The following is a 57,270-nucleotide window of genomic DNA, read 5'->3' on the forward strand; positions in this document are numbered from 1 at the left end:
CGGCCCACCATGTCCCGCCAGCCCAGCGCCGTGGACAGCTTGTTGCGTACGTCGCCGTGGTGGGCCACGTACGCCTGCGGGTCCACGTGGACCGGGCGCTGCGGGGTGATCGGCAGCTCGATCACGCCGCCGTGCGCCATCACGGCGACCGCGCCGTGGCCCTTGAGCGTGGTGGTGAACAGGCCCTGGCCGGTCACCTGGCCCCGGACCATGCCCATGACCCCGCCCTGCGAGCCCATGAACATGGTGCCCTGCTGGAGGGTGCCGTCGAAGGCGAGGAGGCGGTCCGCCTCGACGTAGAGGGTGTCCCCGGCGAGGTTGATCACCTGGATGTGGTGGCCGCCGTGGCCGAACATCACGGTGCCGCTGCCTTCGACCGTCATCAGCGGGGTCGCCTCGTTGGCCACCCGCCGGCCGATCATCGACATCAGACCGCCCTGGCCGCCCTGCATGTTGGGCGTGAAGGACACCTCGCCCTTGTACGCGAGCATCGCGCCGCGCTGGCTGAACATCTTCTGGCCGGGGGCCACCGTGGCCTCGACCATCTTGGAGTTGATCTCGCGGAAGGGCATCAGACGTCCCCGCCGATCGTGTTGCGCTCGCTGGGCTGCACGTACACCAGTCCCTCGCCCTCGAAGCGGATCTGGAACGCCTCGCCCGAGCCCTCGCCGAGCAGGGTGCGGAAGGTCACCCCGGACTGGAAGTGCTGCTGGAGGTTGCCCTGGTGGGCGATGTACGCGCCGGGGTCGACCGCCAGCGGGTACTGCGCGGAGACCCGCAGCACCACCGCGGGGCCGTCGGAGACGATCGCCGCCTGGCCGTGGCCCTCGACCGTGGTCGTGAACAGGCCGTTGCCCTGGGTCGCCCCGCGCAGCCCGGTGAAGGTGGTGCCGGTGCGCAGCCCCGCGTCGGTGGCGAGCAGATTGCTCGCCTCGACCCAGAGCTTGTCGCCCTGGAGGGAGACCAGGTTGATCTCGGAGGCCCGGTCCGCGAAGTAGCAGGTGCCGTTGCCCTTCACCTCCATCACGGTCATGGATTCGCCGGTCAGACGGCGGGTCACCATGCCGCGGATGCCCTCACCGCCGCCGGACATCTTCTTGAAGGCCATCTGGCCGTCGTAGGCGACCATCGAGCCGTTCTTCGCCTTGACGGCGTCCCCGGTCATGTCGACGGCCAGCACTTTGCTGCCTTGGAGTCGGAACGTTGCCACGGGCTGACGTTAGCGGCCCGGCACCCACCCGACCAGGCCCCTCGGGAGCCGGTCCGGGCCGGTGGGGACCCCCGCCAAGATCCCGGCGCCGCCGATGTCACAATGGAGAACGTTTGTGCTTGCGTTCACAAGCAACACCCTCCGACCCTCCCACCGAAGGTGCCCCCGTGGACATCAAGACCGCATCCGCCCTCCACCGCCTCCGGCTGGTCTCGGCCCCGGAAGCCGTCTCTTTCCTGCTGCTGCTCGTGTGCTCGGTGCTGAAGCGGACGACCGACGTCAACGCCGTCCCGGTGATGGGCGCGATCCACGGCATCCTCTTCATCCTGTACGTGATCTTCTGGGCCGACGCCTGGAACAAGGCGAAGTGGCCGGTGAAGACCGCCGCCCTGTACTTCGTCCTGTCCGTGCTGCCGTTCGGCGGCTTCGTGGCCGAGCGCAAGCTCAAGCGCCAGGCCGAGGACGCCCTGATCGCCGCCCGCGCCCGCAAGGAAGGCGTGGTCGGAGCGTGATCGTCGCCTTCTCGGTCACCCCGCTGGGCGTCGGCGAGGACGTGGGGGAGTACGTCGCCGACGCCGTCCGCGTCGTCCGCGAGTCGGGGCTCCCCAACCGGACCGACGCCATGTTCACCTCGATCGAGGGCGAGTGGGACGAGGTCATGGACGTCGTCAAGCGGGCCGTCGCCGCCGTCGAGGCCCGCGCCCCGCGCGTCTCGCTGGTCCTGAAGGCGGACGTCCGCCCCGGCGTCACCGACGGGCTGACCTCGAAGGTGGAGACGGTGGAGCGGCACCTGTCGGCCTGAGCCCCGACCACCGCCCGAGCCCCCGGCCGCCCCGCGCGGCGGCGGGGGCTCTTCCATGTCGTGGTGCCCGGCAAACCGCTCGTACGGGAACCGCTCACTCGGAGTACTCCAGTCGACACGCCGAAGAATCTCCACTTTTGTGGTGATATCTACCTGGCTCGATCAGCTGGAGGGCACAGTGCGGTCGGAGAGTCCGTCGGAGCAGTACGACTACGAGACCCACAGCCGGCTCGCCGGACCGCTCACGGAACCGGACAGGGCGGCCTACCGGGTGCGGTACCGAAGTCTCCTCTCCAGCGAACCCCGCCGAATACGCGCCGTGCTCCTGATGACGCTGGCGCCCGTGCTCACCGCGGTCCTCCTCGTCTACCTCGTCTGGCCCACCCACTGGGTGGAGCGCGAGGGCGGCGACGAGTGGCTGGTCGGCCTGGACATCGCGATGCTCGTCGCGATCGGCCTGATCGAGCTCTTCATGGTCGTCAACGTGGTCTCCATCGCCCACGCCACGATGGTCGCCCGGGACCCCATACCCGTGTACCCGGAGCCCGGCACCCGGGTCGCCTTCCTCACCACCTGGGTCCCCGGCAAGGAGCCCATGGCCATGGTCCGAGCCACCCTGGAGGGCGCGGTCCGCCTGCACCACCCCGGCCCCCTCGACGTCTGGCTCCTGGACGAGGGCGACGACGAACGGGCCAAGGCGCTCTGCGAGGAGCTGGGGGTGCGCCACTTCACCCGCAAGGGCGTCCCCGAGTGGAACCGCAAGAAGGGCCCGCACAAGGCCCGTACCAAACACGGCAACTACAACGCCTGGCTCGCCATGCACGGCGCCGGCTACGACTTCTTCGCCTCCGTCGACACCGACCACGTGCCGCTCCCCAACTTCCTGGAGCGGATGATGGGCTACTTCCGCGACCCCGACGTCGCGTTCGTGGTCGGCCCGCAGGTCTACGGGAACTACGACTCGCCCGTCACCAAGGCCGCCGAGTCCCAGCAGTTCCTCTTCCACGCGCTGATCCAGCGGGCCGGCAACCGCTACCGCGCCCCGATGTTCGTCGGCACCAACAACATCGTCCGGATCACCGCACTGCGCCAGGTCGGCGGGCTCTACGACTCGATCACCGAGGACATGGCCACCGGCTTCGAGCTGCACCGCCGCAAGAACCCGCGGACCGGCCACTTCTGGCGGTCGGTCTACACCCCGGACGTGCTGGCCGTCGGCGAGGGCCCGGAGTCCTGGACCGACTTCTTCACCCAGCAGACGCGCTGGTCGCGCGGTACGTACGAAACGCTGCTCAAGCAGTACTGGAAGGCGCTGTTCCGGGTCCCGCCCGGGCGGCTCCTCTCGTACACCCTCATGCTCGTCTACTACCCGATGACCGCCGTCAACTGGCTGCTCGGCATCGTCAGCTGCGTCCTGTTCCTCTGGTTCGGCGCCTCCGGCACCCAGGTCTCCGCCTCCGTCTGGCTGATGCTCTACAGCGACGCCGCCGCCCTCCAGATCGGGCTCTACCTCTGGAACCGCCGCCACAACGTCTCGCCCCACGAACCCGAGGGCTCCGGCGGCCTCGCCGGAATGGGGATGTCCGCGCTCTCCGCGCCCATCTACCTCAAGTCGCTCGCCTCGGCGGTGCTGCGCACCCGCGGCCGGTTCGTCGTCACCCCCAAGGGCGGCGAGGCCAGCCCCGACCGGCTGTGGACCTTCCGCATCCACCTCTTCTGGGCCGCCGTGCTCGTCGCGTCCCTCGCCGCCTCGGTCCACTACGGCCACACCCACGTGGCGATGCGCACCTGGGCGGTCCTCGCCCTCGCCATCGCGCTCGCCCCCGTCGCCGTCTGGTCCTGGACCGCCCGGCGCGAGCGCGCGGCCGCCCGGCGGCGGGCCCTGGCCCCCGCCGCCGAGGCCGAGGGGGCGGAGGCCGCCCTGGCCACCACCACACCGGCTGCCACGACGACCGGAGGGAACTGACCCATGGCCTACCGGCCCTCCAAGAGCACCAAGAAGACGCTCCTCGGCGGCGGCGCGGTCCTGCTGCTCGCCGGGCTCAACGCCCCGGCCGCGCTCTCCTTCGCCGAGGAGCAGTACCACGCGTACCAGATCCGCCGGCCCGAATACATGCGCAAGTACGGCGCCTGGGACACCGTCGACATCCCCGCCAAGTACCGTACGAACGCGATCCACGCGGCCCTGCTGCACACCGGCAAGGTCCTGATCATCGCCGGGTCCGGCAACAAGCAGGAGAAGTTCGACGCGGGCTCCTTCGACACCGTGCTGTGGAACCCGAAGGACAACACCTTCAAGAAGATCCCCACCCCCGAGGACTTCTTCTGCTCCGGCCACGCCCAGCTCCCCGACGGCCGCCTCCTGGTGGCCGGCGGCACCGCCCGCTACGAGGTCCTGGACGCCCAGGTCAAGCGGGCCGGCGGCGGGATGCGGGTCAAGAACGAGAACCCGGACAAGCCCGTCACCATCAAGAAGGGCACCAAGTTCCGCTCCCCGTCCGGCGTCGAGTACGTCTCCAAGTTCGACGTCACCGTCCCCCGGGCCAAGCGCGAGTTCGTGGTCAGCTACTACGCGACCGGCCAGATGAAGCCGTGGAAGACCAAGGTCACCGCCGCCGAGGCCCGGGTCTTCGTGGAAGCCACCGCCGAGGGCCCGAAGGCCGTGGCCACCGACCAGGCCCAGTACGAGATCGAGGGCCTCAAGGGCGAGGACGCCGACAACACGTACGGCCTCGCCGAGAAGATCACCATGGACAAGCAGGACTTCCAGGGCATCCGGGCGGCCTACGAGTTCGACCCCAAGGCGGAGAAGTACATCCCCGTCGCCCCCATGCGGGAGGCCCGCTGGTACCCGACGCTCACTACCCTCCAGGACGGCAGGGTCCTCGCCGTCTCCGGGCTCGACGACGTGGGCGTGATCCTCGCGGGCGACAACGAGATCTACGACCCCAAGACCAAGAAGTGGGGCAAGGGGCCCTTCCGGTACTTCCCCACGTACCCCTCGCTCTTCCTCACCAAGAGCGGCAAGCTCTTCTACTCCGGCGCCAACGCGGGCTACGGGCCCGCCGACAAGGGCCGCGAGCCCGGGCTCTGGGACATCTCCACCAACACCTTCACCAAGGTCGACGGCCTCGGCGACGGCGACCAGCTGGAGACCGCCAGCTCACTGCTGCTCCCGCCGGCCCAGGACCAGCGGTTCATGCTGCTCGGCGGCGGCGGGGTCGGCGAGTCCAAGAAGTCCACGCCCCGCACCGCCCTGATCGACCTCAAGCAGGACAGCCCCGCCTTCAAGACCGGGCCCGCGCTCCCGCAGGGCACCCGCTACCTCAACAGCGTGATCCTGCCCGACGACTCCGTCTTCACCAGCGGCGGCTCCGAGGACTACCGGGGTCGCGGCGCCAGCAACATCCTCAAGGCCCAGTTCTACGACCCCGCCGCCAACGTCTTCCGCGAGGCCGCCGACCCCACGGTCGGGCGCAACTACCACTCCGAGGCGCTGCTGCTGCCCGACGGCCGGGTCGCCACCTTCGGCTCCGACTCGCTCTTCGGCGACAAGGACAACACCAAGCTCGGCAAGTTCGAGCAGCGCATGGAGATCTACACCCCGCCCTACCTCTACCGCGACAAGGACCAGCGCCCCGCCCTCGGCGACGGCCCGCAGGCGGTCGGCCAGGACCGCCGGGCCACCTTCCCCACCGCGCACCCCGAGCGGATCGCCAAGGCCCGGCTGATGCGGCCCAGCGCCGTCACCCACACCACGGACGTCGAGCAGCGCTCGATCGACGTGCGCCTGACCAAGGACAAGAAGACGGTGACGGTCGAGGTCCCGCGCGACAAGGCGCTGGTCCCGCCCGGCTGGTACATGCTCTTCGTCACGGACGCCCAGGGCACGCCGTCCGAGGCGAAGTGGCTGCTGATCGACTGACCGCCCGGCCCGCCGAGGCCGATCAGGCGGTCGAGCGGCGGGCCAGGCCGAGCGCGTACTCCGGCCACCAGGCGCCCGCCGCCGGCCCGCCCCGGCAGGTCCCGTCCGAGTCGCCGGGCCGCTTGATCCACAGGTAGGCGTCGAGCAGCGGGTCCCCGGTGCTGGCGGTCGGGGCCGTGCCGAGCGCCCGGCCGGGCGGGTTGCACCAGGCCTGGCCGGGGTCGTCGAGCAGCGGCCCGGCCCCGTTGCGGCTGGTGTCGATCACGAAGTGCTTGCCGCCGAGCCCCTGCGAGACCTTGGCGCCGTACGCCCGTACGGCCTCGTCGGTCTGGAAGTTGGAGACGTTCAGCGCGAACCCGTCGGCGCGGGCCACCCCGGCGCGGGTCAGCGGGGCCACCAGCTTGGCCGGGTCGGGGATCCACGCCGGGTTGCCCGCGTCCAGGTAGACCTTGGTGTTCGGCAGCTTCTTGAAGTGGTCCACCGCCTCGTTGAGCAGCTGGTAGCGCTCGTCCCAGTGCTCGGGGGTGGTGCAGCCGTCGACCATGTGGGCCACCGCGTCCGGCTCCAGGACCACGATCGCCTTGGCGTCCCCGATCGCCTCGGCGAACATGCCGAACCAGGTGCGGTACGCGGTCGTGTCCGCGGCCCCGCCCGCCGACAGCCCGCCGCAGTCGCGGTGCGGGATGTTGTACGCCACCAGCAGGATCGTGCGCTGGTCCTTGGCCGCGCCCGCCACCGCCCGGCGGATCCCCGGCCCCGGGTTGTCCCACGCCGGCCAGTCCGCCATCGGCCGGTCCGCGATCCGCCGCAGCGCCTCGGCGTCGGCGGTACGCCCCTGCGCCTCCCAGATCTTGATCTGCTTGGCCGCGTTGCTGTCCGGGTCGACCCAGAAGGGCCCGCCGGGCGCCGGTTCGGCGCCCTCGCCCGTGGAGTGGCGCTGGGCGGAGGTGGTGCCCGGATCCGGGTCGGGGGAGCCGGAGCAGCCGACCGCCAGGGTGAGCAGGGCGGCGGCGAGGAGGGTGCGGCGCCGGGCGTTTCTGTGCCGGGACATACGGCTCCCTGGGGTCACAGGCGTACACAGGACGCGAACAATCGTGACATATCGGTCACTCTCCGCAATGGAGCGCCACGGGCCGAAGTGTGAGACGGGGCTGACCGGCATATGACCAGTCGGTAAGGTCGGTGCGTGCCGAAGCCGCTCAGCCTCCCGTTCGACCCCATCGCCCGCGCCGACGAACTCTGGCAGCAGCGCTGGGGGCCGGTCCCCTCCATGGGGGCGATCACCTCGATCATGCGCGCGCACCAGATCCTGCTCGCCGAGGTCGACGCGGTCGTCAAGCCGTACGGGCTGACCTTCGCGCGGTACGAGGCGCTGGTGCTGCTCACCTTCTCCAAGGCGGGTGAGCTGCCGATGTCCAAGATCGGCGAGCGGCTGATGGTCCACCCCACGTCGGTGACGAACACCGTGGACCGCCTGGTGCGGTCGGGGCTCGTCGACAAGCGGCCCAACCCGAACGACGGGCGGGGCACGCTGGCGTCCATCACGGACAAGGGGCGCGAGGTCGTCGAGAACGCGACGCGGGATCTGATGGAGATGGACTTCGGGCTGGGGGCGTACGACGCGGAGGAGTGCGGCGAGATCTTCGCGTTGTTGCGCCCGCTGCGCGTTGCCGCGAACGATTTCGAGGACGAGTAGAGCTCGGGCCTTGCTGTGATGTGCCGGGTGCGGGTTGTGGTGGGCAGTTCCCCGCGCCCCTGGCTGGATGGGGCCCGGCCAAGATCGTGCTGTGCGGGCCGTTAGTCTCGTAGGCATGAAAAAGAGCGTGTTGACCCGCTACCGCGTCATGGCCTACGTCACCGGTGTCCTCCTCGTCCTGCTCACGCTCGGCGTGATCGCCAAGTACCTGCTGGACATGGACGGCGCGGCCGACTTCACCAAGATCGTGGGCATCGCGCACGGCTGGCTGTACGTCCTGTACCTCGTCTGCGCCTTCGACCTCGGGTCCAAGGCGAAGTGGCCGGTCGGCAAGCAGCTCTGGGTGCTCATCGCGGGCACGATTCCCACCGCCGCCTTCTTCGTCGAGCGCAAGGTCTCCCGCGAGGTAGAGGCCCTGGTCACGGACCCGGCGCCGGTCGCGGCCCAGGCGTAACCCCACCGCCCGCGGAGAACCGCGGGCGGTCGGCCATCGACATTTACTAGGACGTCCTAGTAAATTCGAAGGCATGGACGCTGACGCCATCGAGGAGGGCCGCCGACGCTGGCAGGCCCGTTACGACAAGGCCCGCAAGCGGGACGCGGACTTCACCACGCTCTCCGGGGACCCGGTCGACCCGGTCTACGGGCCCCGCCCCGGCGACACCTACGAGGGCTTCGAGCGGATCGGATGGCCCGGCGAGTACCCGTACACCCGGGGTCTCCACGCGACCGGCTACCGGGGCCGGACCTGGACCATCCGGCAGTTCGCCGGGTTCGGCAACGCCGAGCAGACCAACGAGCGCTACAAGATGATCCTCGCGGCGGGCGGCGGCGGCCTCTCGGTCGCCTTCGACATGCCGACCCTGATGGGCCGCGACTCCGACGAGCCGCGCTCGCTGGGCGAGGTGGGCCACTGCGGCGTCGCCATCGACTCGGCCGCCGACATGGAGGTCCTGTTCAAGGACATCCCGCTCGGTGACGTCACCACGTCGATGACGATCAGCGGTCCCGCCGTGCCGGTGTTCTGCATGTACCTGGTCGCCGCCGAGCGGCAGGGCGTCGACCCGGGCATCCTCAACGGCACGCTCCAGACCGACATCTTCAAGGAGTACATCGCGCAGAAGGAGTGGCTCTTCCAGCCCGAGCCGCACCTGCGCCTCATCGGCGACCTGATGGAGCACTGCGCGGCGGGCATTCCGGCCTACAAGCCGCTGTCGGTCTCCGGCTACCACATCCGCGAGGCCGGGGCCACGGCCGCGCAGGAGCTGGCGTACACCCTGGCCGACGGCTTCGGGTACGTGGAGCTGGGCCTCTCGCGCGGTCTGGACGTGGACGTCTTCGCGCCCGGTCTCTCCTTCTTCTTCGACGCGCACCTCGACTTCTTCGAGGAGATCGCCAAGTTCCGCGCCGCGCGGCGGATCTGGGCCCGCTGGATGAAGGAGGTGTACGGGGCGAAGTCCGACAAGGCGCAGTGGCTGCGCTTCCACACCCAGACGGCCGGTGTCTCGCTGACCGCCCAGCAGCCGTACAACAACGTCGTGCGGACGGCGGTGGAGGCGCTCTCCGCGATCCTCGGCGGCACGAACTCGCTGCACACCAACGCGCTCGACGAGACGCTCGCCCTGCCCAGCGAGCAGGCGGCCGAGATCGCGCTGCGCACCCAGCAGGTGATCATGGAGGAGACGGGTGTGGCCAATGTGGCCGACCCGCTCGGCGGCGCCTGGTACGTGGAGCAGCTCACCGACCGCATCGAGGCGGACGCCGAGAAGATCTTCGACCAGATCAAGGAGCGCGGGCGCCGGGCGCACCCGGACGGGCAGCACCCGATCGGGCCGATCACCTCGGGCATCCTGCGCGGGATCGAGGACGGGTGGTTCACCGGGGAGATCGCCGAGTCGGCGTTCCAGTACCAGCAGTCCCTGGAGAAGGGGGACAAGCGGGTCGTGGGCGTCAATGTGCACCACGGGTCCGTCACCGGTGACCTGGAGATCCTGCGGGTCAGCCACGAGGTGGAGCGCGAGCAGGTCCGCGCCCTGGCGGACCGCAAGGGCGCGCGCGACTCGGCACGGGTGAAGTCCGCGCTGGACGCGATGCTCGCTGCCGCGCGGGACGGGTCGAACATGATCGCGCCGATGCTGGACGCGGTGCGGGCGGAGGCGACCCTGGGTGAGATCTGCGGGGTGCTTCGGGACGAGTGGGGCATCTACACGGAGCCGGCGGGGTTCTAGATGCCGCTCTAGTGGGCCGTCTTCCGGGTGCGGGTGGACTGCGGCTGGTCGCGCGGTTCCCCGCGCCCCTACCAGTTCACCCGGAACGCCGCTCCCCCCTCGGGGGCGTTCCGGACCGACAAGTCCGCCCCGTGTGCTCGCGCGATCTGGCGGGCCATCGCCAGGCCCAGGCCCGAGCCGGGGAGGGCGCGGGCGCGGTCGGCTCGGTAGAAGCGGTCGAAGACGTACGGGAGATCCTCTTCCGCGATGCCGGGGCCGTGGTCCCGTACCGTCAACTCGCGGGCCGACAAGGTCACTTCGACCGGGGCGCCCGGTGGGCTGAACTTCGCCGCGTTGTCCAGGAGGTTGGACAGCAGTCGGGCCAGCCGGGCCGGGACGCCGGGGAGTGTGGCGGAGGCGTCCGCCAGGTCGAGGCGGAACGGGGTGGACGGCCAGTGCGCGCGGGCCGTGTCCACCGTGTGGGCCACCAGCGGGGCCAGCCGCACCTCCTCCAGGAGCGGGGTCGGCTCCTCGTCCCTGGCCAGGTCGATCAGGTCGTTCACCATCACGGTCACTTCGCGGATCTGGCGGCCCAGCGCTGAGGACGCCCGAGTGCGCTGAGCCTCTGTCAGGCGATCGGCACGGGCCAGGAGTTCGGCATTGGTCCGCAGCGCCGTGAGCGGGGTGCGCAGTTCGTGGGAGGCGTCCGCCACCAGTCGGCGCTGGGCCGTCACCGACTGCTCCAGCTCGCCCAGCATGGTGTTGAAGGACGCGGCGAGCCGGGTCACCTCGTCCTCCTTGCCCAGCGGGCCCGGCGGCAGCTCGATGCGGTGGCTGGGGTCGCGGGTGGTCGCGATGTGCTCGGCGGTCGCGGTGAGCCGGGCGACCGGGGCGAGGCCGGTGCGCGAGACCCAATAGCCGAGCCCGGCGGCGAGCAGCACCCCGGCCGCGCCGACCCCGGAGAGCAGCCGGGCCGCCTGGCGTACGCCCTCCTCCACGGTGTCCGCGCGCAGGGCCACCTGGAGCGCCTCGCCGCGCGGCAGCGTGGTGGTGAGCATGCGGGCCGGGTGGCCGGAGAGGTGGATGTTGGTGAAGTAGGGGCGGCGCTGCCCGGCCGCGACCTCGCGGGCCTGCGGCGGGACCGGCAGCAGATAGGGCTTGGCCGGGTCGCCCGCCGGGTTCCTCGGGACGATCTGGGCGCAGGCCGGGGCGGAGAGGAAGCGGCACTCGCCGTTGATCACGCCGGGCGCGGCCCCCCGGTTCTGCTGGGCCGCCAGGGTCGCGGACTGGGTGAGGTTCAGGTCGAGCTGGTGGAACAGCTCGTAGCGGATCACGAAGAACGCGGCCGTGCAGACGCCGAGCGCGACCAGCGCCACCGCCGCCGATGCGGCCACGGCGAGCCGGGTGCGCAGCGGGCGCCTGCGCCGCCAGCGGGCACCGAGCCGGCGGCGCGCGCTCACGCGGTGTCCAGGCGGTAGCCGACGCCGTGGACGGTGTGGACGAGCCGGGGCTCGCCGCCCGCCTCCAGTTTGCGGCGCAGATAACCCACGTACACCGCGAGCGAGTTGGAGTCGGGGCCGAAGTCGCGGCCCCAGACCAGCTCCAGGATCATCTCGCGCGGCAGGACCTGGCCGGGGTGGCGCATCAGCAGTTCGAGCAGGGCGGACTCGGTGCGGCTGAACTCCAGGGGGCGTCCGGCGCGGTGGCCGGTCCTGGTGGCCGGGTCGAGGACCAGGTCCGCGAAGACCAGCCGCTCCGGGTCCGGCTCGTCGGGCGCGGCCCGGCGCAGCAACGCCCGTACGCGCGCGATCAGTTCGTCCAGTGCGAACGGTTTGACGAGGTAGTCGTCGGCGCCCGCCTCCAGACCGTCGACGCGTTCGCTCACCGAGTCGAGCGCGGTCAGCACGAGGACGGGGGTGCGGTCGCCCAGCGCCCGCAGCTGGCGGCAGACGGCCAGCCCGTCCAGGACCGGCATCATCACGTCGAGGACCACCGCGTCCGGCTGCCAGGCGGCGATCTCGGCGAGCGCCGCCAGCCCGTCGGCGGCGCCCCGCACCTCGTACCCCTCCACGGCGAGGCCGTCCTCCACGGCGGCCCGCACCTCCGGCTCGTCATCGACGACGAGGATGCGGGCCGGGGGCCGGGCGTGTGCGCTGCTGCTCATGGGCAAAGAGTGCCAAACGCCGCTCTTAGAAGCCTCTTAAGCCACCCCGCGAACCTTCGGGGCATGCGCACACCACTCTCTGTCGTGATCGGTGCGGGCGGCACCGGCGGCCACATCTACCCCGGGCTGGCGCTCGCCGAGGCGCTGCGCCGGGCCGCCCCGGACGCGGTGATCTCGTTCGTCGGTACGGAAAGAGGCCTGGAGGGCGAGCTCATCCCGGCCGCCGGATACCGGCTGCACACCGTCGACATGATCCCCTTCGACCCGGCGCTCGGCGCCCGCCGCTATCTGCTCCCGGCCGCGCTGCTGAAGTCCGGCGCACAGTGCCGGGCGATCCTGCGGGCGCAGGGCGCGCAGGTCGCGGTGGGGATGGGCGGCTATCCCAGCGCGCCCGTCATCGTCGGGGCCAGACTCGCCGGACTGCCCAGCCTGATCCACGAGTCCAACGCCGTGCCGGGGCGGGCCAACCAGTTCGCGGCCCGGCTCACCCGGAACATCGCGGTCGCCTTCGACCGCAGCCGGGCGCATCTGGCGGGCGGCGCCGACGCCGTCACCACCGGGATGCCGATCGCCTCGGCGCTCGCCGGGCTCGACCGGCCGGCGCTGCGGGCCGAGGCCCGGCGGGTGCTCGACGTGCCGCCCGGGGCGCGGCTCGTGCTCGTCAACGGCGGCAGCCTGGGCGCGGCCCGGCTCACCGAGGCGGCGGTCGGGCTCGCCCGGCGCTGGCAGGGGCGCGACGACGTCCACCTGCTGATCAAGACCGGTCCGGCCGCCCTAGAGGAGACCCGGCGGCGGCTGACCGGGCTGTGGGGCGCGCGGGCCGTGCCCTACCTCGACCGGATGGACCTCGCGTACGCGGCGGCCGATCTGGTGGTGTGCCGGGCCGGTTCGGCGACGGTCGCGGAGCTGGCCAGCACGGGCGTCCCGGCGGTCCTCGTCCCGTATCCGCACGCGCCCGGCGACCACCAGACGCACAACGCGCGGGTCCTCTCGGAGGCCGGGGCGGGCCTGCTGCTCCCGGACGCCGAGACCACGGCCGACCGCCTCGCCTCGCTCGTCGAGCCGCTGCTCGCCGATCCGGCGCGGCTTTCCGCGATGGCGGGGGCGGCGGATCCGGGGCCCCACGCGCGGGCGGCGGAGCTGCTGGCGGCGCGGGTGCGGGAACTGGCCGGGCACCACATTCACTCGTACGACAAGGAGCACGCAGCATGAACAACTGGCAGAACCGAACCGTCCTCGTCACCGGGGCCGAGGGATTCATCGGCTCGACCCTCGTCGACCTGCTGGTCGAACAGGGCGCGCGGGTGCGGGCGTTCGTGCACTACAAGCCGTACGCCGAGAAGGGCCATCTGGCGCATCTGCTCGACCACCCGGCGGTCGAGATGATCGCGGGCGACGTGCGCGACGCCGGGCGGGTGTCGGACGCGGTCGCCGGGTGCGACACCGTCTTCCACCTCGCCGCGCTGATCGGCATCCCGTACAGCTACGACTCGCCGGGCGCGTACGTCCAGACGAACGTCGTCGGCACGGAGAACATCGCGGAGGCCTGCCGCCGGCACTCGGTGCGGCGCCTGGTGCACACCTCGACGAGTGAGGTGTACGGGACGGCGCGGACGGTGCCGATCGCGGAGGACCACCCGCTCCAGCCGCAGTCGCCGTACTCCGCGTCGAAGATCGGCGCGGACGTGCTGGCACTGTCGCACTGGCACGCGTTCGAGCTGCCGGTGACGGTGGTGCGGCCGTTCAACACGTACGGGCCGCGGCAGTCGGCGCGGGCCGTGATCCCGACGATCCTGGCCCAACTGCACGCCGGGGCGCAGGAGATCCGGCTCGGCTCGCTCACTCCTACGCGTGATTTCACGTACGTGACGGATACCGCGCGGGGGTTCCTCGCGGTGGCGGAGTGCGAGCGGGCGGTGGGGGAGGTGGTGAACCTCGGGTCGGGCCGGGAGATCTCGATCGGGGATCTGGCGGAGTCCCTGATCGCGGCGTCCGGGCGTTCCGCGCGGGTCGTGGTGGATCCGGCTCGGCTGCGGCCGTCGGGGAGCGAGGTGGAGCGGCTGCTGTCCGACAACTCTCGGGCGCGGGAGTGGGCAGGGTGGGTGCCGGAGGTGTCCCTGGGGGAGGGGCTGAAGTGGACGTCGGAGTGGGTGGAGGGGAATCTGGGGGCGTTCGGGGCGGGGTACGCGGTGTGATGTGACCCCCACCCCGCCCCTTCCCGAAAGCCCTCTGGCGGGCGGCCGGATGCTTCGTCTGCGGACCGTGGTGGGTTGCTCGCGCAGTTCCCCGCGCCCCTGGATGCGCCCCTGCGGGGCGCCCAGGGGATTGCCGCGGAGCGGCATTTTTAGGGGCGCGGGGAACTGCGCGACCAGCCACCCACGGTCCGCAGACGGACACGGTTCAGGCCGTCGCCTGCAAACCCGTGCAGATCAGGAGCGTGAAGTCGCGGGCCCACTCCCGGTCCACCGGCTCCGCGCTGACCAGCGCCCGGTGGACCACCGCCCCCGCGACCACGTCGAAGATGAGGTCGGCGTGGCGCGCGGAGGCGATCGCGTCGTCCTCGTACGGCAGCTCCCCCCGCACCTGCGCCCGCTCCCGGCCGATCAGTACGAGCCGTTTCTGCCGGTCCACGATCGCCGAGCGGATCCGGCCGCGCAGGGCGTCGTCGCGGGTGGACTCCGCGACCACCGCCATCAGCGCCGTCTTCGTCTCGGGGCGCTCCAGGATGGACGCGAACTGGAGCACCACGCCCTCCACGTCCGCCGCGAGGCTGCCGAGGTCGGGGAGTTCGAGCTCGTCGAAGAGGACCGCCACCGCGTCCACGACCAGCTCGTTCTTGCCCGCCCAGCGCCGGTACAGCGTCGTCTTGGCGACGCCCGCGCGGGTCGCCACGTCCCCCATCGTCAGCTTCGACCAGCCCAGTTCCACCAGCGCCTGCCGGGTCGCCAGCAGGATCGCCGCGTCGGCCTCGGGGCTGCGGGGGCGGCCGGGGCGCGCGGTTCTGCCGGGGCTGGATTCGGAACACATGACGTACGACCATACCGGCCGGTAAGGAATGCGCTGTGGGAGAGATCACGGCGCGTTCGGGGCCTCCTCCCGGCGCTTCCGTGCCGACTCCAGTTACGCTACGGCTCGTAGCGAAAGACTCCAGCGGTCTTTGAGCGACAACCACAGAACAGCAGTACACGCAGGGACGCAGGCGCCGGGTGGGGACCCGGGTGCGCCGGGATCCTGCCACCGGTTGAGCACACTCGCGCGCGGAAGGGGGAGGATGTACGCATGCAGCCTAGGAACATGTCCATGAGCGGCGTCGTCGACCTCGCCGCGGTGAAGGCGGCCGGTGAGGCCAAGGCCAAGGCGGAGCAGGCCCGGGTAGAGGCCGCCCGTCAGGGCGGGGGCGCGGCCGTACCGCCGTCGGCCCTCGTGATCGATGTCGACGAGGCCGGGTTCGAGCGCGACATCCTCCAGCGTTCGGCCGAGGTGCCGGTCGTCATCGACTTCTGGGCCGAGTGGTGCGAGCCGTGCAAGCAGCTCGGCCCGCTGCTCGAGCGGCTGGCCGCGGAGTACAACGGCCGCTTCCTGCTGGCCAAGATCGATGTCGACGCCAACCAGATGCTGATGCAGCAGTTCGGGATCCAGGGGATCCCGGCGGTCTTCGCGGTGGTCGCCGGGCAGGCGCTGCCCCTCTTCCAGGGCGCGGCCCCCGAGGCCCAGATCCGCGAGACCCTCGACCAGCTGATCCAGGTCGCCGAGGAGCGCTTCGGCCTCACCGGCATCGCCGTCGACGCGGAGGCGGACGCCGCGCAGGCCCCCGCCGCGCCCGTGGCCGGTCCTTACGACGCCCTGCTCGAAGCGGCCGTCACGGCCCTGGACTCGGGCGATCTGGCCGGCGCGGTCCAGGCGTACAAGAACGTGCTCGCCGACGACCCCGGCCACCCCGAGGCCAAGCTCGGCCTCGCCCAGGCCGAACTGCTGCGCCGGGTCCAGGACATGGACCCGCAGCAGGTCCGCAAGGACGCGGCGGAGAAGCCGGCGGACGTCACCGCCCAGATCGCCGCGGCGGACCTGGACCTGGTGGGCGGACACGTCGAGGACGCGTTCGGCCGGCTCGTCGAGGCCGCCCGGGTCACCTCGGGCGAGGACCGCAACGCGGCGCGGCTGCGACTGCTCGAACTCTTCGAAGTGGTCGGTACCGACGACCCGCGGGTGACCAGGGCCCGGGGCGCGCTGGCGCGAGTTCTTTACTGAACCGGGGCCCGGTGTCCGGGCCGCTCCAGGGGCGCTGAGCTGTCATCGCGTGCGTGTGCACCGCTGACGATTTGGCGACACGGAGACAAGCGGCGACCGCGTTTTACCAAAACTTGGTAAACGCGGTCGCTGTTACTGGCAGTAAATTGAACTGCTTCTTACGTCCGTATTGAGACGTCTATTTCCCCTTCTGTCCGGTGACTTGGGGGTACGAAGTGTGGCGGCCCGATGCCGGGCTGTCGTGCCACGGTTATCCCTCCGTTACTGGCAAGTAACGAACCCCCTTGCGCCCCTCCTCCGAATGGACCACGATCGGCCACGCTCGGTCCAATAACGCACCAGCCCGACAGCCACTCGGGGCTGCGCGTTTCTGGGTCCCCACCGAGCCGGCCGGCGGCCCCGTCGCCGACTGTGGACAGGGGGGTCTCCGCTCACCGGCGGGGCCTGTCCAGCAGGTTGTGCGTGATACGCGTCAGGCGCGACCAGTGGTTGTCGCTCGGGGGTGATCGCCGGTGATTCGGACGCGGTACGCGCCTGAAGACTCGGGCGCTCCTTCCCGAGGACGTAGCACTTCTCCCATCCCTGGACAGCCTGCGAGGGTCCGTCCCGGAGATGTACGTCCGAGAAGGAGGAAAGTCATGGAGTCCCAAGTTCGTGGCGGGACCAGATGGAAGCGGTTCGCGCTGGTCATGGTGCCCAGCGTGGCCGCCACTGCGGCGATAGGCATCGGCCTCGCCCAGGGCGCGCTGGCGGCGTCGTTCAGTGTCTCCGGGGTCGACTTCAAGGTCACGGCGGACCGGCTGGAAGGTGACGACCTCCTCCAGTACGGGTCGATCGCCACCGGCACGGACCTCGAAGGCAACAAGGCCGCGCACCCCGTTGTCGTCTCGGGCTTCAGCCACGCCGAGATCTACAACATGTGTCAGTCCGTCGTGACGCCGAAGGTTCCGTTCTTCGGCAACATCACGATGACGCTGAACGCGGGCACGGGCAGCGAGCCCGTCAAGGCGGACAACATCTACCTCGATGTGTCCCAGCTCGACACCGACGCCGAGTTCAAGAACATCGACATCGGTGTCGCGGCCGGCGAGGGCTCGGCCAACGGCAAGACGAAGATGCAGGGGAACGCGACGCCGAAGTCGAACCCGTACGGGTTCGCGCAGCGCGCCGAGCACGCCACCCTGAAGAACGTGGAGCAGCGTGCGTGGGCGACCACGGCCGGCAGCTTCAAGCTCAGTGGTCTCAAGCTGCGGCTGTCCACGGGCGCCAACGAGTGCCAGCTGAAGCACTAGGCACTCTCCCCGGTGGCCGCTGAGCGTACGGCCCTCACGGCCACCGGGACCTCTTCACTTTCACAGCAACAGCGGTACCAGGGAGCTGTTTTCCATGAGCGCCGAGACCACAGGTTCCCGCGGTTTCACCTACTGGCGGCTTCGTTTCCGGGCCTGGCGTGGCAGCCGTCCGTTCTGGGCGGGCCTGTACACCATGGCCGGTGGCGTGCCCATCGCGTACTTCCCGTACGCCAATCTCCACCTCGGGAACATCACGCTGGCCATGTCCACGACGGCGGGCGCCGGTTCGCTGATCATCGGCGTACTGCTGATCACGCTCGGCCTGACCATCTGGTACCACCAGCAGGTCCGGGTGTTCGCGGGCGTCGCGGCCATTCTGCTCGCGCTGATCTCCCTGCCCGTCGCGAACATCGGCGGCTTCCTGATGGGCTTCCTGCTCGCCCTCTTCGGCGGCGCGCTCGCGCTGTCGTGGGTGCCGGCGAAGCCGAAGCGGCGCGATCTGCGCGCTCAGGCGGGCGACCCCTCGGGTGACGAGCCGGACGGCGGGACCGTCCCCGGCCCGCGCGGGGAGGAGTCCGGAACGGCCGTCACCGAAACGACAGTTGACGCCAATGGCGGGAGGAACAGTGCGGGGTGACGAGACGCGGCTGGGCTCGACCGGAGGCGACAACTCCCGTGAGAGAGGCGGGCCGCGGCACGCGGCCCCGAGGAAGTCGCTGCTGACCAAGCTGCAGATGCCCGCGGGCAAGGCGATGGCGCTGGCCGCGATGCCGACCGCCATGTTCGTCGGGATGAGCCTCACGCCCAAGCTCGCGATGGCGGACGACAAGACGGACATCCCGTTCGCGCCCGGCCCCTGTGTGACGCGCTCCGACCAGCCGAGCGAGTCGCCCAGCCCGTCGTCGAGCAAGTCGTCGACGCCGAGCCCGTCGTCCTCCTCTTCTCCCTCGTCCACGGACAAGGACACGGACAAGGACAAGGCCAAGGAGCCGACCCCGACGACGACGCCGTCGGCGGACAAGGCGCGGCAGCCCCAGCAGAAGCCCTCGGGGCAGACCTCCACGCAGGCGCCCACGACGAAGCCGTCCACGACGCCCGCGCCCACCAAGTCGACCAACCCGCTCGACCCGTTGGGCCTGGGGGACGTGCTGGGAGACATCCTGGGCGTACACCCGACCAAGTCGTCGGCACCGGTGACCCCGAAGCCGTCGTCGACTCCGACGTCCACGCCGACCACCAAGGCTCCGACGCCGAAGACGACCCCGGGCAAGCCGTCGACGAAGCCGGCCACGAAGCCCGTGGACAAGACGGCCGACGCGATCCGCGAGGCGGCCAAGCAGGCGGGCACGAAGGTCGAGGACCTGGCGGACAGCGCCAAGGGCCTGGACCCCAAGAAGGACACGAACATCCCGGACGGCGCCAAGCAGCCGTTCCCGTGTCCGACTCCCGACCCGAAGGCCCTGGCCAACGCCAAGCTGGACGCGGGCGTCCCGCTGCTGCCGGACCAGCCGTGGATCCTCAAGACCTCCAAGCTGACGCTGAGCGGTCTGAACTACGAGGGCATCGTCGAGGTCAAGACGGGCAGCGGCAAGATCAAGAAGGTCCTGAAGTTCACGGCGAAGTCGGTGGACATCGACAACCTGCACCAGCTGGTGTACGGCCCGGAGCTGAACGGCAAGCCGACCACCGCCCACGTCAAGGCGCGCGCGGGTTCCGAGTCGACGATCCGCAACGGCACGGTGACGATGTACACGGAGGAGCTGAAGGGCAACCTCCTCGGCCTCATCCCGGTCACGTTCAGCCCGCAGACCCCGCCGCCCCTGAACATCCCGTATGTCTTCTTCACGAACGTGACGATCCACCAGGCCGGCCAGTTCGGCGGCACGCTGACGATCCCGGGCCTGCAGAACTACATCACGGACGGCAGCCCCGAGTAGCCGTACGCGCAAAGACCCATCCGGGAGCCGCAGTTGGCCGTGGCCCGCACCGAATCCGGTGCGGGCCACGGCTTTTCACGCGTACGGGGAGCGCTACACCCGCCGCCGCTTCTCCGGCCTCCGCTTCAGCACCACGTAAGCGACCCCCACCGCCACCGCGGCCCCCGCCCCGATGCCCGTCCAGCCCAGCACGCCCATCCCCGACGAGTCCGTCTTCGTCGCCGCCGTGCCTACCGGCTTGGGTGCGGGGGTGGGCTTCAGGGCGTCCAGGGTGCCCACCGGCTTCGCCTTGCCGACGGCCGTGAAGCCCCAGTCCAGGAGCGCGCGCGTCTCCGTGTAGACCTTGTCGTGCTTGTTCTCCTGGGGGTTCATCACCGTCACCAGGATCGTGTGGCCGTCGCGGGTGGCGGCCTCGGCCAGGGTGTTGCCGGCGTGGGTGGTGTAGCCGTTCTTGCCGCCGATCAGGCCGGGGTACTTGGGCACGCCGCCGATGCCGGACAGCATGCGGTTGGTGTTGGAGATACCGAACGGCTTGCCCTTGGTGTTCGGGCCGCCCGGGAACTTCGCGTCCGCCGTCGCGCAGTACTCCTTGAAGTCCTTGTTGCGCAGGCCCGAGCGGAGGAACAGGGTCAGGTCGTACGCCGAGGAGACCTGGCCCTCCGCGTCGTAGCCGTCGGGGCTGCGGACGTGGGTGTCCTTCGCGCCCAGCGCGTCCGCCTTCGCCTGCATGTCCGTCACCGTCTTCGGGACGCCGCCGTTCATCGACGCCAGGACGTGCACCGCGTCGTTGCCTGAGCGGAGGAACACGCCGCGCCAGAGGTCGGCCCCCAGATACGTCTGGCCCGGGACGATGCCGACCGCGCTGCTGCCGTCGCCCATGCCCGTGAGCTCCGCCGGCTCCACCTTGTGGCTCGCCGTGCCCGGGACCGCCGGAAGGACCGTGTCCGCGAAGAGCATCTTGAGGGTGGAGGCGGGCGGCAGCGGCCAGTGGGCGTTGTTGGCGGCGAGTACCTGGCCGGTGTCCGCGTCCGAGACCATCCAGGAGAGCGCGGAGAGGCCCGTGGGGAGCGCGGGGGCGCCCTCGCCGGTCTGCGGGCCCGGACGGCCCAACTGCTCGCCGCCGAGCGTCGACATGGCCGCCGGGGGCTCCTTGGGGGCTCCGGCGCGCGGTACCCCGGGGCTCGGCTTCCCGGGCGACGGCGTGCCCGGCTTCACCGGGTGGGCCGCCGCCGGGGCGACACCGGAGACGACCGCCGCCACGGTGAGGGCCACGGCCGCCAGCGGGCGGTTGAACTGCACAGTTATCGGGGCACGCATGAACGCGAACGTACCCCACGGAATATGTAGATCCTGTTGCGGGCACTCCGCGACTGGGCAACGGAGACGGTAAAAGGTTCTCCTGTACGCACGAGGACGCACGGGGTACGGGTGAGGGCGGCGCCCCGGGATTCCTCCCGCGGTGCCGCCCTCGACCCTCACGTACTAATGACGGACCGTCAGGCCTGCTGGCCGCCGCCGCCCAGGTGGTGCACCCGGACCATGTTGGTGGTGCCGGGGACGCCGGGGGGCGAGCCCGCCGTGATGACCATCGTGTCGCCCTCGTGGTACCGCTTGAGCTTCAGCAGCTCCGCGTCCACGAGGTCGACCATCGCGTCCGTGTTGTCCACGTGCGGGACGACGAAGGACTCGACGCCCCAGCTCAGCGCCAGCTGGTTGCGGGTGCCGGCGTCCGTGGTGAAGGCCAGGATCGGCTGGGCCGCGCGGTAGCGCGAGAGGCGGCGGGCCGTGTCACCCGACTTGGTGAACGCGACCAGCGCCTTGCCGTCCAGGAAGTCCGCGATCTCGCAGGCCGCGCGGGCGACCGAACCGCCCTGGGTGCGCGGCTTCTTGCCCGGCACCAGCGGCTGGAGGCCCTTGGAGAGGAGCTCCTCCTCGGCGGCCTCGACGATGCGGGACATCGTCTTGACCGTCTCGATCGGGTAGGCGCCGACCGAGGACTCGGCGGAGAGCATGACCGCGTCCGCGCCGTCCAGGATCGCGTTGGCCACGTCGGAGGCCTCGGCGCGGGTCGGGCGCGAGTTGGTGATCATCGACTCCATCATCTGGGTCGCCACGATCACCGGCTTGGCGTTGCGGCGGCACAGCTCGATGAGGCGCTTCTGCACCATCGGGACCCGCTCCAGCGGATACTCGACGGCGAGGTCGCCACGGGCCACCATCACACCGTCGAACGCCATGACGACGCCCTCCATGTGCTCGACGGCCTGCGGCTTCTCGACCTTGGCGATGACCGGCACCCGGCGGCCGACCTCGTCCATGACCTTGTGGACGTCCTTGACGTCGTCGGCGTCGCGGACGAAGGAGAGCGCGACCAGGTCGCAGCCCATCTTCAGGGCGAACCGCAGGTCCTCGACGTCCTTCTCGGACAGGGCCGGGACGTTCACCGCCGCGCCGGGCAGGTTGATGCCCTTGTGGTCGGAGATGACACCGCCCTCGATGACGATGGTCCGGACCCGGGGGCCCTCGACCTCGGTCACCTTGAGCTCGACGTTGCCGTCGTTGATCAGGATCGGGTCGCCCTTGGAGACGTCGCCCGGCAGCCCCTTGTAGGTGGTGCCGCAGATCGACTTGTCGCCCGGGACGTCCTCGGTGGTGATGACGAACTCGTCACCGCGCACCAGCTCGACGGGGCCCTCGGCGAAGGTCTCCAGGCGGATCTTCGGTCCCTGGAGGTCGGCGAGCACGCCCACCGCGCGACCGGTGTCCGCGGCGGCCTTGCGGACACGGTCGTACCGTTCCTGGTGCTCTGCCTGGGACCCGTGGCTGAAGTTGAAGCGGGCCACGTTCATACCGGCCTCGATCAGAGCAGTCAGCTGCTCGTAGGAGTCGACGGCGGGGCCCAGTGTGCAGACGATTTTGGAACGGCGCATGAGGCGATCCTATCGGTTTGTTTCGCTCCGGAATATTCCGTCTGGTGGAATGTACAAATGGGCGGAGGTGCGCTCAGGCGTGGCCTCCGGACCGGTCCTTCTCAGGCTCCGGACCGGACCAGCGCGTACGTCTGCGTCGCGATCTCCAGCTCCTCGTCCGTGGGTACCACTGCCACGGCCACCCGCGCGTATTCCGGCGAGATCAGCCGCGGCGCGTCGGACCGTACGGCGTTGAGCTCGCCGTCGACCGCCAGCCCCAGCTCCTCCAGACCCAGCACGGCGGCCTCGCGCACCGGCGCCGCGTTCTCGCCCACCCCGGCGGTGAAGGCGACCGCGTCCACCTTGCCCAGGACCGCGTAGTAGGCGCCGATGTACTTCTTCAGCCGGTGGATGTAGATGTCGAAGGCGAGCGCCGCGCGCTGGTCGCCCTCGTCGATGCGGCGGCGGATCTCGCGCATGTCGTTGTCGCCGCAGAGCCCGACCAGACCGCTCTTCTTGTTGAGCAGGGTGTCGATCTCGTCCGTGGACATCCCGGCCACCCGCTCCAGGTGGAAGATGACGGCCGGGTCGAGGTCGCCCGAGCGGGTGCCCATGACCAGGCCCTCAAGGGGGGTGAGACCCATCGAGGTGTCCACGCAGACCCCGCCCCGGACCGCCGACGCCGAGGCGCCGTTGCCCAGGTGCAGCACGATCACGTTGACCTCGGAGGGGTCCTTGCCCAGCAGCTTCGCGGTCTCGCGCGAGACGTACGCGTGCGAGGTGCCGTGGAAGCCGTAGCGGCGGATGCGGTGCGCGTCGGCGGTCTCCACGTCGATCGCGTACCGGGCCGCGTGCTCCGGCATCGTGGTGTGGAAGGCGGTGTCGAAGACGGCCACCTGCGGCAGGTCCGGGCGCAGCGACTGGGCGGTGCGGATGCCGGTGATGTTCGCCGGGTTGTGCAGCGGGGCGACCGGGACGAGCCGCTCGATCTCCGCCATGACCTCCTCGGTGATGACGGTCGGCGCGCTGAACTTCAGCCCGCCGTGCACCACCCGGTGGCCGATCGCCGCGAGCTCGGGCGAGTCCAGGCCGAGGCCGTCCTTGGCGAGCTCCTCGGAGACCGCCTTCAGGGCGGCCGCGTGGTCCGCGATCGGGCCGGTCAGCTCGCGCTTGTCGCCACCGGTCAGCGGGGTGTGCACCAGGCGGGAGGTCTCCTCGCCGATCCGCTCGACCAGGCCCACCGCGAGCCGCGCGGAGTCCGCCATGTCGAGCAGCTGGTACTTCACCGACGACGAGCCGGAGTTGAGTACGAGGACGCGCGACGGAGTCGGGTCGGTGCTGGTCATGCGGAGGTCTCCTGCCCCTGTGCCTGCGCCTGGGCCTGGATGGCCGTGATGGCGACGGTGTTGACGATGTCCTGGACGAGGGCGCCGCGCGAGAGGTCGTTGACCGGCTTGCGCAGACCCTGGAGCACCGGGCCCACGGCCACGGCGCCGGCCGAGCGCTGCACGGCCTTGTAGGTGTTGTTGCCGGTGTTGAGGTCCGGGAAGATCAGGACGGTGGCCTGCCCGGCCACCTCCGAGCCCGGCAGCTTGGTCGCGGCCACGGACGGCTCCACGGCCGCGTCGTACTGGATCGGGCCCTCGATCCGCAGGTCCGGACGTGCCTCGCGGACCAGCTCGGTGGCCTCGCGGACCTTGTCGACGTCGGCGCCCGAGCCGGAGGTGCCGGTCGAGTACGAGAGCATCGCGATCCGCGGGTCCACGCCGAACTGGGCGGCGGTGGCGGCCGCCTGGACCGCGATGTCCGCGAGCTGCTCGGCGTTCGGGTCCGGGTTGACCGCGCAGTCGCCGTACACCAGCACCTTGTCGGCGAGGCACATGAAGAAGACCGAGGACACGATGGACGCGTCCGGCTTGGTCTTGATGATCTCGAAGGCGGGGCGGATGGTGGCGGCGGTGGAGTGCACCGAGCCGGAGACCATGCCGTCGGCCAGGCCCTCCTGGACCATCAGGGTGCCGAAGTAGTTGACGTCCGCGACCACGTCGTACGCGAGCTCCACCGTCACGCCCTTGTGGGCGCGCAGCTGGGCGTACCGCTCGGCGAAGCGCTGGCGCAGCTCCGAGGTGTGCGGGTCGACGATCTCGCACTTGGTGACGTCGATGCCGAGGTCGGCGGCCTTCTTGCGGATGGCCTCCACGTCGCCGAGCAGGGTGAGCTCGCAGACGTCGCGGCGCAGCAGGACGTCGGCGGCGCGCAGCACGCGCTCCTCGGCGCCCTCGGGGAGGACGACCCGGCGGCGGTTCGCGCGGGCCTGCTCCAGGAGCTCGTGCTCGAACATCATCGGGGTGACGCGGCCGCTGCGGGCCACCGACATCCGGGCCAGCAGGTCGGCGGTGTCGGTGTGCCGCTCGAAGAGGCCGAGCGCGGTCTCCGCCTTGCGCGGGGTCGAGGCGTTCAACTTGCCTTCGAGGGCGAAGAGTTCCTGCGCGGTGGGGAAGGAGCCGTGGCTGACCGCGACCACCGGGGTGCCGGGCGCCAGCCGGTCGGCGAGCTTGAGGATGGCCTCGCCGGGCCGCTCGTCCAGGGTCAGCAGGATGCCCGCTATCGGGGGCGTCCCGGCGCTGTGCGCGGCCAGCGAGCCCACCACCAGGTCGGCGCGGTCGCCCGGGGTCACCACCAGACAGCCCGGGGTCAGGGCGTTGAGGAAGTTCGGCAGCATCGCGCCGCCGAAGACGAAGTCGAGCGCGTCCCGGGCGAGCCCGGCGTCGTCGCCGAGCAGAACCGTTCCGCCGAGTGCCGAGGTGATCTGGGCGACGGTCGGCGCGGCCAGCGCGGGCTCGTCGGGCAGCACGTAGCAGGGCACCGGGAGGCGGGCCTTGAGGCGCTCCGCGATGGCCTCGCGGTCCTGCGGGTTCACCCGGTTGACGACCATCGCCAGCACGTCGCAGCCCAGTGCCTCGTAGGCGCGGTGGGCGTTGCGCGCCTCGGCCCGCACCGACTCGGCGGGCTGGCCCTTGCCGCCGACCACCGGGATCACGGACGCGCCGAACTCGTTGGCCAGGCGCGCGTTGAGCGAGAGCTCGTCCGGGAGCTGGGTGTCGGCGAAGTCGGTGCCGAGGACCAGGACCACCTCGTAGTCCCGGGCGACCTTGTGGAAGCGCTCGACGAGCTGGGAGACCAGCTCGTCGGTGCCGCGCTCGGCCTGGAGCGCGGAGGCCTCGTGGTAGTCCATCCCGTACACCGTCGCGGCGTCCTGGGACAGCCGGTAGCGGGCCCGGAGCAGATCGAAGAGGCGGTCGGGGCCGTCGTGCACGAGGGGGCGGAAGACGCCCACCCGGTCCACTTGGCGGGTCAGGAGCTCCATGACTCCCAGCTCGATGACCTGGCGGCCGTCTCCCCGGTCGATCCCGGTCACGTACACGCTGCGCGTCACGCGTGCTCTCCCGTTCTGTCTGCGTCGTTACTGGTGGGCGGCTCGGGCGGGGGTCCCGGGCGGGTGGTCGCGGCGCCGGCTCCCGCGCACGAAAAAAATCGCGACGGGGCAGCCTCGCCCTCTTGACAATACCCCTGCGGGTGGTTAAAGCGCCCGCCGGGCGGGGGTGGGGCCGAGGTGGGGGCGAAGGTCCCGGACCCAAGGGACGAAAGGCCTCCGTCCCCCCGGCATGGCCGCGCTGGGAGGGCGGGGCCCGTGAGGTGCGTGTGACAATCGGTTCGTCGGCCCGGTTCCTCGCGCCGGCGGGCACGGCACCACAGAGCAGGAGACTGAGTCACGATGCGCATCGGAGTCCTCACCGCGGGCGGCGACTGCCCGGGCCTGAACGCAGTGATCCGGTCGGTCGTGCACCGCGCCCTGACCGGCCACGGCGACGAGGTCATCGGCTTCGAGGACGGGTTCAAGGGTCTGCTCGACGGCCACTTCCGCCCGCTCGACCTGGACTCGGTCAGCGGCATCCTGGCCCGCGGCGGCACCATCCTCGGCTCGGCCCGCCTGGAGCGCGCCCGGCTGCGCGAGGCCGCCGAGAACTGCGCGGAGCTGGCCCGGCGTTACGGCATCGACGCGCTCATCCCGATCGGCGGCGAGGGCACGCTGACGGCGGCGCGGATGCTCTCCGACGCCGGGATGCCGGTGGTCGGCGTGCCGAAGACCATCGACAACGACATCTCCGCCACCGACCGCACCTTCGGCTTCGACACGGCCGTCATGGTCGCCACCGAAGCCATCGACCGGCTGAAGACCACCGCCGAGTCGCACCAGCGCGTGATGGTCGTCGAGGTGATGGGCCGCCACGCGGGCTGGATCGCGCTGGAGTCCGGCATGGCCGGCGGCGCCCACGGCATCTGTCTGCCCGAGCGGCCCTTCGAGGTCGACGACCTGGTCAAGATGGTCGAGGAGCGCTTCGCGCGCGGCAAGAAGTTCGCGGTGATCTGCGTCGCCGAGGGCGCGCACCCCGCCGAGGGCGCCATGCCGTACGAGAAGGGCGCGATCGACCAGTACGGTCACGAGCGGTTCGCCGGCATCGGCAACCGGCTGGCCATCGAGCTGGAGCGGCGCCTGGGCAAGGAGGCCCGGCCGGTCATCCTCGGCCACGTCCAGCGCGGCGGCGTGCCCACCGCGTACGACCGTGTCCTGGCCACCCGGTTCGGCTGGCACGCGGTGGAGGCGGTGCACCGGGGGGACTTCGGGAACATGACGGCGCTGCGGGGTACGGACGTGGTGATGGCACCGCTGGCGTCGGCCGTCACCGAACTGAAGACGGTCCCGGCCAGCCGGATGTTCGAGGCGGAGTCGGTGTTCTGAGGGATTCCCCACCCCGCCCCTTCCCTTAACCCTCCGGGGGTGGGTGGGGGTGGAGGTGGGTTTCCCGGGGGCTTCGCCCCCGGACCCCGTTGCGGGGGCTCCGCCCCCTGCACCCCTGGCGGGGCTGCACCCCTGGCGGGGCTGCACCCCTGCACCCCCTATACCTGTGCCAGCGCCCAGAAGTGGTCCACTATCCGCTCCAGGAACTCGCGGCCCGCGTCTCCCGCCGTCGATTCGGCCGTGGAGCCGCTCGAGCCCCAGCTCATCGTCGACACCATCCGGCCCTGGTAGTCGGTGTGCAGTTGCTCCAGGACGTCCTGGAGGTGGTGGCGGGGGAGGGGGAGGAGTTTGGAGGCGGGGCGGACGTAGGCCTGCCAGCGGGTGGTGACCGCGCTGCGCAGCAGTTCCGCCAGGTCCTCGTGCTGGCCCGTCGCCGTGACGTACTCGCGCAGCGACAGGTTCAGCGCCTGGGCCAGCGCCTCCGACTGGCGCTCGTTGCCGCGCCAGCGGCCCGACTCCTCCATCCGGAGGTACGCCCCCGCGTCGAGTCCCACGCGCCGGGCGAGGTCCTCCGGGCTGAGCCCGCGCGCCATCCGGTGCTCGCGCAGCGTGGCGGCCGCGGCCATCAGATCGCCCGGCGAGCACCACAGCACCCCCGCGAGCGCCGTCAGCTCACGGGAGTCGGGCGTGCCGAAGCCCTGTTCCCAGGAGGAGACGGTCTCGGGGGAGACCCGCAGCCCGTACTGGGCGTACAGGCCGTAGGCGACATGGCCGGGCGCCATGCCCAGCGCCTCGCGAAGACGGCGCATGGCGGGGGCGTTGAACGGCGGGGTGGGGTGCACGCGCACACCGTAGGTGCACAGGGTGACGGATGACCACGGTGTGTTCACCCAAATCTGTCAGTCCGTAGGAAGGTACGGCTCCATTTATCGGGTGCATTACGACCCGTCCCTCACCCCTTGACCGCCCCGCCCAGTGCGAATCCGCCGCCCAGGCGCTGGGCGATGACCACGTAGAGCAGCAGCACCGGCGTCGAGTAGAGAATGGAGAACGCGGCCAGCTCGCCGTAGACCACCGAGCCGTAGTTGCCGAAGAAGGTGAAGATCGAGACCGAGGCGGGCAGCCGGTCCGGGGAGAGCAGCAGCATGAAGGGGACGAAGAAGTTCCCCCACAGCATGATGAAGGTGTAGATCGTCACCACCGTCACACCCGGACCCATCAGCGGCAGCACCACCCGCCACAGCGTCTGCGGCATCGACGCCCCGTCCGTCCACGCCGCCTCCTCCAGGACCCGTGGCACGCCGTCCATGAAGTTCTTCATCAGCCAGATGGCGAACGGGAGTTGCGCGGTGGCCAGGAACAGGGCCGTGCCGTACACCGTGTCGATCAGGTCGACCTGCACGAACAGCCCGTACACCGGGACCATCACCGCCGTGATCGGCAGACACGTGGTGAACAGGACCGTCAGGAGGTACGGGCGGGTCAGCCGGGAGCGGTAGCGGGAGAGCGGATACGCGGCGAGCACCGCGCACACCACCGTCAGGGCGGTCGCGCCGCCGCACAGCACCAGGCTGTTGAGCATCGGCGTGAAGGTGATCTCGTCGGTCCACACGGCGGAGAAGTTGTCCAGGCCGGGGTTGCCCGGCACCCGCACCCGCAGGTCCGCCTCCGTGTCGAGCGAGGAGAGCAGCAGCCACAGCAGCGGCAGCGCGAACGCGGCGGCGACCGCGAGCAGCGCGGCGTCGGCGGCCAGCCGCTCCCGGGTCCGGCGGCCCACGCGTCCCAGCACCCTCACACCTCCACCTTCATCAGCCGCAGATAGACGACCGAGAACAGCGCCCCCACCAGGAGCAGCAGCAGCGCCACCGCCGTCCCGTACCCGATCAGGCTCTTCAGGAACGCCTGGTCGTACATGAACACCGGGAGCGTCTGGCTGCGCCGGCCCGGGCCGCCCCGGGTCATCGCCCAGATCAGCCCGAACACGGAGAGCGTCTGGAGGGTGTTGAGCATCAGGTTGGTGCCGATCGAGCGGCGGATCATCGGCAGCGTGATGTGCCAGAGGCGGCGCAGCCCGCTCGCGCCGTCCACCTCGGCCGCCTCGGTGATCTCCTGCGGGATCTCGGCGAGCGCGGCCGAGTAGATCAGCATGGAGAAGGCGGTGCCGCGCCAGACGTTGGCGAAGGAGACGGCCAGGATCGGGAGGCCGAACAGCCAGTTCTGGGTGGGCAGATGGAGCCAGTCGAGGACGGCGTTGAGGGTGCCCTCGCGACGGAAGAAGGCGTACAGCAGGAACGCGGCGACGATCTCCGGCAGCACCCAGGCCGCGATCACCAGCGTCCCGGTGAGCGTGCGCACCGGCCGCGAGGCGCGCCGCATGAGCGCGGCGAGCGCGAGCCCCAGGGTGTTCTGCCCGAGGATCGAGGAGACCACGGTGAACACCACCGTCAGCCATACGGCGTTGCGGAAGCCGGGGTCGGCGAACGCCCGCCGGAAGTTGTCGAACCCGACGAAGCTGGTCCCGGACGAGCCGGTGAGCTGCATGTCGGTGAAGGCGATGTAGACGCAGTAGCCGATGGGCCCGGCGAGGAAGAGCAGCAGGAGGAGGGTGGCGGGGGCGAGGGGGAGCCAGCGAACCGGCCGTGCCCTCACCGGGTCACCGCCCCCTCGGTGATCGTCCGCAGCTGCCCGTCGTACGTCTTCGCGGCCTGCGCCGCTGTCGAGTCACCCGTCGTCACCGCCTCCATCGCCTCCCCGATCGCCGAGGAGACCTGCGGATACACCGGCAGGGCGGGGCGGTAGTGGGTGTACTTCACCAGGCCGGTGAAGAAGTCGATGCCCGGCATGGACTTCAGATACGCGGGGTCCTTCGCCACGTCGTCCCGCACCGCGATCTGCGCGTCCACCACGTCCCACTTCACCGCGTTGGCCGGGGTCTGCATCGCCTGGAGGAACTCCCAGGCCAGCTCCGGGTTCCCGGCCTTCCGCGGGATCGCCCAGGTCCAGCCGCCGGACAGGGAGACCCGGCCGGGCGCCTGCCCGTCCTTGGTCGGCATCGCGGCCTGTCCGAGCACGCTCGGCCACTGCGGCCACTCCTTCGCGCCCTTGGGCCCCCAGAACTGGCCCAGCCACGACCCGTCCAGCGCGATCGCGAGCTTGCCCTCGGGCAGCCACTCGGTGGCGACGCGGGTGTTCACATTGGGGTCGAGCGCGTCGGAGAGGTCCGGGCCGAGCTTCTCCCCGTACACCGTCCGGACGAAGTCCAGCGCGTCCTTGAAGCCCTGCGAGCCGGTGACCCACTTCTTGGCGCCGGGGTCGTACAGCGGGTTCTCGCCGGTCCCGTACAGCAGCATCTCGAAGCCCTGCATCACCGCCGCCTCGCCGAGCGCCTTGCCGGTCAGGACGCTGAGCGGGATGACGCCGGGGACCTTCTTCTTGACGGTACGGGCGGCGTCGAGGATGTCCGCCCAGGTGCGGGGCTGCCAGTCGACGGGGAGTCCCGCCTTGGCGAAGAGCTGCTTGTTGAACCACAGGCCCCGGGTGTCGGTGCCGTCCGGGACGCCGTACGTCCTGCCGTCCTCGGCCTTCGCGGCCGCCTTCGCCGTGGGGACGAAGCGGCTCCAGGAGTCCCACTTGGCCAGCTGGTCGTCCAGCGGTCTCAAGTACCCGGCCTTGATGTCGGAGTTGATGCGGAAGGTGTCCTCGTAGACCAGGTCCGGCGCGGTCTTGGCCGAGCGCATCATCTGCTGGGCCTTGGTCGCGTAGTCGTTGTCCGGGGCCTGGATGGGGACGAGCTTGACCTTCTTGCCGGGGTGGTCCTTCTCGAACCGCTCCTTCACCGACTGGAGGAAGTCGTCCTTGAAGCGCACCTTGTTGTCGGTGTTCCGGTTGTAGGCGATCTTCACGGTGGCGGAGTCGCTTCCGGAGTCGCCGCAGGCGGCGAGCGAACCGGCGGCGAGCGCGGTGGCGAGGACCAGCGGGGCAACGGCGGTGGGGCGCACGGCACGACCTCCTCGGGCCACGAATGGCTGCCCGGTGAACGTAAAGCCGCCCCGGGGCATGGTCAATGGGGCCCGTCGGCCGCCGTGATCGACTGTCGGATCGTCAACTCATGTGTCAGCGGCGGGAGTCGACCCAGCGGTACTGGAGCTCCGGGCGCCCGATCTGCCCGTACTGCGGGGTCCGCTCGGCGCGGCCCGTGGTGACCAGGTGCTCCAGATAGCGGCGTGCGGTGATGCGCGAGATGCCGACCGCCTCGGCCGCCGCCGACGCGGTGACGCCCGTCGGCGAGGACCGCAGGGTGCGGGTCACCGCCTGGAGCGTGGGCGCGCTCAGCCCCTTCGGCAGGGCCGTGGGCTGCGGCGCGCGCAGGGTGGACAGCGCCCGGTCGACCTCCTCCTGCCCGCTGGCCTCCCCGGCGGTCGCGCGGAACTCGGCGTACCGCACCAGCCGGTCGCGCAGGGTGGCGAAGGTGAAGGGCTTCAGGACGTACTGGACGACGCCCAGCGAGACGCCCTCGCGCACCATCGTCAGATCGCGGGCCGAGGTCACCGCGATGACGTCGGCGCCGTGCCCGGCGGCCCGCAGTGAGCGCACCAGCTGGAGGCCGTGCCCGTCCGGCAGATACAGGTCGAGCAGCAGCAGGTCGACCTCGACGCGATCGAGGACCCGCAGCGCCTCGGCCCGCGAGTGGGCGGTCCCGGCCACCGCGAAGCCGGGCACCCGGCCGACGTACAGCCGGTGCGCGTCGGCGGCGACCGGGTCGTCCTCGACGACCAGCACTCTGATGGGGCCTTCGGTGGAGGTCATGCCGGGACCGCCTCGCTGCGCAGCGGCAGCCGTACGGTGAACTCGGCGCCCCCGTAGGGCCCCTGCGCCAGCTCCACGCTTCCGCCGTGCCGTGCGACCGTCATCCGCACCAGCGCCAGGCCGATGCCGCGCCCCGGGCTCTTGGTCGACCAGCCGCGCTCGAAGACGGCGTCCACGGCGGCCGGGTCGACCCCGTGCCCGCTGTCCGCGACCCGCACCACCAGCTCCTCGTCCTCGGCGGTGAGGGTGACCGCGACCCGGGCGCCCGCGCTGCCCTGGGCCGCGTCGACCGCGTTGTCCACCAGGTTGCCCAGGACCGTGACCAGGTCGCGGGGCGGCATCGTGGGTGGCAGCAGCCCGTCCTCGATGGCGCTGCCCTCGGTCAGCGCCAGCTCGACTCCGTGCTCGTTGGCCTGGGCGGCCTTGCCGAGCAGCAGCGCGGCGAGCACCGGCTCGCCGACGGCCGTGACGACCTGGTCGGTGAGGGCCTGGGCCAGCTCCAGCTCGGCCGTCGCGAACTCCACGGCCTCCTCGACCCGGCCCAGCTCGATCAGCGAGACCACCGCGTGCAGCCGGTTCGCCGCCTCGTGCGCCTGCGCCCGCAGCGCCTGCGTGAACCCGCGTTCGTTGTCCAACTCCCCTGACAGTGCCTGGAGTTCGGTGTGGTCGCGCAGGGTCACCACGGTGCCCCGGCGGCCGCCGCTGGAGACCGGGCGGGTGTTGACCACCACGATCCGGTCGGCCGTCATATGGACCTCGTCCGCCCTCGGCTCGCTCGCCAGCAGCGCCCCGGCGAGCGGCGCGGGCAGCCCGAGCTCGGCCACCGACCGGCCCACCGCGTCCTCGCCGAGCCCGAGCAGCTCCCGGCCGCCGTCGTTGATCAGCGCGATCCGGCGCTGCCCGTCCAGCATCAGCAGCCCCTCGCGCACCGCGTGCAGCGCGGCCTGGTGGTAGTCGTGCATCCGGCTCAGCTCGGCCGCGTTCATCCCGTGGGTGTGCCGCCGCAGCCGCGCGTTGATCACGTACGTACCGAGGCCGCCGAACGCGAGCACCCCGGAGGCGACCGCGAGCAGCGCCGCCACCTGCTTGCGCACCTGCTCGCTGATCTTGTCGATGGTGATGCCCGCGCTGACCAGGGCGGTGATCCGGCCGTGGTCGCGCACCGGCGAGACGACCCGCACGGACGGCCCGAGCACGCCCATGTGCGTCTCGCTGAACGTCTCGCCGCGCAGCGCGGGCCGGATGTCGCCGAGGTACGTGCGGCCGATCTCGCCGGGCACCGGATGCGTCCAGCGGGTCCCGTCCGGCGCCATGATCACCACGAAGTCGACGCCGGAGGTGTGCCGCAGGCTCTCCGCGTACGGCTGGAGGACCGCCGTCGGATCCTTCGAGCGCACCGCCTCCACCACGGCGGGCGAGGTGGCGACGGCGGTCGCGATGGCGGTGGTCTGCCGCCGGGCGGTCTCCTCGGCCTGGGCGCGGTCCTGGACGTACGAGTAGAGCGCGCAGCCCGCCACGATCGCCGCGACCAGCACCACCTGCATGGCGAAGAGCTGGCCCGCGAGGCTGCGGGGACGGGGTATGCGCATGCCGGACAGTGTGCACCCCCGTACGTCACCGTTAGGACAAGCGGCGTGAACGAAATGCACGCAAGGGTGACCGGGGTCACAGGCTGATGGATAGTCGCGTGGATCCATCGAGCCATCGGACACAGACTCACGTACGCGGGACGCGTACGGAATCAGTAGGAGGCACCCCGTGACCGCAGCAGCCGCCCGGCGGGACCGTACGCACTATCTGTATCTCGCCGTGATCGCCGCCGTACTCATCGGCATCACCGTCGGCTTCGCCGCCCCCGGGGTGGCCGTCGAGCTCAAGCCCATCGGCACCGGGTTCGTGAACCTGATCAAGATGATGATCTCGCCGATCATCTTCTGCACGATCGTGCTCGGCGTCGGATCGGTCCGCAAGGCCGCCAAGGTCGGCGCGGTCGGCGGACTCGCGCTCGGCTACTTCATGGTGATGTCCACCGTGGCGCTCGCCATCGGCCTGGTCGTCGGCAACATCCTGGAGCCCGGCTCCGGTCTGCACCTCACCGAGGCGACGCGGCACGCGGGCGCCAAGCAGGCGGCCGGGGCCAGCGAGTCCACCGCCGACTTCCTGCTCGGGATCATCCCCAAGACGATGGTCTCCGCCTTCACCGAGGGCCAGGTCCTGCAGACCCTGCTGATCGCGCTGCTGGTGGGCTTCGCGCTGCAGGCCATGGGTTCGGCGGGCGAGCCGGTGCTGCGCGGCATCGGGCACATCCAGAAGCTGGTCTTCCGGATCCTGTCGATGGTGATGTGGGCGGCGCCGGTGGGCGCGTTCGGCGCCATCGCGGCGGTGGTCGGCGAGACCGGCACGGACGCGCTGAAGTCGCTGGCCGTCATCATGGTCGGCTTCTACATCACCTGCGCGCTCTTCGTCTTCGTGGTCCTCGGCACGCTCCTTCGCCTGCTCGCCGGGGTCAACATCTTCCGGCTGCTGAAGTACCTGGGCCGCGAGTTCCTGCTGATCCTCTCCACCTCGTCCTCCGAGACGGTGCTGCCGCGGCTGATCGCCAAGATGGAGCACCTGGGCGTGAGCCGGTCGGTCGCGGGCATCACCGTCCCCACGGGCTACTCGTTCAACCTGGACGGCACCGCGATCTACCTCACGATGTCCTCGCTCTTCATCGCCAACGCGATGGGCAGCCCGCTCAGCGCGGGCCAGCAGATCTCGCTGCTCCTGTTCATGATCGTCGCCTCCAAGGGCGCGGCCGGGGTGACCGGCGCGGGCCTGGCGACCCTGGCCGGCGGCCTCCAGTCGCACCGCCCCGAACTCGTCGACGGCGTCGGCCTGATCGTCGGCATCGACCGCTTCATGAGCGAGGCGCGGGCGCTGACCAACTTCGCGGGCAACGCGGTCGCCACGGTCCTGGTGGGCACCTGGACCAAGGAGATCGACTCGGCGCGGGTCGAGGAGGTCCTGGCGGGCCGGATCCCGTTCGACGAGGTGACGTTCGCGGCGAGCGACCCGCACGGGCCGGTGCCGGAGCAGCCGGAGAAGCAGCAGGTCACGCTCGCCAAGGAGCCCGTCGCCGCGGACGTCCCCGAGGCGAGGGAACCCGCCACCCCCTGAACGCGTCCGGACAGGTGTCCACTACCGTGCGGGGCGTCCGTCCGGAAGCGGGTGACGGGGAGAGCGAGCACAATGAAGATCGACTGGGACCGGCGCACCTGCGCGCGCAAGGGTCATGTGACGTACGAGCCGAGCGAGGCGGAGCTGCGCGAGCGGCTGCGCGCCCACACCGGACTCGGCGAGGCCTGGCGCTGTCTGCGCTGCGGCGACTTCGCCCTTGGCACCCCGCACGGCTCGGGGCCCGCCGAGGACGCGCCGCTGGTGCCGCGCGGCAAGGTGCTGCGGGACCTGTTCATCCTGCGGTTCCTGGCCGTGGAGCGGCTGGTGCGCGGGGTGTTCATCGTCCTGGTGGCGGCCGCGGTGTGGAAGTTCAGCAACAGCCAGGACTCGGTGCGCCGGCTCTTCGACGAGAACCTGGACGTCTTCCGCCCGGTCTTCCAGCACTTCCACTACGACCTCGACCACTCGCCGGTCGTGGACACCATCCAGAAGTCCTTCGGCTACAAGCACTCCACGCTGGTGGCGGTGGCGGCGGCGCTGCTCGTGTACGCGCTGATCGAGATCGTCGAGGCCGTAGGGCTGTGGCGGGCGGAGCGCTGGGCGGAGTACCTGACCGTGGTCGCCACGGCGATGTTCCTGCCGCTGGAGGTCTACGAGCTCACCGAGAAGATCAGCTACCTCAAGATCGTCACGCTGGGGCTCAACATCCTCGCCGTGCTCTACATCCTGCTCTCCAAGCGCCTGTTCGGCCTGCGCGGCGGGCGGGCAGCCTTTGAGGCGGAGAGGCACAGCGCGTCGCTGATGGAGGTCGAGGCGACGGCCGGCCTCGCGGTGGGGACGACGTGAAGGGAACCCGGACGATGAGCAAGAAGTTCGCAGTGGTACTCGCCCTGCTCCTGGGCACGGCCCTGGTGGCCCCGGCGGCGGCCGAGGCGACGCCGAGCGCGGTGGTGCGGACGGTGTCGGCGGCGGCACCGGCGGCGGCGCCCGACGCCGTCGCGAGCACGACCGCCACACACGGGACGCACGGCAAGTCGTCCCACGTGACCCTCGCCAAGCCCAAGAAGAAAAAGAAGAAGAGCTTCCTCAAGAAGCTGGGCATCTTCCTGCTGGTGATCTTCCTGCTCTTCGTGGCGGCCGTGATCCTGGTGATCTGGCTGATCGTGCGGCGCGTCCGCAGGCGCCGCACGAGCCACTGAGGTTCACCGGTCAGGGCAGCAGCGCCCGCTCCTCACCGGTGAGGACCACATCGGCGGCCGCCGCCGAGTCCCGTACGGACTCGGGGCGGCTGCCGCCCGGAATGGGGATCACGTTCGGCGACCGCTCCAGCAGCCAGGCCAGCGCGATCTGCTGCGGGCTCACCCCACGGGCGCGGGCGACGGCGTGGAACCCGTCGTACGAGGAATCGGCGGCGATCGCCGAAGCCCCGTCCAGCGAGCTCCGCGAGATCCCGCCGAGCGGACTCCACGGCAGGAACGCGATCCCCAGCTCCGCGGTGAGCCGCAGCTCGGGCTCGGCGTCGCGGACAGCGGGGGAGTAGCGGTTCTGCACCGCCACCAGCCGGTCCCCGAGGATCTCGTGGGCCTGCCGGATCTGGTCGGCGTCGACGTTGGAGATCCCGGCGAGCCGGACCGTACCGTCGTCGATCAGCTCGCGCAGGGCGCCGAGCGAGTCCGCGTACGGGACGGCCGGGTCGGGCTTGTGCAGCTGGTAGAGGCCGATGGCCTCGGTGCCGAGCCGCCGCAGCGACTCCTTCGCGGCGCGCTTCAGATGCTCCGGCCGCCCGTCGACGCTCCAGTCCCCGTCGTCGGTCCGCCCGCGCCCGCCCTTGGTGGCGACGAGGACGCCGTCCGTGTCACCGCCGTACGAGGCGAGCGCGCGGGCGAGCAGCAGCTCGTTGTGGCCGGGCTCGCCGCCGGGCGCGTAGTACGAGTCGGCGGTGTCGAGCAGGGTCATGCCCGCGTCGAGCGCCGCGTGGACGGTGGCGAGGGCGCGGGCCTCGTCGGGCCGCCCTTCGATGGACAGGGGCATGGCGCCGTACCCCATGGCACTGACCTTCAGGCTGCCAAGTGACCGATACCGCATATCAGTTGCCCCCGTGTCCTGCTATTGCTGCTGCTTCGAGGGTCTGGGCCACGGCGTCCGTGAGCCAGTCCTTGGTGTGCGAGAAGGTGAACCCGAGCTGTTCGGCGCGGGTGTTGGCCATGCCGTACGAGCGCCGGAAGGAGAACGGCGAGACCTCGCCGACCTCCACCGCCCGGTAGCGCGCGGGCCCGGCGCCGATCGCGGCCACGATGTCCTCGGTGGTGAGCGGCCCGTGCGAGGCGGCGTTGACGGGCCCGGTGAAGTCCTGCCCGGCGGCCCAGAAGAGGAAGTCGGCGATCTCGTCGACGTTGATGTAGGTGGCGGGGTGGTTGACCGCCGGGACGGCGATGGGCTCGCCGTCGCGGAGCCGCTCCGCGTAGTGGGTGACGCGCCCGGTGAAGTCGTCGGCGCCGCCGAGGACGTGGGCGACGCGGGCGGAGACGTACGGGAAGTCCGGCGCGGCGGCGAAGACGGCTTCGGCCTGGCGCTTGCCCTCGCCGTAGTGCGCTTCGAGGAACTCCGGTTCGTTCCAGGGGAGTTCGGGGTCCACAGCAACTCCGCGCGGATCGACGGAGCTCTCCGGCACCGGCGCGGCCGAGTCCTCGTACTCGTACACCTCAATGGTGGACGTCATCACATACCGGCGGGTGCGGTGGGCGAAGACGCGGCGGGCGGCGGCGGCCTGGCGCGGGGTGTAGCAGACCTGGTCGAGGACGACGTCGAAGGTCCGGTCGCCGAGGGCGGCTTCGAGGGCGGCCTCGTCGTCGCGGTCGGCGACGAGGTGCTCGACGCCGGGCGGGGGTGGGGAGGACCCCCGGTTCAGTACGGTCACGCGGTCACCGGCGGTGACGAGGCGGGCGATGAGCCGCTTGCCGAAGTACCGGTTTCCGCCGATGACCAGCACGTTTCGGGGGGTGATGTTCATGTCGAATGTCATGCACACAGTGTTACGTTGACGGGCGGCATCCTGAAGGGGGAAACATGGGAGAACTGTCGGATGTACCGAAGGAACCACGGAATTCACGGGCGTTGACCCACGATTCCTCACCGGCCTTCGATCAGGTGGATCGACAGCTGCTCGAACTGGTCCAGTCGGAGGGCCGGATCAAGCTGAGCGAGCTGGGCCGGCGGGTGCGGCTGAGCCCCGCCGCCGTCACGGAACGGCTGCGGCGGCTGGAGGCGAGCGGTGTGATCACGGGGTACGGGGCGCGGGTCGACGCGGCCCGGCTCGGCTACGGCATCCAGGCGTTCATCCGGGTCAACCCGCACGGCGGCTACACCCTGAAGCACCCCAGGACGCTGGAGCTGATGGAGCGCGAGGAGATCCGGGAGGTCCACCACGTGGTGGGCGAGGACTGCTGGATCATCAAGGTCGCGGTCGCGGACACGGGGCATCTGGAGGAGGTGCTGGGGGAGGTGTCGGCGCTGGGGCGGACGACGACGTCGATCGTGCTGTCGTCACCGGTGAGCGGAAAGCCGCTGCTGCCGCCGGGCTGAGCTGGATGCTTACCTGGGGGTGGGTAGCTGACAATAAAGTCGGTACTTGTGGGGAATTGGGGCGGGGCGAAGGATCGTCGCCATGACGAACTCCAGTAACGCTATTAGTTCTGCCCCGACTTCTACCCCCACTTCCGTAACCGTTCTGGGCCTCGGGAACATGGGCCGGGCGCTGGCCGGTGCGTTCCTCGCGGCCGGGCATCCGACGACCGTCTGGAACCGTTCGGCCGGGCGCGCGGACGAGCTCGTGGCGCGGGGTGCGGTCCTCGCCGCGAGCGCCGAGGAGGCCGTGCGGGCGAGCGCGCTGACGGTGGTGTGCGTGGTCGACTACGACGTGGCCGAGGCGGTCCTGGCGCCGGTGGTGGGGGCCGGTGCCTTCGAGGGCGGCCGGGTCCTGGTGAACCTCACCTCGGACACGCCCGAGCGGTCCCGTTCGGCGGCCAAGTGGGCGGCCGAGCACGGCATCGCGTACCTCGACGGCTCGGTGATGGTCCCGACGACCGTCGTCGGCGGCCCCGAGGCGCTGATCTTCTACAGCGGCGACCGCGAGGCGTACGAGCGGTACGAGGGCACGCTGCGGGCGCTGGGCGCCAAGGCGACGTTCCTGGACGAGGACGCGGGGCTGGCGGCGGTGTACGACCTGGCGATGCTCGACTTCTTCTATACGGCGATGTCGGGGTTGGTGCATGCGTATGCCCTGGCGGGGGCGGATGGGGTGGGGGCGGGGCGGTTGGCCCCGTACCTGGACACGATCTCGTCGATTCTGCCGCCCATTTCGGCTGTGATGGCCGGGCACATCGATGCGGGGGCGCACCCTGGGGACCTGGGGAACCTGGCGATGGAGGTTGCGGGGATCGATCACATCCTGCACATGGCTCGGGCGCGGGGGCTGGATGTGACGGTGCTGGAGGCGGTGCGGAGGATTGCTGGGCGGTCGGTGGAGAAGGGGTTCGGGGGTGACGACTGGTCGCGGACGATCGACGAGGTGCGGGGGTGACGACCCCGGGTCCCTTGCCTGGTTAGTCGGACAGGTCGAGTGAAAGCCGGACCGCGCGTGACACCGCTTCCAACTGGTCCTCCGGGACGATCCCGAGGTAGGAGCCGGAGGTGAGGAAGGAGACGGTGACTGTGTGGAGCTGCGTGCCGATGACGGTGGCTCCCACGGGCTTCGTGATCGGGGCGGACAGTAGAGTGTCCGGTGCGGTGCCGGTGGTGTCGCAGACAGCGCCGACGACGGTCAGCGGATACGCGGACATGGCCGCGTCCGCCTCGACGATCAGCAGGGTGTGCTTGATGCCCCTGGGGGTGGTCGCGCTCCACACCTGGCCCCGGCGTACGGGCGGAGTCCCGCTCACCGCTCACCGCCGGGAAGGGCGTCGAGCGCGTCGAGAGTGAGTGCCTGGAGGTCTTCGATCTGCTCGCGGCCGTACGTCGCCTGCCACTCGGCGAGCCGGGCGGCCGCGTCGCGGACGGCCTGAGCCTTGAGGGCCTTGGCGGTGTAGGCGGAGACGTTTCCCTCGGCCTCGGTGCGGATCGCGGCCAGTATGTCGGCTGGAAGAGTCACGGTGATGCGCTCAGTCGATGCCATACGCTGAAGCGTACTGCTGCACTTACTTTGGTGCATATCGCCTGATGGGGTGAGGGCGACGGTCCACTGCGACATCTCCACGGCAGACACCTACTCGCCGTCCCTGCATGGGCTTCGGTCCGGCGAGCCTCTCGTCGGCCAGTGGGGCGGGGGAACCTCGTACGTTTCCGATTCTGGGATGTCCGGGAGCGGGTAGAACGTCCCTTGCGAGCGCAGCGACTTCGGGAGAGGCCAACCATTCCGAACGAGCGGCTAAGGGCCGTCGTGGCTTCGGTGGATGGGCACACGCAGCCCTCCGCCTCTGTAATTCAGGGGTGATCCCGTGAGCGTTGGGCGGTGGGGCAGTCTGGGGCGCATCGCGTTACAGCGAGGAGGTGCGCCGGCGGTTCGAGTGCTTCACTGCGCGTCACGCCGGGATGGAGGAGCAGAGCGGTGGATGCCGTGGCGGTTCCACATATCCGGTCGGCTCATCGGCGAAGCTGGGTGATCGGATCCGCTCGCAGGACTTGGGCGTCGTTACTGGGCTTCCAACGAGCAACAAGGGTGAATATCGGCGCAGTAGGTTCGCCGGAGGCACCATGGATGCATGGACAGGGCCGTAGGCGTACCGCCTCCGCCAGGAAAGAAGAGACGTAACGCAGCGTTGTGGCTACATGACCAGCCGCTACAACGGGACTGGGCGTTCTGGACGACGATCGGTTTCGCTTGCTTGGCGGCCCTGACCATCGGCACGAGCAACCAGTCGACAGCCGCGCCGCTTCCCGGATGGCTGGACACACTACTGGCTTCGATCACGATTGCGGTTCTCTTCGGTGCGGGTCCCGCATTCCTCCGGCTCCTCGTTCGGAGACGGCGCCAGTCTCGCGGAAGCGCACCCACTTCCGAGCTTCCACAGAGCGTGGATGCCGCCACCGCAGACGCATCTGGAGTCGCAGGCTCCACTGGTGAGACCTCACCCGAGTGACACAACGACGTGGTCCACCATCTATTCACGGGTCGGTTCAGGCAGCCCCAGAAGGCGCCGGATCACCCCAGGACCGCAGGGACAATCCGTGGCCACACCGCTGGCCTGGAGGCGGCTGGATGCCGAGGGCTTTGAACGGCTTCTGTTCGACCTGTTGCGCGATTTTCCCGAGCACCAGAACGTTCAATGGCTTTCCCACACCCGAGCCGCGGACCGCGGCCGCGATCTGTCGATGGACCGCGTCATCCGCGACAGTACGGGAGGCACCCGACGCGAGCGGGTCACCGTGCAGGCCAAGCACTGGCGGGCCAAGTCCGTCGGCACCGCCGCCATCGCCGAATCCGTGGCGGCTACGAAGCTGTGGGAGCCACCCGTGGTGCGCACGTTGATCGTCGCGACCAGTGGGCGATTCTCCCGCTGATGCCGTCCTGTGGGCGGACAGGCACAACCAGAGCGGAATCGCCCCGTTCGTGGAGCTCTGGCCCGAGAGCAAGCTCGAGGCGCTCCTTGCCCGAAAGCCCCACCTCATTGCTTCGTACCGCTTGCGGTGACGGGGGAAAGCCACAGGGGTCGTCGACGCACATGCCCTTGTGGTCCGCGCCGGCCCCGGTCGCCCACCGACGACACGCTTGCCTTGACGTCGGCGTCAAGGCATACCGTCAACCCATGCGAATCGGCGAGCTGGCCGCACGGGCAGGAACCACCACCCGCGCGCTGCGCTACTACGAGTCGCGCGGCCTGCTGACCGCGCGCCGCGCGGAGAACGGCTACCGCGCGTACGACGAGGACGACCTGCGCCTGCTCCGGCAGATCCGAACCCTCCAGGACTTCGGGTTCGAGCTGGAGGAGACCCGGCCGTTCGTGGAGTGTCTGCGAGCGGGCCACCCGGCAGGGGACACCTGCCCCGCCTCGCTCGCCGTGTACCGGCGCAAGCTCGCCGAGCTGGACGGCCTCATCGGCCAGCTCCAGTCCGTACGCGACCAGGTCGGTGCGCAGTTGGCCCGGGCGGAGTCGGCCCGGGCCGAGCTGGAGGCCGGTTCGCTGGTGCCCGGAGTCCCCGGGTGCGAAATGACGGGTATGGAAGAGGGGTTGGGATGAGCGTGCAGGCTGTGGGCGTGGACGTTGTGACGGACGCCACCTTCGACGCCGAGGTGCTGGCGGCGGATCTGCCGGTGCTCGTGGAGTTCACCGCCGAGTGGTGCGGCCCGTGCCGCCAGCTCGCGCCGGTGCTGAGCCAGATCGCCTTCGAGGAGGGCGACCGGCTCAAGGTGGTCCAGCTGGACGTGGACAAGGACCCGGAGACCACCCTGAAGTACGGGGTGCTGTCGATGCCGACGCTGATGGTGTTCCGCGCCGGCGAGCCGGTGAAGTCGATGGTGGGCGCGCGGCCCAAGCGGCGTCTGATGCAGGAGCTCGAAGACGTACTGCAGTAAGCGATAAGTGCCAGAGAAACCAAAAGCCCCGGTCCGATATTGCGGCCGGGGTTTTTCTCTGCGTATAGTGAGTTCTTCGTGTGCGTTCTCGCAAGAAACACGCGAAAAGCCCTTACGGAAAGCACTGTATCGCGTCAGGAGCGGAATTGTCAACCGAGGAAATTCGGAAAGAACAGCAATTCATCGACGGGCTCTACGCACGCCTCGAAGACCTGCGTGAGCAGGCCGAGGCGTCGGTGCGGCGCGCCCTGGCGCAGGTCGGGACCGGACTCCAGGCGCGGCTCGAGCGCGATGTGCTGGTGGCCGAGCAGTCCGGGCTGCTCAGCGCGCTCGACGGCGGCGAGAACGGGCTCTGCTTCGGCCGCCTCGACTTTTCCGACGGGCGCGCCCACCACATCGGCCGCATCGGAATCCGCCGCGACGACACGGAACGTACGCCGCTGGTGATCGACTGGCGGGCCGACGTGGCGCGCCCGTTCTACCTCGCCACCGGGTACACCCCGATGGGGCTGCGCCGCAGGCGGCACCTCACCACCCAGGGGCGCACGGTCACCGCGCTGCACGACGAGATCCTCGACCTCACCGACGCGGCCCGCACCGGGCACGAGGGCGCGGACGCCGACGCCGTGCTGCTCGCGGCGCTCGACGCGGCCCGCACCGGCCGGATGCACGACATCGTGCAGACCATCCAGGCCGAGCAGGACAAGGTCATCCGGGCCCCGCAGCGCGGCGTCCTCGTCGTCGAGGGCGGGCCCGGCACCGGCAAGACGGCGGTCGCGCTGCACCGGGCGGCGTATCTGCTCTACGCCTACCGCGAGCAGCTGGCCCGGCGGGCCGTGCTGATCGTCGGCCCCAACCCGGCGTTCCTCGGCTACATCGGCGAGGTGCTGCCCGCGCTCGGCGAGACCGGCGTGCTGCTCGCCACCATGGGCGAGCTCTTCCCCGGCGTGCACGCCACCGGCACCGACAGCCCGGCCGCCGCCGAGGTCAAGGGGCGGAGCGAGATGGCCGACGTGCTCGCGAAGGCCGTGCGGGACCGGCAGACCGTGCCGCACACCGCCGCCGAGATCGACCACGAGGGGTACGGGACGCTCAGCCTGGAGCGGGCCATGGCCGAGGACGCCCGCTGGCGCGCCCGCGAGACCGGGCTGCCGCACAACCTGGCCCGCCCGCACTTCGCCTTCCACATCATCGACGCGCTCACCGCGCAGCTCGCCGACCGGATCGGCGCGGACCCCTTCGGCGGCGAGAACCTTCTCGGCCCCGACGACCTCGCCCAGCTCGGCAAGGAGATCGCCACCAGCCGCGAGGTGCACGCGGCGATCGAGGAGTTCTGGCCCACGCTCACGCCGGAGGGGTTCGTCGCCGACTTCCTGGCCGACCCGTCCCATCTGGCGGACACCGACGCGGAGTTGATCCGCCGCGAGGGCGGCGCCTGGACGCCCGCCGATGTGCCGCTGCTCGACGAGGCCGCAGAGATCCTCGGCGAGGACGACTCGGCGGCCCGCGCCGCCGCCGAGGCCGAGCGCCAGGACCGGATCGCGTACGCGCAGGGCGTCCTCGACCTCTCCGCGGGCTCGGAGAGCTTCGAGTTCGAGGACGAGGAGTCCGAGGTGCTCGCCGCGCACGACATCATCGACGCCGAGCGGTTCGCGGACCGCCACGAGGAGGCCGACCACCGCAGCGCCGCCGAGCGCGCCGCCGCCGACCGCACCTGGGCGTTCGGCCACATCATCGTGGACGAGGCGCAGGAGCTCTCCGCGATGGCGTGGCGGCTGCTGATGCGCCGCTGCCCGACCCGCTCGCTCACCCTGGTCGGCGACCCGGCCCAGACCGCCGACGCGGCGGGCGTCGGCTCCTGGCGGCGGATCCTGGAGCCGTACGTGGAGGACCGCTGGGAGCACGTGCGCCTGGGGGTCAACTACCGTACGCCCGCCGAGATCATGGAGGTGGCGGCGCAGGTCTGCCGCGCGGTGGACCCGTCGTTCGAGCCGCCGAGCTCGGTGCGGGCCACCGGTGTGCGGCCCTGGGCGCGCGAGGCGGCGCCGCAGTCCCTCGCCGAAGCCGTCGCCGAGGCGGTGAAGGCGGAGACCCCCGAGGCCGGCCGCCTCGCGGTCGTCGCGCCCCGCACCCTCCACCCCGCGCTGCACGCGGCGCTGCCGGACGTCCCGCCGGGCGAGCCCGATCTGACCCGCCCGGTCGTCCTGCTCGACCCGCGCCAGGCCAAGGGGTTGGAGTTCGACACGGTCCTGGTGGTGGAGCCGGCCGAGTACGGGGTGAGCGATCTGTACGTGGCGCTGACCCGGGCCACCCAGCGTCTCGGCGTGCTGCACTCGGCGCCGCTGCCGAAGGCGCTGGCCCAGGCGCTGGACCAGGACGCATAAGAGAGGGGCGCATAAAAGAAGGGCGTGCTCACACCGGCCGCAGCCACACGGTGGCCAACGGCGGCAGGGTCAGCTGGATGCTGGCCGGCTGCCCGTGGCTCGGTGTGGAGTCCGGCTTGAGCGGGTCCTCGTTGCGGATGTCGCCGCCGCCGTAGCGCGCGGCGTCCGTGTTGAGGACCTCCGCCCAGGCGGAGACGGTGTCGGGGACGCCGAGCCGGTAGTCGTGGCGGACCACCGGGGAGAAGTGGGAGACGGCGAGCAGCGGGGCGCCGGAGGCGTCGTGGCGCAGGAAGGCGAAGACGTTGTCCTCCGCCGCGTCGCCCGCCACCCACGCGAAGCCGCCCGGGTCGGTGTCCCGCTGCCACAGCGGCGGGGCGTCGCGGTAGACCGTGTTCAGATCGCGCACCAGGTCCCGTACGCCCCGGTGGTCCGGCTCCGCCGAGTACGACGGGTCGAGCAGCCACCAGTCCGGGCCGGTCGTCTCCGACCACTCCGCCCCCTGAGCGAACTCCTGCCCCATGAAGAGGAGTTGCTTGCCCGGGTGCGCCCACATGAAGCCCAGATAGGCGCGGTGGGTGGCCCGCTGCTGCCACCAGTCGCCGGGCATCTTGGAGACCAGCGCGCGCTTGCCGTGGACGACCTCGTCGTGGGAGATCGGCAGGACGTAGTTCTCGCTGTACGCGTACACCATCGAGAAGGTCATCTCGTGGTGGTGGTACTTGCGGTGGACCGGCTCGTGGGCCGCGTAGCCCAGCGAGTCGTGCATCCAGCCCATGTTCCACTTCAGGCCGAAGCCGAGCCCGCCGAAGCCGCCGGGGCCCACGTGGTGGGTCGCGCGCGTCACGCCGTCCCACGCCGTGGACTCCTCGGCGATGGTGATCACGCCCGGGCAGCGGCGGTAGACCGTGGCGTTCATCTCCTGGAGGAAGGCCACCGCGTCCAGGTTCTCCCGCCCGCCGTGCTCGTTGGGCGACCACTCGCCCGCCTCGCGCGAGTAGTCCAGGTAGAGCATCGAGGCGACCGCGTCCACCCGCAGCCCGTCGACGTGGAACTCCTCGCACCAGTACGTGGCGTTGGCCACCAGGAAGTTGCGGACCTCCTTGCGGCCGTAGTCGAATTCGAGGGTGCCCCAGTCGGGGTGCTCGGAGCGCGCCGGGTCCTCGTGCTCGTACAGCGGCCGCCCGTCGAAGTGGGCCAGCGCCCAGTCGTCCTTGGGGAAGTGCGCGGGCACCCAGTCGACGAGCACCCCGATCCCGGCCCGGTGCAGCGCGTCCACCAGGAAGCGGAAGTCGTCCGGGGTGCCCATCCGGGCGGTGGGGGCGTAGAAGCCGGTCACCTGGTAGCCCCAGGAGCCGCCGAAGGGGTGCTCGGCCACCGGGAGGAACTCGACGTGGGTGAAGCCCAGGTCGCGGACGTACGCCGGGAGCTGCTCGGCCAGTTGACGGTACGTCAGGCGGGGGCGCCAGGACGGCAGGTGCACCTCGTACACCGAGAACGGGGACTCGTGGACCGGCCGGTCGCCGCGCGCCGCCATCCACAGGTCGTCCTGCCACACGTGGTGCGACTCGGTCACGATCGACGCGGTCGCGGGCGGCACCTCGGTGCGCCGGGCCATCGGGTCGGCCCGCAGGGTGTGCGAGCCGTCGGGGCGGGCGATGTCGAACTTGTAGAGCGCGCCGTCGCCGACGCCCGGCAGGAACAGCTCCCAGACGCCGGTGGAGCCGAGCGAGCGCATCGGGTACGCGGTGCCGTCCCAGTAGCAGAAGTCGCCGGTGACGCGGACGCCCAGCGCGTTGGGGGCCCAGACGGTGAACCGGGTGCCGGGCACGCCCTGGTGGGTCATCGGGCGCGCGCCGAGCGCCGTCCACAGCTCCTCGTGGCGGCCCTCGCCGATCAGGTGCAGATCGAGCTCGCCGAGCGCGGGCAGGAAGCGGTACGGGTCCTCCACCTCGATCTCGTTGTCGTCGTAGGTGACCAGGAGCGAGTACTGGGGGACCTCGGGCAGCGGCAGCATCCCGCTGAACAGGCCGTCGCCCTCGTCGTGCAGCTCGGCGCGGAGCCCCTTGGCCAGGACCGTGACCGCCTGTGCGTACGGGCGCAGCACCCGGAAGGTGATGCCGCCGCGCACCGGGTGGGCGCCGAGCAGCCCGTGCGGGTCGTGGTGCGCCCCGGCGAGGAGCCGGGCGCGGTCGTCGGTGGCGAGCGGCTGTGCGGCCCCGACGCCGTGGCTCCCGCCGCGCTTCGGCTTCGACGGCGCGGCGGCGCGCGCGGGCCGGGAGGGGTCGGGGTTCTGCGGGCGGGCGGTCACGGGTACGGCCTCCTCGGGGGTGGTGCGGGGGTCGGGGTCAGTCCTGGGCCAGTCGGCGGACCGCCGCCATCGGGACGGCGAGCCAGTCGGGTCGGTGCCGGGCCTCGTAGAGCACCTCGTACACCGCCTTGTCCGTCTCGTACGCCCGGAGCAGCTCGGGCTCGTCGCGCGGGTCGGTCCCGGCGCCCGCCGCATAGCCCGCGCAGTACGCGTCCCGGCAGGACTCGGCCCACTCGGGGCGCCAGGGGAGCTGGGTGCGGGCCGCGTAGTCGAAGGAGCGCAGCATTCCGGCGACGTCGCGGACCGGCGGCTGCGGGCGGCGGCGCTCGGTCAGCGGCCGGGCGGGCTCGCCCTCGAAGTCGATGACCGCCCAGTCGCCGGCGCCGGTCCGCAGGGTCTGGCCCAGGTGCAGATCGCCGTGGACGCGCTGGGCGGGCCGGGGCCGGGCCGCCTTCGTCACCGCGTCGAACGCGGCGCGCAGCCCGGGCACATGGGGCAGCAGCGTCGGCACCGCCTGCGCGGCCGCCTCCAGGCGCTCGCGCATCGCGGCCGCCAGCAGCTCGGTCTGGGCGCGGCCGAGCGTGACCACCGGCAGCGTGGCGGCGAGCGCGGCGTGCACCTCGGCGGTGGCCCGGCCGAGCGCGTGCGCCTCCCGGGTGAAGTCGCGCCGGTCCGCGAGCGCGCGCAGCGCCAGCTGCCAGCCGTCCTGGGATCCGCGCAGATACGGCTGGAGCACGGCGAGCGTGGCGTTCTCGGGCCGCTCGGTCTGGATCCAGGCCGCGGGCGCGGGCACCCGGGGGCACCCGTGCCGGGCCAGGACCAGCGGAAGCTCCAGGTCGGGGTTGACCCCGAAGTGGATCCGACGGAATACCTTGAGGATGAACGTATCTCCGTACACCAGCGAGGAGTTGGACTGCTCGGCGGCGAGCAGGCGCGGCGCGAGTCCGGCGGGGACGGGGATGCCCGGGTCGCAGCCGAAGCGCAGTGGCCCAAGGCGTCCCGGGGTGCGCAGCCGCTCCAGGAGGAGGGCGGCGATCTGGGGGTCCTGGAGCGCGTCGTAGACGGTGAGCCCGGTCAGCGGTCCGGCGGTGGCGTGCCCGACGAGCGCGGGCGCGAGCGGCGGCGGCAGCACCTTCCGTACGCCGAGCAGCAGCTGGTAGACGTCGCCGCCCTCGGGGGCGGTGCCGGGCTGTTCGGCCCGGACGAGCAGGTGCAGACAGCCGGGCAGCAGCTCGGTGACCGAGGCCAGCGAGAAGCCGGTGACCGGGCGGCCCTTGCCCGCGAACCAGCGCTGTCTGGGGAGCCATTCGTGCAGCAGCGGCGCCAGCGAGGGCAGCAGCGCGACGGGAGTCAGGGTGGGTGCGGCCTTGGGCATGGCAGCGCGTCCTTTCCCCGGGCTCACAAGGATGTGCGCAGAGTGTCCCGGATTGCGGCATTGGCTGTCCGGCGGCGCGCGGAGCGTCCGGTGTGCCACTGGGAGCGGTCCGGAGCGTCGCTGAGGAGAGTGCCCCGGGCGGGCCGGAGGAAACCGGCCCGCCCGGGGCCGCCCCGAGGCGTCCTCAGAGCGGTGGGGCTAGCCGATCACGATGCAGTCCTTGCGCAGCCGGAACCAGTAGAAGCCGTGACCCGCCAGGGTGAGCAGATACGGCCACTGGCCGATGGCCGGGAAGCGCACCCCGCCGATCAGCTCCACCGGATGGCGTCCGGCGAAGGCCCGCAGATCGAGCTCGGTGGGCTGGGCGAACCGCGAGAAGTTGTTCACGCACAGCACCAGGTCGTCCTTGTCCTCCCGCAGGAAGGCCAGGACCGCCGGGTTCGAGGACGGGAGTTCGGTGTACGAGCCGAGCCCGAAGGCCGGGTTCTGCTTGCGGATCTCGATCATCCGCCGGGTCCAGTGCAGCAGCGACGACGGCGAGGCCATGGCCGCCTCCACGTTGGTGACCTGGTAGCCGTAGACCGGGTCCATGATCGTGGGCAGGAACAGCCGTCCCGGGTCACAGGACGAGAAGCCCGCGTTGCGGTCGGGCGTCCACTGCATGGGGGTGCGCACCGCGTCCCGGTCGCCCAGCCAGATGTTGTCGCCCATCCCGATCTCGTCCCCGTAGTAGAGGATCGGCGAGCCGGGCAGGGACAGCAGCAGGGCGGTGAACAGCTCGATCTGGTTGCGGTCGTTGTCCAGCAGGGAGGCCAGCCGGCGCCGGATGCCGATGTTGGCGCGCATCCGGGGGTCCTTGGCGTACTCCGCGTACATGTAGTCGCGCTCTTCGTCCGTGACCATTTCGAGGGTCAGCTCGTCGTGGTTGCGCAGGAAGATGCCCCACTGGCAGGTCTTGGGGATGGCCGGGGTCTTGGCGAGCACCTCGGAGACCGGGTAGCGGCTCTCGCGGCGCACGGCCATGAAGATGCGCGGCATCACGGGGAAGTGGAACGCCATATGGCACTCGTCGCCCCCCGCCGCGTAGTCGCCGAAGTAGTCGACGACGTCCTCCGGCCACTGGTTGGCCTCGGCGAGCAGCACCGTGTCCGGGTAGCTCGCGTCGATCTCGGCCCGGACCCGCTTGAGGAAGTCGTGGGTCGCGGGCAGGTTCTCGCAGTTGGTGCCCTCCTCCTGGTAGAGGTACGGGACGGCGTCGAGGCGGAAGCCGTCGATGCCCAGGTCCAGCCAGAACCGCAGCGCGGCCAGGATCTCGTCCTGGACGGCCGGGTTCTCGTAGTTGAGGTCGGGCTGGTGGGAGAAGAAGCGGTGCCAGTAGTACTGCTTGCGGACGGGGTCGAAGGTCCAGTTGGAGGTCTCGGTGTCGACGAAGATGATCCGGGCGTCCTGGAACTGCTTGTCGTTGTCGGCCCAGACGTAGTACTCGCCGTACGGGCCCGCGGGGTCTTTCCGCGACTCCTGGAACCACGGGTGCTGGTCGCTGGTGTGGTTCATCACGAAGTCGATGATCACGCGCATGCCGCGCTGGTGGGCGGCGTCCACGAACTCCACGAAGTCGGCGAGGTCGCCGAACTCCGGGAGCACCGCGGTGTAGTCCGAGACGTCGTAACCGCCGTCCCGCAGCGGGGACTTGAAGAAGGGCGGCAGCCAGAGGCAGTCCACCCCCAGCCACTGCAGGTAGTCGAGTTTGGCGGTGATGCCCTTCAGATCCCCTACGCCGTCGCCGTTGCTGTCCTGGAAGGACCGCACGAGCACCTCGTAGAAGACGGCCCGCTTGAACCATTCGGGATCGCGGTCCTTGGCGGGAGTGTCCTCGAAGGTGTCGTGGACGGGCTCGTTGACGATCATGGTGTGGGTGACCCTCCGATCGGCGGGGACGGTCGCAGGACCAGGACGTGCGCGGGCGCGCGGCCCGGCTCTAGGCGCACGTAGTTGGTCCTGCCCCAGTGGTAGGTCTCACCGGTGAGCTCGTCGCGCACCGGGACGGACTCGTGCCACGAAAGGCCGAGTTCCGGCATGTCCAACGAGACCGTGGCCTCCTGGGTGTGGTGGGGGTCGAGGTTGGCGACCACCAGAACGGTGTTCGACCCCGAGCGCTTGCTGTACGCGAGCACCGCGTCGTTGTCGGTGTGGTGGAAGCGCAGCGAGCGCAGCTGCCGCAGCGCCGGGTTGCGGCGGCGGATCCGGTTGAGCGAGGTCAGCAGCGGGGCCAGCGAGCGGCCCTCGCGCTCGGCCGCCTCCCAGTCCCGGGGCCGCAGCTCGTACTTCTCCGAGTTCAGGTACTCCTCGCTGCCGTCGTGCAGCGCCGTGTTCTCGCACAGCTCGTAGCCCGCGTACACGCCCCAGCTCGGCGAGAGCGTCGCGGCGAGCACCGCGCGCACCTCGAAGGCGGGGCGGCCGCCGTGCTGGAGGTAGGCGTGCAGGATGTCGGGGGTGTTCACGAAGAAGTTGGGGCGCATGTACGCGGCCGACTCACCGGTCAGCTCGGTGAGGTAGTCGGTCAGCTCCTGCTTGGTGTTGCGCCAGGTGAAGTACGTGTACGACTGCTGGAAGCCGATCCGGGCCAGCGCGTGCATCATCGCGGGCCGGGTGAACGCCTCGGCCAGGAACACCACGTCCGGGTCGGTCCCGTTGACCTCGGCGAGCACCTGCTCCCAGAACACCACCGGCTTGGTGTGCGGGTTGTCGACGCGGAAGATCCGCACCCCGTGGTCCATCCAGAACCGCAGGATCCGCACGGTCTCGGCGACCAGCCCCGGCATGTCCCGGTCGAAGGCGAGCGGATAGATGTCCTGGTACTTCTTGGGCGGGTTCTCGGCGTACGCGATGGTGCCGTCGGCCCGGTGGTGGAACCAGTCGGGGTGCTTGTCCACCCAGGGGTGGTCCGGCGAGCACTGGAGTGCGAAGTCGAGGGCGACCTCCATGCGCAGATCGCCGGCCGTGCGCACGAAGTGGTCGAAGTCGTCGAGGGTGCCGAGGTCGGGGTGGACGGCGTCGTGGCCGCCGTCGGGCGAGCCGATGGCCCAGGGCACGCCGACGTCGCCGGGCGAGGCCGACAGGCTGTTGTTGGGGCCCTTGCGGAAGGTGGTGCCGATGGGGTGCACCGGCGGCAGATAGACCACGTCGAAGCCCATCGCGGCGACGGCGGGCAGCCGCTCGGCGGCGGTCCGGAAGGTGCCGCTCACCGGCGGCTTCCCGGCCTCGACCAGCGCGCCCTCGGAGCGCGGGAACAGCTCGTACCAGGACCCGAACAGCGCCCGCTCGCGCTCCACGACCAGGGGCAACGGCTCGCTGGCGCTGACCAGTTCGCGCAGCGGGTAGCGGGCCAGGGCCGCGTCGGCCTCCGGGGTCAGGGCCGCGGCGAGCCGGGCGGCGGCCGGGCGGGCGCCGTCGCGCAGGGCGTCCACCGCGGCGAGCACCGCCTCGCGGCCCTTGGTCTTCGGCACCCCGCGCGCGGCCCGCTCGTACAGCGCGGCGCCCTCCGCGAGGACCAGCTCGGTGTCCAGACCCGCCGGGATCTTGATCCCGGCGTGCCGGCGCCAGGTGGCCACCGGGTCGCTCCACGCCTCGACCGTATACGACCAGCGCCCTTCGGCCGCCGGGGTGACCTCGGCGCCCCAGCGGTCGGTGCCGGGCGCCAGCTCGCGCATCGGCGTCCACGGGCCGGGCCGACCGCGCGGGTCGCGCAGCACCACGTTGGCGGCGACCGCGTCATAGCCCTCGCGGAAGACGGTGGCGGTGACCGCGAAGGCCTCGCCCACCACCGCCTTCGCCGGCCTTCTGCCGCAGTCGACGGCGGGGCGGACGTCCAGGACGGGGATACGACCGATGGGCATGTTCACGGGCTCACCTGGTGGCTGGTGGGTGCGGGGCGTGGCGGGGTCTGCTCTTTGTAACTGCTCCGTTGACGTTTGACGGGCTGCGGGCATGGCCGCTCCTGTCCGCGTTCACTCGGGTGGCGGTCAGCGGTTGCACAGACGGCGTCCTACCGGAGGAGCCTTCCACAGGCTCCGAGTGGGCATTCCGGTGGTTTGTTAACTACCTGGGCGTAACGGATCGGACAAGGAAACGGCCCCGTCTTTCGGCGGGACCGCACCAGAATTTGCCTACCCACAAGTTCAGTTGGCGCCCGGACCACCGCCCACGCGCAGCAGGCGGTCGGGCGAGCCGGGCCCGGCGCGGGTGATCCTCCCGGTGGCCGCCCGGGCGGTCAGGGCCGCTCCCACCTCGGCCGGATCCGCCGCCGGGTGCCCGCCGAGGTACAGCGCGGCCGCGCCCGCGACGTAAGGCGCCGCCATCGACGTGCCCGACAGGGTCCGGTACGCCGAGTCGCCCGTGTGCCACGCCGAGACGATGCCCGTACCGGGGGCGAACAGGTCAAGTGCGGAGCCCCAGTTGGAGAAGGAGGCCCGGGCGTCGTCGCGGTCGCTCGCGCCGACCGTGATCGCCTCCGGGGCCCGGGCCGGGGAGTAGCGCGCGGCCGGTTCCCCCTCGTTCCCGGCCGCGACCGTGAACGTCACCCCGGCGGCGACCGCGCCCCGCACCGCCCGGTCCAGCTCCGGGCTGGGAGCGCCGCCCAGGCTCAGATTGGCGACGGCGGGGCGGTGGGCGTGGCGGGTCACCCAGTCGATCCCGGCGATCACCCGGGCGGTGGTGCCGGTGCCCCGGTCGTCCAGGACCCGCACGGCCACCACCGCCACCTGCTTCGCCACGCCGGTCGTCGCGCCCGCCAGGGTCGCCGCCACATGGGTGCCGTGGCCGTTGCCGTCCTGGGCGTCGGCGTCGTCGTCCACGAAGTCCCAGCCGCTGCTGGCCCGCCCGCCGAACTCCCGGTGGCTGGTGCGCACCCCGGTGTCGATCACGTACGCGGTGACGCCCGCGCCGCCGCCGACCGGCGCGTCCGTGTCCAGTGCGCGCCCCTCGGGCGGCGCGGCCCGGGCGGGCAGCGCGAGGGCCAGCGCCGCCACCGTGCCCAGCGCCGTCAGCGCCCCGGCCGTGCGCGGCCGCGTACCGCGTGTCGCTCCCATGCCGTGGTCCCCCCCCTCGGGCTCGGCCGCCCTTCGCAGCCTCCCGCCCCCGGGGGACGCCCACAAGGGCGCACGCCGGGGGCGGTCGCTTCCGTGCGCCGTGGTAGTGCGGGGCGCCCGCCCACTACCTTCGAGGGTGAAGGACAGTCGAACAGAGCTGTACGTCCACCCTGTTGCGTACATCCCCTGCGAAGGTGGAACACGTGAAGGCAATCCGTCGATTCACCGTCCGCCCCGTCCTCCCCGAGCCCCTGCGGCCGCTGAGCGAGCTGGCCCGCAATCTGCGCTGGTCCTGGCATCCGGAGACCCGCGAACTGTTCCGGTCCGTCGACCCCGAGGGATGGCGGGCGGCCGGAGAGGACCCCGTGCGCCTGCTGGGGTCGGTCTCCGCCGCCCGGCTCGCGGCCCTCGCCGAGGACCGCCGCTTCGTCCGGTCCCTGACCGCCTGCGCCGGCGACCTCGCCGACTATCTGGGCGGGCGGCGGTGGTACCAGGAGCAGCCCGAGGGGCTGCCTGCCGCCGTCGCCTACTTCTCGCCGGAATTCGGGATCACCGCCGCCCTGCCGCAGTACTCGGGCGGGCTCGGCATCCTCGCCGGCGACCACCTCAAATCCGCGAGCGACCTCGGCGTACCGCTGATCGGGGTCGGACTCCTCTACCGGCACGGCTACTTCCGCCAGTCCCTCTCGCGCGACGGCTGGCAGCAGGAGCACTATCCCGTCCTCGACCCCAACGAACTGCCGCTGTCGCTGCTGCGCGAGGCCGACGGCGAGCCCGCCCGGATCTCCCTGCACCTGCCCGGCGGCCGCGCGCTGCACGCGGTGGTCTGGATCGCCCGGGTCGGCCGGGTCCCGCTCCTGATGCTCGACTCGGACGTGGAGGAGAACGGCCCGGGCGAACGCGACGTCACCGACCGGCTGTACGGGGGCGGCAGCGAGCACCGGCTGCTCCAGGAGATGCTGCTGGGCATCGGCGGGGTGCGGGCGGTGCGCGCGTACTGCCGGATCACCGACCACCCCGCGCCCGAGGTCTTCCACACCAACGAGGGCCACGCGGGCTTCCTGGGCCTGGAGCGGATCCGCGAACTCGCCGGTGAGGGGCTGGAGTTCGAGGCGGCCCTGGAGTCGGTGCGGGCCGGGACCGTCTTCACCACCCACACCCCGGTCCCTGCGGGCATCGACCGCTTCGACCGCGAGCTGGTCGCCCACCACCTCGGCGACGACGGCGAACTGCCGGGCGTCGACGTCTCGAAGATCCTCCAGCTCGGCATGGAGACCTACCCGGGAGGCGAGCCCAACCTCTTCAACATGGCCGTGATGGGACTGCGCCTGGCCCAGCGTGCCAACGGCGTCTCCACCCTGCACGGCGAGGTCAGCCGGGAGATGTTCGCGGGCCTGTGGCCCGGGTTCGACCCCTCGGAGGTGCCGATCACCTCCGTCACCAACGGGGTGCACGCGCCGACCTGGGTGGCGCCCGAGGTGTTCCGGCTCGGCGCCAGACAGATCGGCGCCGGGCGCGCCGAGGACGCGCTGACCGTGGGCGGCTCGCCGCGCTGGGACGCGGTCGCCGACATCCCCGACACCGAGATCTGGGAGCTCCGGCGCGAGCTGCGCGAGCAGCTGGTCCTCGAAGTGCGCGAGCGGCTGTACGCGTCGTGGCGCACACGCGGCGCCGGTACGGCCGAGCTCGGCTGGGTGGACGGGGTGCTCGACCCCGACATCCTCACCATCGGCTTCGCCCGCCGCGTCCCCTCGTACAAGCGGCTGACCCTGATGCTCCGCGACCGGGACCGGCTGATGGAGCTGCTGCTGCATCCGACCCGGCCGGTGCAGATCGTGGTGGCGGGCAAGGCGCACCCCGCCGACGACAGCGGCAAGCGGCTCGTCCAGGAGCTGGTGCGGTTCGCCGACGACCCCCGGGTGCGCCACCGCATCGTCTTCCTGCCCGACTACGGGATGGCGATGGCCAAGAAGCTCTACCCAGGCTGCGACGTGTGGCTCAACAACCCGCTGCGGCCCCTTGAGGCGTGCGGGACCAGTGGGATGAAGGCCGCGCTCAACGGCTGCCTCAACCTCTCGGTCCTGGACGGCTGGTGGGACGAATGGTACGAACCGGACTTCGGCTGGGCCATCCCGACCGCCGACGGCTCCGCCACCGACGAGGACCGCAGGGACCAGCTGGAGTCGACCGCGCTGTACGACCTGATCGAGGACCGGGTGGCGCCGCGCTTCTACGACCGGGGCGAGAGCGGGCTGCCCGGCCGCTGGATCGAGATGGTCCGCGAGACCCTCGCCTCGCTCGGCCCCAAGGTGCTCGCGGGGCGGATGGTGCGCGAGTACGTGGAGCGGCTGTACGCGCCCGCCGCCCGGGCCCACCGCGACCTGGGCCCCGACACGGCCCGGGAGCTGGCGGCCTGGAAGGCCCGGGTGCGGGAGGCCTGGCCGCAGGTGGCGGTCGACCACGTGGAGGCGGTCGCCGCGACCGCGCCGAACGGGCACGCGGAGCTCGGCTCCACGCTGGCCCTGCGGGTGCGGGCCGGGCTCGGCGGGCTCCAGCCGGACGACGTGGAGGTGCAGGCGGTGGCGGGCCGGGTGGACGCCGCCGACACGCTCGCCGAGGCCCGCACGGTCGCCCTGAAGCCCGCGGGCGGCCCGGACCTGGAGGGGCGCTGGGTGTACGAGGGCCCGCTCGCTCTGGACCGGACCGGCCCCTACGGCTACACGGTCCGCGTCCTGCCCGCCCACCGGCTCCTCGCCGACGGCGCCGACCTGGGTCTCGTGGCCTTGCCGACCGAGGCGACGGGGGAGGGGGCGGGGGTGCTGATGCGCTGAGCGGAAATGGGTTGTACCGTACGTCGGCCGCTGCCATGCACCCCGTACGGAACTGCGAGGTCCGATTGTGAACCCTGCCGAGAATGTCGCCACTCGTCCCATACGTCCGTATGGGACCTGGGCGGCACGCGCGGGCCTCGCCCTGCTGCCCTTCGCGTCCCTGGGGCTGCTGTGCCCGGTGCCGTCGCTGGTGATCGCCGTGAAGCGGCACCGCGGCGCGGACTGGGTCGCCTTCGCGGTCTTCTGCGCGGTGTGGGTGTCCTGGGTGCTCCAGCTGGCGACCACCCCGGACACCACGCACGGCATGCGGTTCGCGGCCGACGTGTTGCTGATCGGGCTGTCGACGGCCGGTGCGGCCGCGCACGCCTGGAAGGCGTGGCCGGCGGCCCGGCAGTCCCCGAACGACGAGAACGGCAAGAGCGCGTGAAGCAGGTCAAGCAGGTACGTCAGGCGCAGGCGGCGAAGGCCGCCCGCGAGGAGCAGGACAAGCAGAGCCGATACGCGCGCTACCGGCTGCGGTTCGCCCGGCTCACCGCGCCGGCGCGGGTGCACCGGCGCCGGG

The 57,270-nt window shown here is 71.2% G+C and carries 50 protein-coding genes and 1 pseudogene (2 of these 51 running past the window's edge); 26 read left to right on the top strand and 25 right to left on the bottom strand.

Annotated features, from left to right (window positions below):
* Both IE252_RS20435 and IE252_RS20440 read right to left on the bottom strand, forming a co-directional pair.
* A protein-coding gene (locus tag IE252_RS20435) for an AIM24 family protein (protein ID WP_067163995.1) crosses the window boundary here: on the bottom strand, nt 1–572 show its 5' portion. The gene continues 79 nt to the left of window position 1, outside the view; only the first 572 of its 651 coding nucleotides appear in the window; it begins with the start codon at nt 570–572; its stop codon lies off the left edge, out of view.
* A complete protein-coding gene (locus IE252_RS20440; protein WP_101390180.1) occupies nt 572–1,210 on the bottom strand; it encodes an AIM24 family protein in 639 nt (212 codons plus the stop codon). The genes IE252_RS20435 and IE252_RS20440 overlap by 1 nt, the downstream gene beginning before the upstream one ends.
* 167 nt (nt 1,211–1,377) lie before the next feature.
* On the opposite strand from IE252_RS20440, the gene IE252_RS20445 reads away from it, so the two are divergent.
* The 4 genes from IE252_RS20445 to glxA all read left to right on the top strand — a co-directional run bounded on the left by IE252_RS20445 (nt 1,378) and on the right by glxA (nt 5,937).
* Nucleotides 1,378–1,722: a DUF3817 domain-containing protein gene (locus IE252_RS20445; RefSeq protein WP_190090895.1), complete on the top strand. Its 345-nt coding sequence runs from the start codon at nt 1,378–1,380 to the stop codon at nt 1,720–1,722.
* Nucleotides 1,719–2,012 (top strand): MTH1187 family thiamine-binding protein, encoded by a 294-nt coding sequence (locus tag IE252_RS20450; RefSeq protein WP_190090896.1) that lies wholly within the window; start codon nt 1,719–1,721, stop codon nt 2,010–2,012. The genes IE252_RS20445 and IE252_RS20450 overlap by 4 nt, the downstream gene beginning before the upstream one ends.
* 166 nt (nt 2,013–2,178) lie before the next feature.
* Entirely contained in the window at nt 2,179–3,978 is a 1,800-nt protein-coding gene (locus IE252_RS20455; protein ID WP_229848679.1) for a glycosyltransferase family 2 protein, read from the top strand.
* 3 nt (nt 3,979–3,981) lie between these two features.
* On the top strand, nt 3,982–5,937 hold the full coding sequence (gene glxA, locus IE252_RS20460; protein WP_190090898.1) for a radical copper oxidase GlxA: 1,956 nt from the start codon (nt 3,982–3,984) through the stop codon (nt 5,935–5,937).
* 22 nt (nt 5,938–5,959) lie between these two features.
* Here glxA and IE252_RS20465 read toward each other — a convergent pair whose 3' ends face one another.
* Complete coding sequence (locus IE252_RS20465; RefSeq protein ID WP_190090899.1) at nt 5,960–6,988, bottom strand: glycoside hydrolase family 6 protein; 1,029 nt, start codon at nt 6,986–6,988, stop codon at nt 5,960–5,962.
* A gap of 135 nt (nt 6,989–7,123) precedes the next feature.
* Between IE252_RS20465 and IE252_RS20470 the strand changes: the two genes are divergently transcribed.
* The 3 genes from IE252_RS20470 to icmA all read left to right on the top strand — a co-directional run bounded on the left by IE252_RS20470 (nt 7,124) and on the right by icmA (nt 9,861).
* Complete coding sequence (locus IE252_RS20470; protein ID WP_190090900.1) at nt 7,124–7,633, top strand: MarR family winged helix-turn-helix transcriptional regulator; 510 nt, start codon at nt 7,124–7,126, stop codon at nt 7,631–7,633.
* Between the two features lie 115 nt (nt 7,634–7,748).
* Nucleotides 7,749–8,087, top strand: coding sequence for a DUF3817 domain-containing protein (locus IE252_RS20475; RefSeq protein ID WP_190090901.1), 339 nt, complete (start codon nt 7,749–7,751; stop codon nt 8,085–8,087).
* Between the two features lie 73 nt (nt 8,088–8,160).
* Complete coding sequence (icmA, locus tag IE252_RS20480; RefSeq protein ID WP_190090902.1) at nt 8,161–9,861, top strand: coenzyme B12-dependent isobutyryl-CoA mutase large subunit; 1,701 nt, start codon at nt 8,161–8,163, stop codon at nt 9,859–9,861.
* Between the two features lie 68 nt (nt 9,862–9,929).
* Here icmA and IE252_RS20485 read toward each other — a convergent pair whose 3' ends face one another.
* The gene (locus tag IE252_RS20485; RefSeq protein ID WP_190090903.1) at nt 9,930–11,300 is read right to left on the bottom strand and encodes a sensor histidine kinase; all 1,371 of its coding nucleotides are present in this window, start codon (nt 11,298–11,300) and stop codon (nt 9,930–9,932) included.
* Entirely contained in the window at nt 11,297–12,004 is a 708-nt protein-coding gene (locus tag IE252_RS20490; RefSeq protein ID WP_190090904.1) for a response regulator transcription factor, read from the bottom strand. Before IE252_RS20490 ends, IE252_RS20485 begins: the two co-directional genes overlap by 4 nt.
* A gap of 63 nt (nt 12,005–12,067) precedes the next feature.
* Between IE252_RS20490 and IE252_RS20495 the strand changes: the two genes are divergently transcribed.
* Nucleotides 12,068–13,216, top strand: a complete 1,149-nt coding sequence (locus tag IE252_RS20495) for a UDP-N-acetylglucosamine--N-acetylmuramyl-(pentapeptide) pyrophosphoryl-undecaprenol N-acetylglucosamine transferase (RefSeq protein ID WP_190090905.1) — start codon at nt 12,068–12,070, stop codon at nt 13,214–13,216.
* Nucleotides 13,213–14,199, top strand: coding sequence for a GDP-mannose 4,6-dehydratase (locus IE252_RS20500; protein WP_190090906.1), 987 nt, complete (start codon nt 13,213–13,215; stop codon nt 14,197–14,199). Before IE252_RS20495 ends, IE252_RS20500 begins: the two co-directional genes overlap by 4 nt.
* 205 nt (nt 14,200–14,404) lie before the next feature.
* On the opposite strand, the gene IE252_RS20505 is transcribed toward IE252_RS20500, so the two are convergent.
* Nucleotides 14,405–15,031 (bottom strand): TetR/AcrR family transcriptional regulator, encoded by a 627-nt coding sequence (locus IE252_RS20505; RefSeq protein WP_190090907.1) that lies wholly within the window; start codon nt 15,029–15,031, stop codon nt 14,405–14,407.
* A 252-nt stretch (nt 15,032–15,283) separates the two neighbouring features.
* Between IE252_RS20505 and IE252_RS20510 the strand changes: the two genes are divergently transcribed.
* The 4 genes from IE252_RS20510 (at nt 15,284) to IE252_RS20525 (ending at nt 19,481) form a co-directional block, all read left to right on the top strand.
* Nucleotides 15,284–16,252 carry a tetratricopeptide repeat protein gene (locus IE252_RS20510; RefSeq protein ID WP_190090908.1) on the top strand — a complete coding sequence of 323 codons (969 nt, stop codon included), beginning with the start codon at nt 15,284–15,286 and terminating at the stop codon, nt 16,250–16,252.
* A gap of 638 nt (nt 16,253–16,890) precedes the next feature.
* The gene (locus tag IE252_RS20515; RefSeq protein WP_190090909.1) at nt 16,891–17,544 is read left to right on the top strand and encodes a DUF6230 family protein; all 654 of its coding nucleotides are present in this window, start codon (nt 16,891–16,893) and stop codon (nt 17,542–17,544) included.
* A gap of 94 nt (nt 17,545–17,638) precedes the next feature.
* A complete protein-coding gene (locus tag IE252_RS20520) occupies nt 17,639–18,181 on the top strand; it encodes a DUF6114 domain-containing protein (RefSeq protein WP_190090910.1) in 543 nt (180 codons plus the stop codon).
* Nucleotides 18,171–19,481: a hypothetical protein gene (locus IE252_RS20525; RefSeq protein WP_190091103.1), complete on the top strand. Its 1,311-nt coding sequence runs from the start codon at nt 18,171–18,173 to the stop codon at nt 19,479–19,481. The genes IE252_RS20520 and IE252_RS20525 overlap by 11 nt, the downstream gene beginning before the upstream one ends.
* Before the next feature lie 93 nt (nt 19,482–19,574).
* On the opposite strand, the gene IE252_RS20530 is transcribed toward IE252_RS20525, so the two are convergent.
* The 4 genes from IE252_RS20530 to pta form a co-directional block, all read right to left on the bottom strand.
* Nucleotides 19,575–20,798: a D-alanyl-D-alanine carboxypeptidase family protein gene (locus IE252_RS20530; protein ID WP_190090911.1), complete on the bottom strand. Its 1,224-nt coding sequence runs from the start codon at nt 20,796–20,798 to the stop codon at nt 19,575–19,577.
* A gap of 179 nt (nt 20,799–20,977) precedes the next feature.
* On the bottom strand, nt 20,978–22,411 hold the full coding sequence (gene pyk / locus IE252_RS20535; RefSeq protein ID WP_190090912.1) for a pyruvate kinase: 1,434 nt from the start codon (nt 22,409–22,411) through the stop codon (nt 20,978–20,980).
* A 101-nt stretch (nt 22,412–22,512) separates the two neighbouring features.
* On the bottom strand, nt 22,513–23,736 hold the full coding sequence (locus IE252_RS20540; RefSeq protein ID WP_190090913.1) for an acetate kinase: 1,224 nt from the start codon (nt 23,734–23,736) through the stop codon (nt 22,513–22,515).
* Entirely contained in the window at nt 23,733–25,826 is a 2,094-nt protein-coding gene (gene pta, locus IE252_RS20545; protein WP_190090914.1) for a phosphate acetyltransferase, read from the bottom strand. Before pta ends, IE252_RS20540 begins: the two co-directional genes overlap by 4 nt.
* Before the next feature lie 339 nt (nt 25,827–26,165).
* On the opposite strand from pta, the gene IE252_RS20550 reads away from it, so the two are divergent.
* A complete protein-coding gene (locus tag IE252_RS20550; RefSeq protein ID WP_190090915.1) occupies nt 26,166–27,191 on the top strand; it encodes an ATP-dependent 6-phosphofructokinase in 1,026 nt (341 codons plus the stop codon).
* 158 nt (nt 27,192–27,349) lie between these two features.
* Here the strand turns inward: IE252_RS20550 and IE252_RS20555 are convergent, their stop codons facing one another.
* The 6 genes from IE252_RS20555 to IE252_RS20580 form a co-directional block, all read right to left on the bottom strand.
* A complete protein-coding gene (locus IE252_RS20555) occupies nt 27,350–28,000 on the bottom strand; it encodes a helix-turn-helix domain-containing protein (protein WP_190091104.1) in 651 nt (216 codons plus the stop codon).
* 143 nt (nt 28,001–28,143) lie between these two features.
* The gene (locus tag IE252_RS20560; RefSeq protein WP_229848647.1) at nt 28,144–28,986 is read right to left on the bottom strand and encodes a carbohydrate ABC transporter permease; all 843 of its coding nucleotides are present in this window, start codon (nt 28,984–28,986) and stop codon (nt 28,144–28,146) included.
* A complete protein-coding gene (locus tag IE252_RS20565) occupies nt 28,983–29,840 on the bottom strand; it encodes a carbohydrate ABC transporter permease (RefSeq protein ID WP_190090916.1) in 858 nt (285 codons plus the stop codon). The genes IE252_RS20560 and IE252_RS20565 overlap by 4 nt, the downstream gene beginning before the upstream one ends.
* Entirely contained in the window at nt 29,837–31,189 is a 1,353-nt protein-coding gene (locus IE252_RS20570; RefSeq protein ID WP_229848649.1) for an ABC transporter substrate-binding protein, read from the bottom strand. Before IE252_RS20570 ends, IE252_RS20565 begins: the two co-directional genes overlap by 4 nt.
* A 115-nt stretch (nt 31,190–31,304) precedes the next feature.
* Nucleotides 31,305–31,997 (bottom strand): response regulator, encoded by a 693-nt coding sequence (locus tag IE252_RS20575; protein ID WP_190090917.1) that lies wholly within the window; start codon nt 31,995–31,997, stop codon nt 31,305–31,307.
* A complete protein-coding gene (locus IE252_RS20580) occupies nt 31,994–33,586 on the bottom strand; it encodes a sensor histidine kinase (RefSeq protein WP_190090918.1) in 1,593 nt (530 codons plus the stop codon). Before IE252_RS20580 ends, IE252_RS20575 begins: the two co-directional genes overlap by 4 nt.
* Before the next feature lie 169 nt (nt 33,587–33,755).
* On the opposite strand from IE252_RS20580, the gene IE252_RS20585 reads away from it, so the two are divergent.
* The 3 genes from IE252_RS20585 (at nt 33,756) to IE252_RS20595 (ending at nt 36,355) form a co-directional block, all read left to right on the top strand.
* Entirely contained in the window at nt 33,756–35,156 is a 1,401-nt protein-coding gene (locus IE252_RS20585) for a cation:dicarboxylate symporter family transporter (protein ID WP_190090919.1), read from the top strand.
* A 72-nt stretch (nt 35,157–35,228) separates the two neighbouring features.
* Nucleotides 35,229–36,002, top strand: coding sequence for a DUF2127 domain-containing protein (locus IE252_RS20590; protein ID WP_190090920.1), 774 nt, complete (start codon nt 35,229–35,231; stop codon nt 36,000–36,002).
* A 14-nt stretch (nt 36,003–36,016) separates the two neighbouring features.
* Nucleotides 36,017–36,355, top strand: coding sequence for a hypothetical protein (locus IE252_RS20595; RefSeq protein ID WP_229848651.1), 339 nt, complete (start codon nt 36,017–36,019; stop codon nt 36,353–36,355).
* 10 nt (nt 36,356–36,365) lie between these two features.
* On the opposite strand, the gene IE252_RS20600 is transcribed toward IE252_RS20595, so the two are convergent.
* Both IE252_RS20600 and IE252_RS20605 read right to left on the bottom strand, forming a co-directional pair.
* Entirely contained in the window at nt 36,366–37,241 is an 876-nt protein-coding gene (locus IE252_RS20600) for an aldo/keto reductase (protein WP_190090922.1), read from the bottom strand.
* 1 nt (nt 37,242) lies between these two features.
* The gene (locus tag IE252_RS20605) at nt 37,243–38,178 is read right to left on the bottom strand and encodes an NAD-dependent epimerase/dehydratase family protein (protein ID WP_229848653.1); all 936 of its coding nucleotides are present in this window, start codon (nt 38,176–38,178) and stop codon (nt 37,243–37,245) included.
* A 44-nt stretch (nt 38,179–38,222) separates the two neighbouring features.
* Between IE252_RS20605 and IE252_RS20610 the strand changes: the two genes are divergently transcribed.
* Both IE252_RS20610 and IE252_RS20615 read left to right on the top strand, forming a co-directional pair.
* On the top strand, nt 38,223–38,738 hold the full coding sequence (locus IE252_RS20610) for an Lrp/AsnC family transcriptional regulator (protein ID WP_190090923.1): 516 nt from the start codon (nt 38,223–38,225) through the stop codon (nt 38,736–38,738).
* Between the two features lie 82 nt (nt 38,739–38,820).
* Nucleotides 38,821–39,735, top strand: a complete 915-nt coding sequence (locus IE252_RS20615; RefSeq protein ID WP_190090924.1) for an NAD(P)-dependent oxidoreductase — start codon at nt 38,821–38,823, stop codon at nt 39,733–39,735.
* A 22-nt stretch (nt 39,736–39,757) separates the two neighbouring features.
* On the opposite strand, the gene IE252_RS20620 is transcribed toward IE252_RS20615, so the two are convergent.
* On the bottom strand, nt 39,758–40,093 hold the full coding sequence (locus IE252_RS20620) for a hypothetical protein (RefSeq protein WP_190090925.1): 336 nt from the start codon (nt 40,091–40,093) through the stop codon (nt 39,758–39,760).
* Nucleotides 40,090–40,326: a hypothetical protein gene (locus IE252_RS20625; RefSeq protein WP_190090926.1), complete on the bottom strand. Its 237-nt coding sequence runs from the start codon at nt 40,324–40,326 to the stop codon at nt 40,090–40,092. Before IE252_RS20625 ends, IE252_RS20620 begins: the two co-directional genes overlap by 4 nt.
* Before the next feature lie 1,052 nt (nt 40,327–41,378).
* Here IE252_RS20625 and IE252_RS43370 point away from each other — a divergent pair.
* The 4 genes from IE252_RS43370 (at nt 41,379) to IE252_RS20645 (ending at nt 45,107) form a co-directional block, all read left to right on the top strand.
* Nucleotides 41,379–41,711, top strand: coding sequence for a restriction endonuclease (locus IE252_RS43370; protein WP_229848658.1), 333 nt, complete (start codon nt 41,379–41,381; stop codon nt 41,709–41,711).
* Between the two features lie 245 nt (nt 41,712–41,956).
* Nucleotides 41,957–42,388 carry a MerR family transcriptional regulator gene (locus IE252_RS20635; protein WP_190090927.1) on the top strand — a complete coding sequence of 144 codons (432 nt, stop codon included), beginning with the start codon at nt 41,957–41,959 and terminating at the stop codon, nt 42,386–42,388.
* Complete coding sequence (gene trxA, locus IE252_RS20640) at nt 42,385–42,723, top strand: thioredoxin (RefSeq protein ID WP_308434551.1); 339 nt, start codon at nt 42,385–42,387, stop codon at nt 42,721–42,723. The genes IE252_RS20635 and trxA overlap by 4 nt, the downstream gene beginning before the upstream one ends.
* A 146-nt stretch (nt 42,724–42,869) precedes the next feature.
* Nucleotides 42,870–45,107 (top strand): HelD family protein, encoded by a 2,238-nt coding sequence (locus IE252_RS20645; RefSeq protein ID WP_229848660.1) that lies wholly within the window; start codon nt 42,870–42,872, stop codon nt 45,105–45,107.
* Nucleotides 45,108–45,135: 28 nt separating this feature from the next.
* On the opposite strand, the gene glgB is transcribed toward IE252_RS20645, so the two are convergent.
* From glgB to IE252_RS20670, 5 genes and pseudogenes are all read right to left on the bottom strand, one after another.
* Nucleotides 45,136–47,415, bottom strand: coding sequence for a 1,4-alpha-glucan branching enzyme (gene glgB, locus IE252_RS20650; protein ID WP_190090929.1), 2,280 nt, complete (start codon nt 47,413–47,415; stop codon nt 45,136–45,138).
* Nucleotides 47,416–47,452: 37 nt separating this feature from the next.
* A complete protein-coding gene (locus tag IE252_RS20655) occupies nt 47,453–48,790 on the bottom strand; it encodes a maltokinase N-terminal cap-like domain-containing protein (protein WP_190090930.1) in 1,338 nt (445 codons plus the stop codon).
* 198 nt (nt 48,791–48,988) lie between these two features.
* Nucleotides 48,989–50,698 carry a maltose alpha-D-glucosyltransferase gene (gene treS / locus IE252_RS20660; RefSeq protein WP_190090931.1) on the bottom strand — a complete coding sequence of 570 codons (1,710 nt, stop codon included), beginning with the start codon at nt 50,696–50,698 and terminating at the stop codon, nt 48,989–48,991.
* On the bottom strand, nt 50,695–52,686 hold the full coding sequence (locus tag IE252_RS20665; RefSeq protein ID WP_190090932.1) for an alpha-1,4-glucan--maltose-1-phosphate maltosyltransferase: 1,992 nt from the start codon (nt 52,684–52,686) through the stop codon (nt 50,695–50,697). Before IE252_RS20665 ends, treS begins: the two co-directional genes overlap by 4 nt.
* Nucleotides 52,687–52,968: 282 nt before the next feature.
* Nucleotides 52,969–53,748 (bottom strand): annotated as a pseudogene (locus IE252_RS20670) (S8 family peptidase); the annotation flags it as partial.
* A 332-nt stretch (nt 53,749–54,080) separates the two neighbouring features.
* On the opposite strand from IE252_RS20670, the gene glgP reads away from it, so the two are divergent.
* The 3 genes from glgP to IE252_RS20685 form a co-directional block, all read left to right on the top strand.
* Nucleotides 54,081–56,708 carry an alpha-glucan family phosphorylase gene (gene glgP / locus IE252_RS20675; protein ID WP_190090934.1) on the top strand — a complete coding sequence of 876 codons (2,628 nt, stop codon included), beginning with the start codon at nt 54,081–54,083 and terminating at the stop codon, nt 56,706–56,708.
* Between the two features lie 67 nt (nt 56,709–56,775).
* Nucleotides 56,776–57,135, top strand: coding sequence for a hypothetical protein (locus IE252_RS20680; RefSeq protein WP_190090935.1), 360 nt, complete (start codon nt 56,776–56,778; stop codon nt 57,133–57,135).
* Nucleotides 57,132–57,270 carry the 5' end (the start) of a type 1 periplasmic-binding domain-containing protein gene (locus IE252_RS20685; RefSeq protein WP_229848662.1) on the top strand. 494 nt of this gene lie beyond the right edge of the window, so only the first 139 of its 633 coding nucleotides appear in the window; it begins with the start codon at nt 57,132–57,134; the stop codon falls past the right edge of the window. The genes IE252_RS20680 and IE252_RS20685 overlap by 4 nt, the downstream gene beginning before the upstream one ends.

Origin of the sequence: Streptomyces melanogenes, from assembly GCF_014649795.1 — a bacterium.
GTDB classification, from domain to species: Bacteria; Actinomycetota; Actinomycetes; order Streptomycetales; family Streptomycetaceae; genus Streptomyces; species Streptomyces noboritoensis.

Bases quoted from the DNA above. Each gene is read 5' to 3' on its own strand.
- glxA (WP_190090898.1), top strand. From the start codon at position 3,982: ATGGCCTACCGGCCCTCCAAGAGCACCAAGAAGACGCTCCTCGGCGGC.
- IE252_RS20465 (WP_190090899.1), bottom strand. From the start codon at position 6,988: ATGTCCCGGCACAGAAACGCCCGGCGCCGCACCCTCCTCGCCGCCGCC.
- IE252_RS20475 (WP_190090901.1), top strand. From the start codon at position 7,749: ATGAAAAAGAGCGTGTTGACCCGCTACCGCGTCATGGCCTACGTCACC.
- icmA (WP_190090902.1), top strand. From the start codon at position 8,161: ATGGACGCTGACGCCATCGAGGAGGGCCGCCGACGCTGGCAGGCCCGT.
- IE252_RS20490 (WP_190090904.1), bottom strand. From the start codon at position 12,004: ATGAGCAGCAGCGCACACGCCCGGCCCCCGGCCCGCATCCTCGTCGTC.
- IE252_RS20495 (WP_190090905.1), top strand. From the start codon at position 12,068: ATGCGCACACCACTCTCTGTCGTGATCGGTGCGGGCGGCACCGGCGGC.
- IE252_RS20500 (WP_190090906.1), top strand. From the start codon at position 13,213: ATGAACAACTGGCAGAACCGAACCGTCCTCGTCACCGGGGCCGAGGGA.
- IE252_RS20505 (WP_190090907.1), bottom strand. From the start codon at position 15,031: ATGTGTTCCGAATCCAGCCCCGGCAGAACCGCGCGCCCCGGCCGCCCC.
- IE252_RS20510 (WP_190090908.1), top strand. From the start codon at position 15,284: ATGCAGCCTAGGAACATGTCCATGAGCGGCGTCGTCGACCTCGCCGCG.
- IE252_RS20515 (WP_190090909.1), top strand. From the start codon at position 16,891: ATGGAGTCCCAAGTTCGTGGCGGGACCAGATGGAAGCGGTTCGCGCTG.
- IE252_RS20520 (WP_190090910.1), top strand. From the start codon at position 17,639: ATGAGCGCCGAGACCACAGGTTCCCGCGGTTTCACCTACTGGCGGCTT.
- IE252_RS20530 (WP_190090911.1), bottom strand. From the start codon at position 20,798: ATGCGTGCCCCGATAACTGTGCAGTTCAACCGCCCGCTGGCGGCCGTG.
- pyk (WP_190090912.1), bottom strand. From the start codon at position 22,411: ATGCGCCGTTCCAAAATCGTCTGCACACTGGGCCCCGCCGTCGACTCC.
- IE252_RS20540 (WP_190090913.1), bottom strand. From the start codon at position 23,736: ATGACCAGCACCGACCCGACTCCGTCGCGCGTCCTCGTACTCAACTCC.
- IE252_RS20550 (WP_190090915.1), top strand. From the start codon at position 26,166: ATGCGCATCGGAGTCCTCACCGCGGGCGGCGACTGCCCGGGCCTGAAC.
- IE252_RS20555 (WP_190091104.1), bottom strand. From the start codon at position 28,000: ATGCGCCGTCTTCGCGAGGCGCTGGGCATGGCGCCCGGCCATGTCGCC.
- IE252_RS20575 (WP_190090917.1), bottom strand. From the start codon at position 31,997: ATGACCTCCACCGAAGGCCCCATCAGAGTGCTGGTCGTCGAGGACGAC.
- IE252_RS20580 (WP_190090918.1), bottom strand. From the start codon at position 33,586: ATGCGCATACCCCGTCCCCGCAGCCTCGCGGGCCAGCTCTTCGCCATG.
- IE252_RS20590 (WP_190090920.1), top strand. From the start codon at position 35,229: ATGAAGATCGACTGGGACCGGCGCACCTGCGCGCGCAAGGGTCATGTG.
- IE252_RS20595 (WP_229848651.1), top strand. From the start codon at position 36,017: ATGAGCAAGAAGTTCGCAGTGGTACTCGCCCTGCTCCTGGGCACGGCC.
- IE252_RS20600 (WP_190090922.1), bottom strand. From the start codon at position 37,241: ATGCGGTATCGGTCACTTGGCAGCCTGAAGGTCAGTGCCATGGGGTAC.
- IE252_RS20605 (WP_229848653.1), bottom strand. From the start codon at position 38,178: ATGACATTCGACATGAACATCACCCCCCGAAACGTGCTGGTCATCGGC.
- IE252_RS20610 (WP_190090923.1), top strand. From the start codon at position 38,223: ATGGGAGAACTGTCGGATGTACCGAAGGAACCACGGAATTCACGGGCG.
- IE252_RS20615 (WP_190090924.1), top strand. From the start codon at position 38,821: ATGACGAACTCCAGTAACGCTATTAGTTCTGCCCCGACTTCTACCCCC.
- IE252_RS20625 (WP_190090926.1), bottom strand. From the start codon at position 40,326: ATGGCATCGACTGAGCGCATCACCGTGACTCTTCCAGCCGACATACTG.
- IE252_RS20635 (WP_190090927.1), top strand. From the start codon at position 41,957: ATGCGAATCGGCGAGCTGGCCGCACGGGCAGGAACCACCACCCGCGCG.
- trxA (WP_308434551.1), top strand. From the start codon at position 42,385: ATGAGCGTGCAGGCTGTGGGCGTGGACGTTGTGACGGACGCCACCTTC.
- IE252_RS20655 (WP_190090930.1), bottom strand. From the start codon at position 48,790: ATGCCCAAGGCCGCACCCACCCTGACTCCCGTCGCGCTGCTGCCCTCG.
- treS (WP_190090931.1), bottom strand. From the start codon at position 50,698: ATGATCGTCAACGAGCCCGTCCACGACACCTTCGAGGACACTCCCGCC.
- IE252_RS20665 (WP_190090932.1), bottom strand. From the start codon at position 52,686: ATGCCCATCGGTCGTATCCCCGTCCTGGACGTCCGCCCCGCCGTCGAC.